The following is a 57,671-nucleotide window of genomic DNA, read 5'->3' as shown; positions in this document are numbered from 1 at the left end:
GCGGATTAATTGCTTGCTCGATATTGGGTGGTAGGGTATTAGCACCTGTCATGATGCTACCGAATTTGCTGGTGCAATACTCACATGCCAAGGCCGCTAAGCTTAATATTGAAACCTTGTTTTCATTAGAGCAGGACAACCATGGCGTTGCTTACCCCTTATCACCCAGTCGTATTAATGGTTTTTATCAATGTGAAAACTTAGGATTTAATTATCAAGGTAATGATAGAGCTGCTGTAGATATTAAAAAATTAACGATTCGTCCAGGGGAGTGTATAGCCATTTTAGGGCCTATCGGCTCAGGTAAGTCTACATTGCTTAAGATACTTGCTGGATTATATGCGCCTACTGAAGGGCGGGTCTTATTAGATGGTCTTGATATTAATCAGATCAGTCGCGAGACCTTAAGTAAGCGTTTGGGTTATCTACAACAAGATCATCGTTTATTCCAAGGAACGCTACGAGAGAACTTATTGATAGGAATGGCGGCGCCTAATGATGATGTGATGCAAGAGGTGCTGAGCAAGACTGGACTGATAAATCTTGTCTCTAGTCATTCTAGTGGTCTTGATCTGCCTATTAGCGAAGGTGGGCGCGGACTGTCTGGAGGGCAAAAACAGCTCGTTGCTTTTACGCGTTTATTATTGACTAAGCCCAATGTATTTTTACTCGATGAGCCCACTGCCTCTATGGATAATAGACAAGAACAGCGCTGCCTTCAAGTACTCAAGCAAGAACTAACAGAAGGTCAAACTTTTATCGTCTCAACCCATAAAACGGCATTATTAGAGTTGGCTGATAGACTGATTATTATGGACAATCAACGCATCATTATTGATGGTCCAAAACAAGCAGTACTTGACGAATTGAAGAAAAATGAGCAAGCTAAAAATCCGCCTGCACAATCGCCAAATTCTAAAAGTATAGTGAAGCCTATTATCACTAAAACGCTCACAGACGCTTAAGGTAAGTAGGTATGTCAGACTATAAGTATACGCCCACCACTATCAAGGTGGGTCGCTCAAGGCTAAGTATTTGGATCGGATTAATCGGCATCATGGTCTTGATCGTATGGGCGTCCTTTGCCAAAATCGATCAGGTGACTCGTGCAAAGGCGACTGTGATTGCTAGCGCTCGTACGCAAGAGATTCAAGCTTCAGAAGGGGGTGTCCTAACAGAGTTGGCAGTGACTGAAGGTCAAGAAGTAAAGGCCGGACAGCTACTTGTGGTCTTAGAAGAAGAGCGAGCTAAAGCAGCTTTAGATAACTCTGCTTCTAAAACAGCGGCATTAAAAGCTAAATTGGCTCGACTAAATGCAGAAATTTTTGAGAAGTCTCTTGTCTTTCCTAAAGAGATAAAAAATTACCCTGAATACGTCCAAAACCAAACTGCACTTTATAATCGTCGTCGTCAAGCCATCAATGAAGAAGTGTCTTCTCTTGAAGCGATGCTGGTACTAGCAGAAAAAGAGCTGATAATGAATGAGCCGTTATTGGAATATGGCGATGTCAGTCAAGCAGATGTGATTAAATTGCGCCGTCAAGTGGCTGATATTGAAGCGCAAATCAATAATAAGCGAAACAAATATTTTGAAGAAGCACAAGCAGAAATGACCAAGGCGCAAGAAGAGCTAGACACTGAGCTTGAGCAACTGCGAGATCGCGTACAGGTTTTAGAAGAAAAACGCTTGATGTCGCCGACAGATGGCAAAATTAAAAACATCAACGTGACCACTATCGGTGGTGTCGTTAAGCCTGGCGAAGTTATATTACAAATACTACCGACGAGTAGTGATTTGATTATCGATGCAAAGGTCAGTCCTGCAGATATTGCTTATGTTAAAGAAGGTCAGACAGCCACTGTGAAGCTTGACGCTTATGACTATTCAATCTTTGGCGCAATGAATGGAACAGTGAGCTATATCAGCCCAGATACCTTAATGGAGCAAACACCCAAAGGAGAGGAGCCTTATTATCGAGTGTTAATTATTATAACCGGTGCTGAGTTTAAGGGTAGAGAAGATAGAATAGTGATTAAGCCTGGTATGACAGCTTCTGTGGATATCAAAGCAATGGAGCGGACGGTATTATCTTACCTTACTAAGCCAATTACAAAGACCTTGTCAGAAGGCATGGGTGAGCGTTAGAAATGAGTATTAGTATAAAAAGGGCTGTGAGTACATATGTGTTGGCATAATAAAATTGGACAACGTGACCCCTGCCGTCAAATCCGTACAGTTAAAATTGGGAGATTTTAGTTACGCAGCTTGACGATAAAAGTCAAACCACATCTGTCTTGGCGATCGATAGCCTAAACCCTTTTGACTCCTGATTTCACTGCGAGCACAGCTCTCATCTTGCGTCGGCGCGAAGCAGTGCTTCGCTTTATCCCTCCTCATTTAGGATCTTTCGTTCCTCTTCAACTACTTTGAGCTGTCGTTTAAGACGCTTGTTTTCTTCGATCACCGCTATGAGTTCAGGGTCATATTGAGCTGTTCCGGCAAGTTTGCCTTGATGGGCTTTATTGTGCCAATTAGATAAGGTCTGCATAGGCGATACCAAGCTGCTTTATGGTCGCTGAAATATTCGTATTGTTGTCCGCTATTTTCTTGACGGCTTCGGCTTTGAATTCTGTGCTATAAGTTCTGATTTTCTTGGTCATGGTAAACTCCTATGAATACGCTTAGTTTACCAAGTTTAGCTGTACGGTTTCTTCAGCATAGCTCAGACTTAGTAAAGATGCTTGGTGGTAAGGTCGAGACTAAAAAGGATTCAAAGTCGTTTTAATAATTGAGGAGTTTTACTTAAATGAAAGACATAGATATTGAAATTTTTTTGAATGAACTATATATGAAAGGTCAGATTAATGACTCAAAATCTACCAATAAAATTGACAAGTACCTCAATATAACGCCAGATACAGGTCAGTTCTTAGGTTTTCTGGCTCAATTCACGTCAGCAGAAAAAATATTAGAAGTAGGTACTTCAAATGGTTATTCTGCTGCTTGGCTAGCATTATGGACTGATGAAGCCGCTCAGATCACCACAATAGAGAATGATCCTAAGAAGATCAGCGCTGCAAGAGAGAATTTTTTAAGTACAGGTCTAGTGGATAAGATTAAAATTATTGAGGGTGATGCACCCATGATTTTATCAAAAATGACGGAAAGCTTTGACTTAGTTTTTGTTGATATGGATCGAAAATTGTATTTAGATATCTTGGAGGATGTAATACGGTTAACTAGGAGAAAAGGTATCATTGTGTTTGATAACGCAGTCTCTCATAAGGATGAAATGACAGACGTTTTTAATTATTTCAATGGTAATCCACAGTTTCACACCTATTTAGCTCCTATTGGAAAAGGTGAGTTCGTGGCGCTAAAAAAATGGTAGGTCGTTTCTGATTGATATTAATCGCACTTACTTAGTGCAAGCCATCAGTAAAGCGAGTCAAGGTACAGGCTCATAGGGGTTATAAAGTGTACTAAATAGATACGGTGGCTTGAACCTTGAACCTTTGACTATAGGCTAACTCTCAGAATGTTAAGTCCCAGGCAATCTGAGGTGGTTCAGATAGTTCACCACCAATAAGTCGGATACTGTTTACCTTTACCCAAATTGTTATAAATCAGCGCTACCATGACCAAAATGATTGAACCGAGTAGGGTAGGTGTTATCAAAAAACTCCAATTTACTGCGCCTAACATAACTATTAAAGGGTTAGACCCAGCAGGTGGATGAGGCATTCTAAATATCAGCATTAGTGCAATGGCAGTGCCAACAGCAGTTGCCATACTCCACCAGTGAATACCAAATAACGTCATGAATACCAGTCCTGTAAAAGTCGCAATAACATGTCCACCTATAACATTTCTCGGCTGGGCAAAAGGACTGGCAGGATAGGCAAATATCAATAAACAGCTCGCGCCAAACGATCCTAAAATCATAATAAGTTCTATTGAGCTTCCTAACATAGCAAGCGTTGCAGTGGCAATGGTGCCGCCTAGCCAAGCCACTACTATCATCGATAAAGGCAATCTCTTTGGGCATTGGTTCACTTGACCGCTTAACTTATGCCAATTAAAGAATGAATGCATACTTACTCCTATCATAAATAAAAAGGTATCACTACGAGTATACTGATTGGTATACATACTAAGTATACCGAACGGTATCAGATAATGCTATTATTGTGATTCATTGAATAACAATAACAATAACAGGAGCAGAACCAATGGAATTGCGAGATGTCATTCTACAAAAAAGTTATGAGCTCTTTTATAAGCAAGGCTTTCACGATAGTGGAGTGGAGCTGTTAGCAAAGCAAGCAGGGACTACCAAGCGGACTCTGTATGCCCATTTTGGTAGTAAAGAAGGATTGATTGAGGAGGCGCTTAATTATCGTCATCAGATGTTTATGACTCAATTAAAGGATGACTTTGATAATTTTGAGATTGAGCAAGTAGCAGATGTTGCCACTTGCTACTTAAACTTCCTCAAGAACTGGACGTTATCAGAGGACTTTTATGGCTGTATGTTTATCAATGCTTGCGCAGAGTATTCAGATAAGCAGTCTTCACCGCATCTAATAGCTAAGCAGCATAAAACCGAGGTTAGGCAATGGCTACTTGATAAGTTTGAACAGGTAAGTGCGGAAAATGCAAAGCAGAAATCTGACACTTTGTTTGTATTTGGTGAAGGTATTATCGTTGCGGCGCAAACAGGTCAGGAGTCATTAGAATTAAATGCTGAGTTTTTCAGGGCTTATTGAATGTATTTGTTTATCTGTATAGTGACAACTACTCTACTCGGGTTTTTTCTTAATCTCATTGGCGTAAAATATGGTTTTCTATTATCGGGAATATTAGTTTCACTTTTTTTTGTGACTTATACTAATAGGGAAGTCACACATGCATTTTATTTGCCGTATATTCAAATAGTTCTTGGTATCTCAACAGGATTATACTTTAAAGACTGGTCTATGGAAGTGCTGTATATAACTGCGGGAAGCATTGTTGTCATGACATTCTGTCTTATCCTTCAATCCTTCCTATCTTTTATTTGGCTTCACAAAAAAGCAAAATGGTCCAAGTTGGATTCAATCCTTGCAGTATATCCTGGCTCTCTAGCGGTAGTTATTGATATGTTTAATATCACTAAAGTGAGTCCAAAGGTAATGATTACTCATATAGTGAGATTGTTTTTATTGACCATAATTTTGACTCTTTTTGGACCAGTGCAGTACGCTGCTGTAGATACAGCGAGCCATACTTTTACTATAGAAACGTCAATAGTATTGATGATGTTATTAATCTCATGTGCATTCTTGGGTAGATTATTAGTAAGTTACCGAATACCTGCTCCATATTTATTGGTTTCAATGTTAATGACGATAGTTCTAGTCAAGTTTGGATTGTTGGCTGGTTTTACAGTTCCTTCTTTAATGATTGATAGTGCCACTATTGTATTAGGTATCCTGATAGGGTCTTTATTCGCTGGTATCTCATTTCAAGAGTTTGAAACTAGCATCAAAGACAGTGTCGTTGTTTTTTGTGTAGGTATGATCTGTACTGTAAGCTTCTCTATTTTAGCGTCAAAAATTTTAGATATAGCGTTCTCACAACTTTTCCTTTCATACGCTCCCGGTGGAGTTGAGACAGTCACGGTAATCTCAGTGGCTTCAGGACTAAATGTTATGTTTATTCTTTCACATCATTTGATAAGAATACTTATTCTACAGTTGGCGCCAGTGTTGTTTGCCTCCAAATTGCGCAAGCTGTGAAATGAGGTTTATAGCTGACTATTATTAAATAAAACATATAAAGAGAGTGAGAATGCCAAGTTTTATAGTTGTAGACAATGAAATTATTAACCTATCGGAAATAAGACGGATAACTGCGGATAAAAAGCGACTTACAATTACATTTCATTTAGGATTTTGGAATGGTAACGCATTCAAAAGATGTACTGATAGCCAGCATTTCGAAGAAGTTTTTAAGGACATAGTAACTAAGTTAGAAGCCGAGCGTATTTGATTATACCTATGGCGAACCAATCAAGTGCTTTCATTGGTTCGGTTCCCTAGTGAGGACTCGAAACTTGGGCTGTAGCCCAAGTGATTCCAATGGGTATAGGTTTATATATTGAATCAGTATATATCTGAGTGTACTTGATGAGCTTAGCTTGATGATTACTAAGATTCACCGCTAACTGCTTAGTGACCTTTGCTGTCAAATTCGTAGAAACAAACTTGGAGAATTACTATCTTAAAATAGTCTGATTAATTAAAAGAAGAAGAATACTCCCGTTCTTTTTTCATAAGCAACTTGGAACAAATCATTGAGATTTCTAAGTAGTATATTTCTTGGATTTTTACCAAGATAACACTCCATAAAATCTTCTAAATTTTTTAGCTTATCCTCTAATATTTCTTCGGATTCGTAGTCATCGATCATCAATCCTAATTTATCATTTAGTTCAGTGAAAAATCCTATATCATATAATTCATCAAATTCCTTCTCATTCAAATTATATTCAATTAAATCACTATCTGTACATTTATCATAATCTAGTCTTTGCTCCGCCTCTTTTGAGGTTGGTACGACTATTAATCTGTCCTTCATAGCATTCACTCTCTATTTGCTAACGTTTTACCGCGACATCTGTTATCGGAACAGTCGAGGAGTTTTGTATCCTCCATTTTAGACGGTAAAAAGGTAGTGATTTAACGTCATTATGGAAGCATGTTCGGTGCGCTATACAGGCGTCGAACACTAGGTCGTATACCTGTAACTTAAAGTCTTTTTGCGTCTACTATTCTAATTTAGACAAAATTATTAACAACTTTGATGTGTCGCTATTACGATTTTATAGACAATCTTGGTAATTCTGTTCATGTGAAAACCTAACACACTTCTCTATACTTCATATTTTTCAGGTTGGATATCCTCGAATTGGGGCTATAGGAAAAAATGCCATAAGCTCATCTCTCTTTCTTCTCTTACACTTATCTAAAAAATCTAATAACTCTTCTTCGTTTTTCATGAAAATATTAAGCTGCTCAAGAGATAGCTCATAATACTCTATATAATCAACATAGCTATTTCTTACTGGAAAAGACAAATAGCACTTGCCTGTGGTTATTTCTTTTCCAAGAGAGTATCTAAACTCTCTATTTATTTTTACATCTTTAAAGTCGTAACTCATGATTTCTCCATCTTATAATATTTTTCTTATTTTATAGATTCCCTTAAAATTTTGATCAGAATGTAGTTATCGAGCTATACTTTTTATCATCATGTAAGTTAATAAGGTATAACCCAAGGGAATCAGTTATTTCACACTTCAAACCTATTAATAGACTACTTAAAGCAGACTTTTGAATTATAGGGCTGGTTGCTGTGCTTTTTTCCTATCATTAGCCTATATCAAAAACATAAAACTTCTAAACGACAACCTATCTATCATTAGACTTGTTTCTGTTATTAAACGATAGGGTGGTGTTCTAATCAGTATACTTTTTGATACACCATCAACTATATTTACGATGGGCAATTTTAAGGTGAGAATATGAATGAACTTATAAAAGCTGAGTTGTTGGACTTGAGAAGACATATATTGACCGACTACCAACCTACTAAGGTATCAATACAAGCTATGAAATTTTTGCTTGATTATTCTAACGAGATATCTTATGAATTTCAGAGTGATCTGCACAGCTTGATAGCAATGGATATGGATGAATTCATATTACCTCAAGAGGAATGTATTGAAATTATTGATAGACTAATCGCTTGGCGTTCATGATAAAAAGGCTCATTAATCCATTAATAGACTACTCATAGTAGACTGCCGTAGTGGAACCACTTAATGAGCAATGATAAATTCCGGTCTTTCCTTGACCACATCAGCGATCAGATGCCGTGAGCACTTGGTCATACCTTGTATCTCAGAATAGCTATGGCCTGATTTGAGTAGACTTGCGATGATCTTGCGCTTTTCGGTATCTTTCCTACGTCCTGAATACTTACCTTCTGCCTTAGCACGAGCAATACCTTGCTGCTGACGGTTACGCCGATCTTCATAATCTTTTCGAGCAATGGCTGCGAGCATATCCAGCATCATCGAGTTAATGGCCTGCAATACACTGCTCATAAATTCAGTGCTGCTTTCAGGTTGAAGTGCCATATAGGAGGTCGGCAGCTCTTTTGATACGATAGAGAGCTTTTTCTCTGATAACATTCTTTTGAGCGTATCCCAATTAGCTTGGTTCAAACGCGCCAAGCGATCAATCTGCTCAACTAAGATAACATCGCCCTTATGAGCATCTTCAATCAGTTGCATAAGCTTGGGTCGTACCAAGATAGCTCCTGATTCGTTTTCGACATAGAAGGCAGCAATTTTGTGGCCATGATCGTTGGCAAATGCTATGAGCTCGCTTTTGGCACGTTTAGCATCTTGTTCTTTGGTTGACGCTCGTAGATACGCTCTAATAAACATAAACACCTAAAATAGTCTGTTATAAGTGGTTCCATTATATCAGTCTGTTTTAAGTAGTCTGTTAATAGATTTAGAGGGTAAAATAACTGGTTCCTTTGGGGTATACTGTTTCTGCTAGAAAATCATTCTACCGGCAAGTATTTCAATCGATATGTCTAAGCTAGTTAATGATTCTAATTCAGCCTCTAGTTTATCTAAAGTAGCTTGACTAGGTTTGCCCTCTGGAAAGAAAATCGACACATTTGTCGTTTGATTGACAGGTGTATAGCCAATTGATTGCATTTCACCACGGTACTTATTTCGAATCAAGATGGTAACTTTTTCAAACATTTTTTCATCACCATAAATAGCCACTGATTCATCCGCTGAGCGTTTATTTGTTGGTAAGATTTGAATCGGAAGGCTAAAATCCTTAGCATCACTGCTGGTAAATACATAATGATGAATTTCTGCCTTTACATTGGGTTTTGTCATAATAAACAAACGATAATCTCTAACTGCTTCTTTATCATTGACGGGTTTATCCGCTTTTCTAATGCCTTTTTGGTCAGGTGTTGCAAATCCCCAGCTTGCTGCCACTAGATCGTCACCCAGTTGATCAAATAAACCTTGCAATACACCCTCGTCTTGAACCCCGACTTGCATTGCCAAAATCCTCATCGCTTGTTCCTTACTTACTTTAGAGTCTGACATAAAGGATTGCATCATGACGTCATCAATTTGATAGCGTTGGGTCACTTCCTTAGGAAAATTATCAACAATAAGATTATTTGGCTTATCAATTTTTGACCAATCAATGGCTTTGGTCGTAACTGGCTTTGAATTGATTTTTGGTAATTCGACGACTTTAGGAATTGGTGGCTGCGTAGTAACAGCTTGACTGCATCCACTTAAAATTAGACTCATTAATGCTAAAAATATTGTTTTATTCACTTTTATTATCCTAATTCTCATAGTGGGTCTAATCAGACAGCTTAAAAATGACCCCTGCCATTAACGTCATGCACTCATAATACCTATTGTTCCCATAACAGCGCTTATGGTAAATAAAAATAATGATCCAAAAGCTCACTGCATGTACACAACGAAGTACACCGCGACTACCTAAATAACTCAACATACCGATATCATTAGCCTACAACCAAAGGTTCAAGTCCTCACTAGGGTACCAAATCAAGTTATAGTGGTTTAGAGAGTTTGTATTGAAAATTATTACAAATAGCTTTTGTAATCTCAAAGCTAGAAATTTGATTATTATCTAGGTCATGATAAGTGAAATGATACTCAACCCCTGCATTTAAAGCTTCAGGTATATCTGGCTTATTGCATGCTTTATTCGTGTTTTCGTTCTTAATATTAAATCCGATTATGTTTATTTCACTGGTATCGTAACCAGATAAATCAACTTTGTATTTATAAATAATATACAGGCCATCTAAATCAACTTTTTCTAAAGTTGTAATTTCATCAACTACCATGGGTAATTGGGCTTTAATATCACCAATTTCATTAGAAAGAATCTGGATAACACGATTTTCATTATTAGACTCAATATATGATTCAGCGGCGCTACTCCCTAAAAAACCCATAGACTTAGCGAAAACGAAGACGACAATTATTAATATAACGGAACCTATCTTCAAAGCTATTGATTTGATCCATCTTTTATTGTCCTGAATATTCAAAGAATTTCACTCCATCATTCAAGGATGAGCCATCCTAAACTATAGCTTATCTAGTAATTTAGGCGTAACTATACCAGTAAGCTTGTTTAAATTCTTGCTAATGTAAGCCAGCATTTAAGTCGCAAAAAAGCAGCAGAATCAGCCGATTATTCCCATAATGGGCGTTATGACAAATGACGTTGGATACAAAAAAATTAATCCACAGTAGATAGTTTCTCATCGGTAATAAGCATCATATGCACGAAAAATCGTAATAGCGGTGAGTATTGCCATTTGGTTTTTTTAGTGGTACTTGTTTTATTGTTTTCCGAATTGTAATTATACACTCTGTAGTCTAGATTCGAGATACCTATATGAATACTGTTCATCAAGTTTTTATCTTTCGTTTTCATACCTTGATAATCAGAAGGGAGCATACTTTCTTCAAGTAGGGCTTTATTACCTGTAATAAGCCAATTCTTATCAGGCAACAAGCGTTTTGCAATTCTAAAAAACCGTTGTAATTCATCCGTTTCTTTTGGTGAAAAAGGCACAAATGACCTACTACTAGACAGCCTTTGTTTACATATCGTGATGAACCATTGCCAATCATAATATGTCTGATGTCTGAGTTGATAAGCGTTGTTTCGTAAGATTGATAATAGCCTGAGGTCACTTTGATGTTGTAATTTCAGTGGGCTTAGCGTGGTAGTCTTTGAGTCTGTTAACTTCGTAAAGCGAGATTTACCCTTTGTGGTGGTGATGGTTGCGACCTGAATAGCACGCTCTATAAGTATTTGTGCATCATAGGTAGTGATGCTTGATAATGCGGCGGCTTCATTTAAAGGTGTTTTATTATCATAAGATTGTAGTAAAAGCTGCACACGATTCAAACCATAGCGCATAAAGAACTCTTCATTTGAGGAAGGTGCAGTATATAAAATATTTTTATGTTCACAACTCTCAATAGCGAAAGACGGCGATTTTCGAATACCTTCGAGAGATTTTTTAAATAAAAACGTACGGATGCTTGGCATACTAAGGTTTTTATTATTGATAGTGGCGTGGTTTTCCATGAACTGTTTTTTGGTAAAGCCTGTCATATTGTGTAGTGTTTGAATAGGTATCTTAATATCTGCCACGCTTAGCTCGTAGGTTGCCATTAAAGTGGCAATATGATTATAGTATTCAAAACTACGCTGCGGTGATAGATGTCCCATCAAACCCGATAGAGCATACCAATGGTCTTGCGCATCAATATGCTCACCTAGTAATCCCTTTTTTATTCGTAATACATCGCTTTTATCGTAATCAGTTAGTGTTTCTATTAGGTCTGTATGGCCTAAGAGGACTAATGATAGGTTACTGACTGCAGTGTGACGAAATGCATGAAAGGTATGGCTTATTATTTCTTTATCTGTCGATATATCCTTTAGAATACGTTTAAGCAGTTGTAGAGGGATATGATCATCGATAGGACGACGATCTACTGAAAGCGTAAAGATGAATTTATTGTTATTAGCGCCAATATTGCTTTGGATATAGTTGATGAAAAAATTCAGCTCAGCTGGTTTAAGTAGAGCAAATAAGGCAATGCGGCGAATACTACTTTGAGTCTTGGTTGAGCGATAACTGTTTGGTTTAATAATGATTGATGGTTCGGATACATTTAGACCTTCTATATCATTAAATTTCAAACCTAATAGCTCTTTTTTACGCATCCCAGTTCGATAAACCAGTATAAAAAGGAGTGCAAACATCTCGCGCTCTAAAATATCTACTGACGTTAGTATTTGCGTGATAATAGCTCTATAAGCTTGTGGGGATACCAGCTCAGCACGGACCCGTCGACCATTTTTTGAGTGTTGGATAGTAACTGCAGGTAGTCCATGCTTATTTTTAGCAAAGTCATGCATGCTTTGAAATAAGCGGGCAGAGTAGCCAATATCAGTATTACCACGCACAATAGATTTGTGCTCTAGAATGTCCTCATAGAGTGTTTCAAAATCCTCTTCTGACCAAATATCAATCGGTTGGGCCATTGTAAAATATAGCCACTCATAGCCTATTGTTCTAGCATATTTTAAGATAGTTTCATCGCTAGAAGAACTTCTCTGATTGAGCATGTCTAATACCCAGTCTAATAAGATGACCTCACTTAAGTCACTGTATTTATGACGGCGCTTGATAACCCTCTCAATAAAAGTAGGTGGTACATAGTTTAGCTTTTTATTTTTTAGCTCCTCAGTTAATTTGAAGTCTCGTGTGATCTGAGTAATTAAATCTGATTTTCTCACTTCTGCTTTTTTATAGTTGTTGCTAGTTAATGCCGTTTTTGACGTCGTCGTTGCGTTGATGGATAGCTTTAAAACATCATTTAGATCATAATCCACAGCTTTGTTTTTATACTTCTGATTTAAGAGTTGATTAAAATCTTGGGTACGCAGTCCTACTGTATTTTGATCACCGCGCAGCACAGCAACCGAAGCTTGATCGATATCAACGCCGTCAAGCATTTCCCAGTGGTAGCTGGCATAACCTAGGAGGTTAAATAGAGTAGGTGTGTTCAGTTGCAACGGTTCAGTGACGATAGATAATGTATTGGTAATATATAGCTTAATTTTTTCCTGTGACAAATCCGAAATCGTAGGCCTGTCGTCAGCTTTATGACATTGATGGTAGCGTATCAGCCAACACTGACTGACCAAATCTAAAATAATTTGCTTGGTGTTAAAAAGCTTATTACTACTTTCTAAACGCTCATTACCGTAACGTTTTTGTTCAAAGCGAGGCGATATAAGTATTCTTCGATGAATAAAGGGCTGGTATTCTTTACTAAGTAGAGCTATAAGCCATCCTTGGAGCATTTGCTTTTCATTAATACCGCCGTACACAATCCCAGAAAATAATAACCAGCCTAAAATCTCATCATGATTATAATCTGCTGTTTGATGCCAGTGCTCCTGTACCGCACGAATGACTCTGTTTAACTCTTTACCCTGTGTCACCCAGTTATTTTTAATAATTAGCGGATTAGACTTTTTCTGCTGTGGTGCAATAAGCTTAGGATAGTAATTCTCTGCAAGCATAAAATTTTGGTTTTGATAATCAATAAAGTTTGTAATGGTTTGCCAGCCCTGCTTTATTATTTTTTTCGTTTTATATTCTTGTGCTGATTTCTTATTAATATAGGTTTGGAATTTGCTGAAGCCTTTTTTGGATAGTGGTGTTAATTTCTCATTAAGTTCATAACTGAACTGACATAGTGATTGACTCCAAAGTAACCACGTTTTATCAAGAGAGCTTATAGTAGGAGAAGTAGGCGTAAATATGGAGTCGTTTAATTTAAGAAATTGTCGATAATATTTGGTAGTAGATTGAAGGGAATTACTATTACCAACATACTGTTTTCGTAGTTGCTCCCAATTAGTTTGTAGATCGGCGAGCAATAGAATCCTGAATTTTTCAGTATCGCAGCTACTATCAAGTACTGAAGGGTAAGGCACATACTTCTTTCTTCTGCCATCAAATCTTGCTAAGCCATCAATAATTTTAGGGGGCCTTACATTCTCACTCGACATATATTACCTCAGCGTTATAGTCTATTGTTATCTATACTATCTAGATGTAGATCTAGGATTCTAGCGATATGCTCAAATGCGCCGCCCACGACTTTAATCTTAGCTTTACTTAGGCTCGACAAACACCCCAATCCTTCTTGGCGAGCCTTTTCATGGCCAATAACGGTATTAATCAGTGTCAGGTCAACACCTAACTTCTCAAGTTGTGTACGTACAAAGTGACGCGTCCAATAGGGATTGGCGTTAATAATATCCTTAGTCATATGATAGGCATCACCGCGTTTAATAATTTTTAAAGTATTAAAACTATCTGATAGAAGTCTCAGTAAAGTGACATCATTATCACCTAATCTGATCTCATCAATACTTATACTGATATCGTGTTCTAAAGGGTTATTTATCTGATACCGGATAAGATAGCTTCTGTAGTCAGTTAAATAGCGCAAGAGGGTGGGACATAGAGGTATTAAACGTTGGTTTTGAACTTGTTTGTTTGGTTTGTCGTCAATCTCAAGCCATCCCATATCAAGATCGATATCGCTTATTTTTCCAACACCATTGTTTGGTCGTATGCCAGTTAACAAGCAAAATACAAACCACACAAAGATGCTGGTTCTATTGAAGTGAGTGGCGGCATCTGGGCTATCATGAACCCAGTCTTTAAGCTTCACAATTATTTCACGAACATACTCAGAAGTGAGCGCTAACCCTGAACCTAGGGTGTATTTATGCCAGGGAGTGATATAAGACAAGTCAAAGCTACCTGCTTTATTCAATACACTTAGGGCAGATTTATAGTGGCTAAGAAGTGTCTCACTGCTGTGACTGCTATAATACATTGCAGGAGCATGAGATGCGGGCGTGCGACAAATAATATCTGCAATATGATTATGACTATGAGATGTATAGCGAGAGAGAATGATATGTAGTGCAGTTTGTATTCTTTTTAGTGATAGGTAAGGTAGCCCTAGGTGGACACGTAACATAGCAAGGTAAGTATTAAAATCATCTATTGATGGAATATCAGTAGATAGTAAACTTTCAATCAGCCACAAAGGTATGGGAATTTTTACTTCATCAAACTCGTTTTCATGTTTGGCACTGTTAAACACCTCTGAGCGTTCAGTGATGCCTAAAGTATGTTTAATATAAGCCCGTTTAACACCTATGCTAAAAATACGTCGATGGCCAATGTAGCCTTTCAACATGAGTGATTTCATAGGTAATGCTGTAATCATGGATAGCAATAAAATACTGGCACATATTTTATAATTTAGTTGAGAGGCTGATTTAGTACCATGAACGAGAGCGGCAAATAATAATTGATAGCCCACTAATGATAATACTGAAGTGCTGGAATTCAGCCCTAAGTCGCGCTGAGACATATGGTGTTGCTGTAATGATATATCAATAGTTTGTAATGGAGCAGATTGTCTGATCAACGGATCTGGTAGTCTCTCATAACTTATATAGGGCTCATCATAATTATCAATGATTTCTTCAAAACTGGTTGTTAATCCTTCATAAGTCTCAGTGTTGGCGGATAAAAAATTAATGTCTACAGGTATGGCACTGTGTTCAATATCATCAAAAGGTGTGTCCCAGTAATAAGGAGTGTGTTCATTGTTGGACTGATAAGATGGTTTTTGTTCGGCTAAGTTAATAGGCTCAACTTTGGTATTATCTGTCTGAGCTTTGCACGGTTTTTTAGATTTCCTAATTTTTAAGTAGTGTGCGTCTTGATAAGCGTTCACAATTTTCTCTATTTGACCAAGCTTAGCGATTGCTATAGACATATCTTCTTTTAGTTTTATTTGAGTAATAAAGTTTTTACTGTCTAGCTCCGTAGTACTCTCTTGATTTTTCTCTAATATATTTGTCAATATTGATAATATATTATCGTGACTCATAGTTGGCATATCAGGTAATTCAGACCAGATCCATGTTCGTCTAGATGAGCCTGAAAATTGAGCCAATTTAAACTGCATCATTATATTATTAGCGTAAGTCTTTTTCTGGTAATGCGTTAGCACGACAGCAGTATGCATTGCTATAGAAAGCCAAATTAGCTTTTCTTGTGAGCGACTCTGCTGCCCTCTATTGACGATATCTTGCATGAGAATCAATAATTGCATCACGAGCGGCTTTTTTGCTAACGCAGATTTATTGATTTGCATATGGCGGTAGGAGATGGGATCTGTTTGCAGTGTATGTACGATACTTTCAATCAACTTCTGAATAGGGTTATCAGAGGATATATGGCTTTCATTTACAGCCGTAACGATTGCCGAGATGGCGGACAGAACAGCTTCTTGGTAGATAAAGTCTTTATCTTCATTAAATGTGTTAATGATATTTTTTAATATTTCAGAGCTAAGCTGCTTTTTCTGACGATAAACGCCTTGATTGTTTTTTGTCATGATATGCTCGTAGAACGAATTTTATGATAGGTTGGCTCGGTTATATTTATAAGCTGACAGAAATTAGGAATAGTAAAAATATTTTTATTAAAAAACAGCTTGTTCATTTCTTTTGTTAGGATTTTTATGAGGTGTTTATGAATTATCTTGACGTTTAAATTATTTTTGTGTTGAGCTATGATTTCAATCAGTTCATCAAACATCATCTTAAAATCAAATTGATCTTCAGTTATATTTATAATTTCTACCTGTTTTTTTAGAGTTTTTTGATTAGTATCTGGATCTTTTATAATGTGATAAAGCTCAAAATTATTTACTAAAAATAGCTTTTTTTCATTTTTAACAAATAGTGTGTGTTTAGATTTCTTAGAATTTTGTTCGATAGTCAAGGTGTGAGTATCAATAAATGGTCGAATATGGTGGCTGTAGATAAGAAAAAGATCCACAGTACTTGGAAATATGAGAATAGTGTCTTTTTTAAGTTTAGCTATTGTGGTTGTTTTCACTTATGATTCACTCAGTTGGTATCTATAAAATATAAGGAGTTAATCATATGATTTATAACCTTGGTATTTTTACATAAAATATGAAGCTAGCTCATAAAAAATATTATAGTAAATTTTTTTATGAGTACAAGCCTTCGCTAGAGTGAGAAATAAAAGATTATATGGAAAGTATCTTCATTAATATTAAAAATAATAGTCAATAATGATTAATTATATTTAGAGAATATGTGGGGTGTATTCGATATGGATATTGGTTTTTTTGATAAAGGTATTGTATGTATTGTAGACAGTCGTATTGACTTAATTCTAAGGTAGACATAAAACTTAATCTTTATTCATTTTAAATATTATATGTATACTCATTTGATTTAGATTCTAATGATTTTTTATTGTATCTATTTGTAACTTACAGTGATTTGAGAACAAGTTGGCTAGAAGCTAAGAGGTAATTAGGTGGACGTGCTATCACATATAGTGAGTTCAGTATTAAAGCGATACAGTAGGACTGGGATGAATTTTACGCAGCCTCTGTCAGCGTAGTCACAGCACGCCAGAAAAATTTATACCAGTACTGCGTTGGAACATAACGTATCTGTTTTATTTGGAATTGACTATAGCCATCGTTACTAGATATTACAACTACAGGTTTTTCCTTTAGATCGGAACAAAAGACTTCTCACAGCTGGCATCAAAACTGTTGCAGTCAATATGCGAATACATGGTAGATTTGGGATATTGTTGGCATAAAAGAAAAGGTGAATCTAAATACGAGTATATAGTTGCTTAGATGATATGACTTTGATTATATGAATAAGAGATTGGAAACTTCAAGGGCAGGTTGATTAAGACGACAACGGTTGTCGTTATATTCTGATAGATGGAGTTTTAATGGTCAAAGTGCTAGTAAAAAGAGCCCATCCCAGATTCTGTGTAACTGCCATTTAGATTAAATGCTTACTGATACGATCATCAAACATAATCATAAAGCGATTCAAAGCAGACGTCCAGTTACGAATGGGCATCGACCATTTTTTGGATGCTTGCTGGGTGGCCAGATAAACCACCTTGAATGCTGCCTGATCAGAGGGGAACACCTTACATTTATTCACCGCCGTCCGAATCACACTGTTTAGCGACTCTATCGCATTGGTGGTATAAATCGCTTTTCTGATGTCTTTAGGATACTCGAAGAACACCGTTAAGCCCTCCCAGTTATTGCGCCAAGACTTGACCACATGCGGGTACTTATCACCCCACACCTCATCAAAGTGCTCAAGATTGGCCTTTGCTATCTCAAGCGTATCAGCGCCGTAGATGGCCTTTAAATCAGCCGCTACTTTCTTTTTATCCGTCCATGGCACAAACTTCATGGAATAACGCACCATGTGTACGATACTCAGCTGAACCTGAGCGTTGGGGTAGACGGTGTTAATGGCATCAGGGAAGCCCTTTAAACCATCGACACAGGCAATTAGGATATCTTGAACCCCGCGGTTTTGTAGTTCAGTGAGAACGCCAAGCCAGAACTTAGCGCCCTCATTCTCTGATAGCCACATACCAAGCAGCTCTTTTTTACCGTTAAGAGCAACACCTAGCGCCAGATAGATAGCCTTGTTGATGATTTGTTTGTCTTGGCGCACCTTAACGACGATGCAGTCTAGGTAGACAATAGGATAGATGCTACTAAGGGGTCTATTCTGCCATGCAGTGATGTCATCTAAGATATTATCCGTGACTCTTGAGACAAGAGAGCTTGATATGTCGACGTCGTAGATGTCTTTGATGGTTTCGACAATTTCAGTGGTGGTTTGACCCTTGGCATAAAACATGATTATTTTATCATCAAGGCCACTAATACGGGTTTGGTGCTTACTGACGAGCACAGGCTCAAAGCTGCTATCGCGGTCTCTTGGGGTGGAGATCTCAAGATCGCCTGTGTCACTGCGGACGGTCTTTTTAGTGTGCCCATTGCGCTTATTAGGTTTATCGGCTTTCTCATGCTTAGGATAGCCAAGATGATCTTCCATCTCAGCTTCGAGAGCAGTGTCGATAAACGACTGCATGAGCTGCTTTTGGAAGTCTTTGATGTCATCGAAGCTGCTCATGCTGCTGGCCATTTGCTCGGCCAGTTTTTTAATGTCAGATTGAGTAGTCATTGCTTATTCTCCTGTTAGTGGATTATAAGCAGTTACACAGTTTTTAGGAAACTCCCAGTAAAAATCGCAACCTTTCTTTAGTTTTATAAAACTACTTAACTTTAGAGTCGTTTATGATTTCCGTTGTCGATAAAGCAACTCTTTATCACGATGCTTTTTGTCATGGTAGCTATTTTGCTTGATACTAAATAAGGCACTTTCAATCACTATTCATAACCGATATGAATTCAATCAAGTAATTATAATGAAAAAGATAATTATAATCTTATTTTAGCTGCCACGGCTTGTTTGACAATGGTTCGCCAAGCAAACGCTGCACCAAAATTTTCTAAGAATTATGCCGCTCAAGTAAATCACCATAAAGTAAGTAGGAAATTTGATAATAAACATACAAAAATTAAGAAAAAATCGATATCGTTACAGCAAAAATTAAAAACAATAGCGGCTGCAAAAAGAGCAAAGTATAAGTACTAAGGCAAGAATACTCATGGATACTGTATTTAACTGCTAAGTTTACTTGTATAAAAAATAGCGCCCACATTAGGCGCTGTTTTTCATTCTCATGAAAAGGATAATAAATACTGACTAATAAAAGCTACCAAACATCAAAGTTAGATCTTAGCTGTATTGGTTAATTTTGATAAGTAGCTTTAATTTGCGTTTCTAAAAAATTGGTGGCAACGTTATTGTATTGGTTACAGTAGACCTCTGCGATATTAGGGTTAGTATCTTCTTTCTCTTGAACTCCTTTTTGGTAGTAATAAGCGTCATAAATTAAGCCTTTGTATATCACAGCTGCATTAATATCGCCATCTCCATCGGTATATCTTACCGCTTGCAATTCATTTTTGCTTCCGACATTTTCTTTGACCACATTGTTGACAGTATTACGTTTTTTCTCATTAGCAAGCCACTGATCTATCGACATACTGCCTTCGTCTTCACCGTCGGAAAAAGTATAGTAGTCTTGATCAGGGGTTTCTAAAAATATGTAACACTGAGAGCCACTAGGATAAGTAGCGTTAAAGCCGTCGGGGAAATACTCCAAATCTGTATCTATCCCCGTCTGAGCATTTTTTGGTTGCTTGCCTACGCCAGTGAGGTCGAGAGTAATAATGTCATAAGTCGAATTGACGGTACCGCTGCCTGACTGAATGTTTAGCTTGAACGTATCGCTATCTACGAAGCTGATTTTATAGAACTTACTATCGAACTCTTCAGTAACAGCGGCAAATAAATTGTTACCAACATAATACTCTAATCTATCACCGTTTCTGCTGTCTTGATAGGCAGTAGGTGAGCTGCCCACGACGGTAGAAATACTACGAATCAAGCCATTATTATTGAGCTTGAAAGCAAGCTTGCCCCATCCCGTTTTGTATTGTCCATTGATCACGTCGCTGAAAGGATCGAATGCAGTGTAGTTCAGCTCATTCTTAACAATAGGGCCACCATTGTCACCGCCGCCTGATACATATTCACCATCATCATCGCCGCCACATCCTGTAAGAGCCAAAGCACTCGTTAATGCGATACTTGCATATAGCTTATTGATTTTCATGTTGTTACCTATCGTTAGTATCCTATAAGAAGCTCAATAGTAGTCAAAGCTATTTTTAATTGCAAAACAAAGTTTTAGTTTTAACATTGTTGCTACAGTATTACTCTATTTCTACTAGTAGCGGTCGAATACAAATTGATAAAAAAGGCGCACATGCTAACCGCAGATAGTTTTTTTGGATTGGAGAGGCTGTAGCGATTTGGTTGCCCATATAGTTGGCATCTATTCAATACCTCATAAGTGTGACTAGGCTTAATTAAGTGACTTATAACTACATACTGTTAAAAAAAATCGTCTTAGTGTTATTAATAGTCACATTGTTATATAAGACATCACCCTGGGCATTTATCTTGTAGCGTTCTGTCGAAGTGCCGTCAGGGTCGTAGCTGAGTAATAAGTTTTCTGAGCTTTCTATATACAGCCATGCGGTATTATTACTCTCTCGTTTGAATAACCATATCTGCCTATAGGTTTTTATCTTGTTACGTTTACTGCTATCGCTATAAACCTCTTCAGTCAGATACATACTTGAATCATGTATGTTGGCTATTTTCGGTATAGGTTTGGGTTGCAATTGAATACTCACCTACGTCGATGGTAAAGCTATGAAACACCAGTGGCTCCAAAGTGAAATAGTTGATACCTACTGATTTATCCACCACTTGATCACTATACGCTCGAGTATAGACATTGAGCATGGCAGTCTCAACGGGGTAGTAGGTGACGATTTTATTAGGCGTATTCATTACTACGCTATTATTCACGCCCGTTGTACAAGCATTTAAGCTGAGTGTGCCTAAGATACACAATCCTAGTATTTTCATCGCTTAATCCCTTAGCTTATTTAATCTGCTTATACCTTTGTTTACTATAATCGAATTTTTAAGCAATGATATCTGCCAAGTATTTTAGACCCTGCTATCATTAGCTCACTTCTGTGATGAGCAATCACTAATAAAATGATTAACGACTTTACAAAGTGTTTAGGAACCATAAATGCCAACCAGCATTGCTAATAAAATGACCAATAAGATTAATCAAGACGATATTAATAAAGCCGTATGGAATGGCTGTGATGACTTTCTAAATCACCTGAGCGGTGATGAAGATCATCACTTAGTAAGCATTGCTTCGTGTCGTTTTCTAAGTCACCTGAGCGGTGATGAAGCTATGGTAGCAACGTCTACCATATCGATATATTTTCTAAGTCACCTGAGCGGTGATGAAGTTCCTTGTCGTTTGCAAAATATAGATGCTAACTTTCTAAGTCACCTGAGCGGTGATGAAGTGAATGATGCTGCACTTGATGCTCTCGAAGCTTTTCTAAGTCACCTGAGCGGTGATGAAGGTCTGCTCGATACTGATATTTGTTTTTGGTCATTTCTAAGTCACCTGAGCGGTGATGAAGGGTGAAGTTATGGAACATGCTGATGATAAAGATTTCTAAGTCACCTGAGCGGTGATGAAGATGGCGATGCACCTGCAAGGCATCAACTATCGTTTCTAAGTCACCTGAGCGGTGATGAAGTTAAATCTGCTGCTTCTGCTGTTGGCGTAGCTTTTCTAAGTCACCTGAGCGGTGATGAAGAAACGAAAGTCACAAATATGCTGAAAGCATTATTTCTAAGTCACCTGAGCGGTGATGAAGATCTGACCATGTGTTATATCAACATCATCAGTTTTCTAAGTCACCTGAGCGGTGATGAAGAAGCACAGTTTTAGCCGTTCTTGCCTTCATATTTTCTAAGTCACCTGAGCGGTGATGAAGTACTCGCGGTGGTCGTCCTCCTAGTGTCGAATTTTCTAAGTCACCTGAGCGGTGATGAAGCAGTCATCGAATTAGATGATAAAAGCCACATTTTTCTAAGTCACCTGAGCGGTGATGAAGAGAAGTTACTGAAGGAACATTAGTAGATGGTTTTTCTAAGTCACCTGAGCGGTGATGAAGTTAATACAAATTCATAAGCGCCATGCGTTATTTTTCTAAGTCACCTGAGCGGTGATGAAGTACTAGGCTCTTGCGCTGCCCATTCCCATGACTTTCTAAGTCACCTGAGCGGTGATGAAGGAGCGTATGCCAACAATGTCACTATTGAGTGTTTTCTAAGTCACCTGAGCGGTGATGAAGGGTCCGTCATTAAGTCGCTTGTGACCATTGGCTTTCTAAGTCACCTGAGCGGTGATGAAGAGTCGAGGCAAAGCCGATTGACCTACGTGACATTTCTAAGTCACCTGAGCGGTGATGAAGTTAAAGCACTGCAAGACAGCAAGGCATTATCATTTCTAAGTCACCTGAGCGGTGATGAAGTACAAGTGATGCAGGAGGTCGTCGCCCATAGTTTTCTAAGTCACCTGAGCGGTGATGAAGTTGATACCGACGAGGTGTTAGTAATCAATATATTTCTAAGTCACCTGAGCGGTGATGAAGAAAGGAACAGCAGGGTCTTTCGGTGGGTCTGTTTTCTAAGTCACCTGAGCGGTGATGAAGCTTAATAGGAGTATTGCATGATTATTTATATGTTTCTAAGTCACCTGAGCGGTGATGAAGTCTCGTTTGGCGAAAGCTCATTAACGATTAAATTTCTAAGTCACCTGAGCGGTGATGAAGTGGCGAGAATTACGGAAAGATTTGCATCGGTGTTTCTAAGTCACCTGAGCGGTGATGAAGTATCAGTGATAGGCGCAATATCAACTGGTAATTTTCTAAGTCACCTGAGCGGTGATGAAGGCATTAGCAGGTCAATAGCCACTCACTCGAGTTTTCTAAGTCACCTGAGCGGTGATGAAGCTATTCGAGGTTGTTATCAATATCCTAGTGGTTTTCTAAGTCACCTGAGCGGTGATGAAGGAGATAGACGGTGTTTATAGCGGTAATTATCTTTTCTAAGTCACCTGAGCGGTGATGAAGATTTGAGGGTGTCGGGCATGGTCATGATGAATTTTCTAAGTCACCTGAGCGGTGATGAAGTTGCTGCAAAAGTCATTGCCAATGCCGAAGCTTTTCTAAGTCACCTGAGCGGTGATGAAGCCGTTATATGCTGATATAGATGGTCTTGATATTTTCTAAGTCACCTGAGCGGTGATGAAGTAACGACACGAGCGCTCATTAAAGACGCTGGATTTCTAAGTCACCTGAGCGGTGATGAAGAGGAATTATAACTCAAAAAAATCAGCTACAACAAGGCTCGGAAGGCAAAATACCCTATTTTACCTTCCATTTTTGTCCTTGCTGTAACTGTTTGATTTTATTGCAAGTTTTTAAGTAGTCAAAAATAAGGGTTTTTATGCCTAATTTTTGGGCAATTCGTCATTACCCTTCAATCGGTTTACCACTGTGGCACGGTAACCGCATTTGACATACCATTCATGCCATATACATTAAATTTACCAATAACTTGCTCTTGACTGGCTTGCTGTAAGATTTGTAATGGATAGTGAGTTTTATTGCTTTCACTATACATTCTAATAAAAGGTAATTTTAACTCAGGTTTGCGTTTGGCAACGATGGCTATTGCCTCTTCATTGCTAACGCCCATTTTATTAGCCAAAGATTTTACTTGTATATCAATAGGTTTGAAGCGATAACGATGCACGCTGACATAACCAGTCGCATTATTACCTACTTCTTTGATACCTTTGATATGCACATAATCTGTTAGTCGCGTTAGCCATTTATCGAGATTTAGGGTCTCTAAGTCTTTTTGGTTAGGAGCAAAGACGCGAAGCTTTAGCCCAAGCTTGGATGACTGCTCTTTTTTATCATCATAATGATAATCAGGGAAGCTGACACCGATTGAGTCTATGCCATGCTTATTTTTTATATCAGCAAACCCAATATGCAATTGGGTAAAAAGCTTGCTCCAAATGAAGTAAGGCGCAATATCAGGGTCGGGGATGATGGTTATTTCTTGGAAATAGTACAGGCTTGTTGAGTTAGTCATAACTTACTCCTTACCGCTGGCACCAAAGACGCCACCGCGAATGAGTACGCCCATCACATAATGTTGTTGCTCAATTTCGGGTATTTTGCCTTGCAATACCCAGCTATCAAACAAGCTATAAAAATCCATACTGTCTTTTGGTTGGCGAAAAGCCGTACCCAAAGTGGTTACCGCACCATACGGTTCAATGGCAATAGGAAACTCAGCATCATGATACCAGTTGTCAATAGTACGAATGGCATTACTAACTTTTTGTGAATGCATGCCAGCTTTGTCATTGACAGTATAAAGTATTTTGCTTTTAGTCTTGCCCGTATCGAGCACTAGCTCTTGTGAGGGATAGACTTCCTGACCGTAGCCCATTACCGCAGAAGCTTTGACATAGAGTATGATAAAGGCGCTACCATTAAGCCCTTGCTCAATAAGGCTGGCAAGTTGATTCAGATCATCGCTACTTTTAGAATGGTCATCAAAGTCGCGCAGTGATATGGTTTTTGCATCAAAATTAAGACTATATGCTTTTTCACCGACTGTGCAGCTGACTTCAACCTTTACATGCTCGGCACCGACACGATTACGCCATAACCAACGAGCGTTTGCAATATTGGTGGCATAACGATGAGCCAATTCACTAACGCCTTGAGTCTCGATGTAGCCTTGCACAGCAGACACTAATGCTTTTTGATAATCTTGGTCGTTACAGACACTTGGCTTGCCAGTGAAAGGTAGTACCTTGCAGCTCCAAGTCACCACTAAAGTGTCATTGGTTTCATCTAGTGAAGCCGAATCTACTGTTTGTAAATTGGCTTTTTGGATTTCAGCATCTAGTTTAGCAGGATCGTTAGCGATAGCTTTTTTCTGACGATTGCTAATCGTACCACGAACTGATTTTTCGCTTACTTTGACGGGAATGGTTTTGGTAGCAGTATTATTGCTGTCGTTTTGAGCAAAAAAGGCATCTGAGATATCTAAGTTACGCTCAAATGCTAGTACTGAGGCAGTTGTAAGGTCTGATTTTGACATGTAATTCTCCATTTTATTAAAGGTAAATTTTGGATTTTTTTAGGATAAAGGTCTAAAAGCTAGGTTCTAAAAATACTTACGGACTACGACAAGTCTTGATTTTGCGTGACTAAATATAACGATTTATCAGCATCATAGTGATAACGCCAAAAAGCGTTGGCAATAGCGTTCTTACCATCAACATCGTTTAAACGCTGCGGAAAAACCCACTTACCGAGACTATAAATCGCTTCAACATATTGACTAGGGTACTCAGGATTGCGCACATTTTGCATTACGCCAACATCATATAACTCTGAGATACCTTGATAGCCTATAGGTATTGGCACTACCCAACCATGACCGCTTTTGCGTGACATCGTAGACCATTTGGTATCACCACTGGTTTGTAATTTAGGAATTTGATGTAGTGCGCAGACATCTATCAGCGCATCTAAAGCAGTAGCCTCAGGATTATCCTGTTTGATTTCGTTAATAATTTCTGCGAAATCATCTTGAGCATCCATCAATACAAAGGCTGGCAATAATTGCGGTGTAAGCATGCCGATATCATGTTGATCAAAATATTGAACAGGATCAAATCGGGCTAAACTTTGTACGCTGCCACCAGCCATGTGCTGCTGTTGAATCCATTGAGTGGTGCGTTTAATAAGTTGATTTTGCTGCTCAGGCATTAACTCATCATTGGCTAATACCTCTACCACGAAACTCACGACCAATCGGCATTTACCCTCTTCAATAATAGAAGCGGTTTTACCATCTTTTTTAATAGGATTGCGAGTTTGGTTAAAGCTATAATTGCTATAGCTATTTTGGCGATATATTTGCGGCTGACAGTCATAGCAGGCTATCAACACACCGCCTAATGATACGCCTGCTAATTGTGCATCCTCTGCCATCTTGCGCGACATAGCGTGAAAGCTTCCCAAAAATCCCGTGATAGCAGGGAAACCATAGGTGATAGGGCTGGAGATACTATTAGCACCTTCAATAATGACTTTTTTGAACATCAAATAGCCTTTGATACCGATACTGACTTCATTAATGACACGGCTCATAAAAATACCCCTCTGCCTGCGCGCTCATAGCGTTTTATCATATCTTCGATTTCACGCACCCATTCCAAATGTTCAGGATCACCAAAGTCATTAGCTTTTTTCTTAAACTCAGCTTGTAGTAGAGAATTTAACCAACGCGCGAAACCATGAATAATGAGTTTATGCCAATCATCATTTGCCTCACGTTCCGCTTTAAAATCCTCTTCACCCTCCAAATCAGCACGTTTAGGATCAAGCCAAAGCTTCTCAAAGCGCTCAAGCGCAGAGTCTTTTGACCAGCCAGCAGGCAAGCTGCTACGTAGCTCATCGCTCGCTGAGAATATCTGAAATAGCATCTCATCAATGGCATGCTTGCGAGCCTCTCTGATATCGACGATATTGCGAGCATCTCTGACTGATTTGAAAATATCCTCAATCGCTTCACGTGCATGGTATTGCAGACCAGTACCAAAAAGGCTATTAGCAAATTTAGAAATTTTAAAGCCCTTGGCATCTTTGACTGTAAGCGGTGGTAGAGAGGGTAGAAGGTAGTTACGACCGCCCTTTTTACTCATTAATAAACTGACGTTTTGCGGTTTAGTTCCGCCTAGTTGTAGGGTTGCTAGTTGTTTTAGGTCCACATAAGGTCTTTGTTCTGCTGTTTTCTTAAAACGATTGTCCCTCGCTGCTTTATTATCGTCCGAAAACTTCAGATGATTGATTCTCTGATAAACTTCATGGGTGAGTACAGAAGGGTAGAGTGGAACAATAGTAATGTAGTCAAGCGACTCTAAATTAATATTTTGATACGCATTGGTGACCCATAATGTTTGTTTGTTACGTTCATGAGCACTAGGTTGAGTAATGATATTTTGCAATGCCGTCTTAAAACTGTGATGATAATCGTTGGCAATGGATAGCTCGCTAGCTAGTGAGGCAACAAAATCAGCATTATCCTTTAAAATCAGATCACGAATTTTAATATTATCATTGACTTCAAAGTCAAAAAAAGCGGCAAGAGGTAGGGCAGCGGCATTACCATTGGCATCAATGTAATGACTTTCTATAGAATGGGTGCCAACTAAATTTTCTGGGAAATTTTCTGTAGCCTGAAAGCTGATATTGTCGCCTTTCGAATCGGGGTGAACCCCTTTTGAGATATGCGTACCGAAGTTGAGTTGCTTTGCCATGCGAGTTGCCGCATCAGGAATCCAACTAGCGACACTATATTTATCTTCAGCATTCGATAAAGTCTCATTTAGCTCTGAAACCTTATCATAGTCGTTACTCTCAAGAGCTTTAATAAGCTGCTTTTGCTCAGTTTCAGTTTTCTTATCGTATTGGCTGGCTAGAAATGCTTTGACCGCAGCGCTTGCCAGCTCTTTGGATATATAGGTCAAGGTTTCCTCCTTATAAATCATTGATAAATATTAATTCATTCCATGCTATTACAATTTAAAACTTACGATAAAATAAGTGTCTCAATACTATAACTACAAACTTTTAAATAGTAAATAGATTTCTTAGTCCCTTATTTAAGATTTACCAAAAGCTGCTATAATTTAGGCTCACCAAATAGGTGACTTAGAAAATGCTATTACAGTTAAAAACTTTTTTTCACCACCGCATAGGTGGATTAGTAAAATAAAAAGCACGGTTAATTCCGTGCTTTTTTATGTCTAAAATCTACTGACGAATAAAACCAAAAAACTCATGAAAAGCCCAACCACGATTGTTGTTGGTCGTAATCCTATCAAGCGATGCAGAGGAGTAGGTAATGGCTAAAGAGCGTAAGCTTTTTTCAGGTTGCATTTTTTGTAGATCTAGCAAAGCTGTAGTTAGCGAAGTGGTTAGCCATGGCTTAATCTGACTGTGAGTAAACTCAAAATCTAAAGACTGTATGACTGAGTTGTGGATGGTAGAGCGAGCTAAGCCTTTTTCAAACACATCTTCTGCGTGATAGGCGTCTAACCTTAGACTTGGCTCGTCGGTCTCTTGATCATCATGTACCATGCGCGGTATCAATAACCAATCCTCTTGCGGTGTGCCTGCTCGAAAGGGCGTGATCTGTTGCAAATGAGTATGGAAGCGATTGGCATCAGCTACATCGTGCCAATATGCATTGACATAGTTGAGCTTAGGATTATTTAACAAATGGCGCATGACTCGATGCTCAAGATCGCTTAAGGTTTCAATCGATTTATTTGAAGGGCTTATAATTCTAGGTCTAGCATCGACTTGTTGAAGCTGCTCTTTAGTTAGCAACTCATTAAGATCATAACTAGTGGGTTTAAATAGCGTAGTCTCAAAACCCGGATAAGTAAATACTGGTCGACTCCTAGCGTTTTTGAAATAACGAATATTGTATTGCAGCAGTAAGATATTAGGCTCAGTAGCCACTTTGTCAGGACGATGACGCCAAACTCGACCAGCCAGCTGAATGATAGAGCGCATGGACGACGGCTCTACGATCGACCAGTCATAATCATGGTCACGGCCCACTTCCGCTACAGGTGTGGCCAGCACCATAAAAATATGCTTCTTGGCAGGGTTAGCAGTGAGAGCTTGTTTGATTTCGGGATGATCAGAGAGTTCAATTTTATTATCACTACGATCTAAAATACAATCCAACTTGTTCTCTATAGTATTTCTTAGCAATAAAATTTGTTTGGCGTGATAACACACTACATGGATAACGGTATCGTCAGGAACATTGACTTGATCAGCCTTAAATAATTGCATGGCAATGTGATTAATATTATTGACATTAGCAATTCTGACCAGTCCTATACTCACTTGCATCTCTTTTCCAGACTGAGAGCATATTTCATGATGACGGTCATGCAAGCTTATAGCGCCATCGATTAGCGTTTTCGCTAAGGCGTTAAAGAAAGAATTTTCTGTGTCCTTAGTATATTTAGCAGAAAAAGGCAATATTTCCGCTTGTCGTCTGACAGGTTGCTTCGCTAAATAGAGCGCCCGTCTTTCACAAAATACATTGTGTTTAGCCTCGAAAGCTCCAATATCATCACACTGCTCAGACATCATCGCTTTGGGCTGCTCATCAAACCAAGCGCAAACCACTTTAGGAGACGGTTTATTTTGGCTTTGATTGAACAGCTTGCGCCCCTCCATATAAGCTTCAAACAGTCCTGTTACCAAATCAGGGGTCAAAGTTGCGGAGGACAATAGAACGCGCGTGCCAAAAAGCCCGGCAAGATGAACCAAGCGCGAAAGTGCAGGCAAGTCCGCTTGATCAAAGTCATCCGGCTCATCCAGTATCAAGTCACTACTAAGTAGGCGCAGCATAGGGGCAATGTATTTACCACCGCGTTTGCACTCAGAGGCTTGTATAATATGGTCAACGGTACACGTCACAACGGGCGCAAAAATCAAGTCACGTGCTTTAGAGTTCGCGATAACAGTGTCGAGATTTAATGCTTCGTAATCTTGATAGTCTATGTCGCTGTCTACTATTTCATCTAATAAATCCTCGCTAGATTCGCTACCAAAACTTTCGCAATCATCAGCTGGTTTATCGTCACCTGTATATTCACCAACAATGTCAGTGATATCATTGGTCTTGTTATCGTATGCCATCTCAAACAACTTTCTATTGGCTGAACCACCTACTAATATGGCTAATTGATCGCCTTTTAACTTTAAGTTTTTACGAAAGCTTAACCCAGTTTGCAAGGTCAAAATGCGTAGACCTAGCGCAATCGTAAAACGTGCCCCCTTTTTTGGGTCAGCTAAAGCATACATAATACGAGCGTTACCAATCGTTTTGCCTGCACCTGTCGATGCCATATTTACGCCAAAAAAACCATGCTCTTGGGTAGTTTCTTGTAATTCATAGGTCATCTTAAACGCTTGATTCTGCCATTTAAAACGCTCATTTCCTGTAGGCTTAGCTAAAGGATCATGATTTTTTAAAGTTGGCATGTCATTAGCAATAATAGGTAAAGCGCGGCAAAAATGTGCGGTAAAAGTGCCAACGCCTAGTAAATGCTCCTCAAGAGATTGCTTAATAGCTGATTCACCAGCCGTGCGATCAGTGTTAGCCGCTATATGGTCAAACGATCCATTAACTTTCAAACAACGGGCATCATCTTGCTTAAGGCTAGAATAATTATGGTCGCCGACCATTAGGCATAAGCGAGATAAATGGAGTAAGAAAGGATCACTGATGGCTTTTTTATTATCAACCGCTTGCTGACTTATTTGCATTAAAGTGGGATCATTTAAAGCTTTTTTAGACCAACGTTTGATGGTTTTTTGCCAAACTGTGCTATTAATGACTAATTTTTCAAACCGCCAAAAATCTTTTAACTTAGCCTTGGTCATTTCATCTACAGATTTAGGGTTTCTAATCCAATAATCGATGGGCGTGAGTCTTGAATAAAAGGTATTTAGACTTCTTTTATAATGGTCAGTATTAATGGGCTGCTGTAAATTTTGAATAGTTTTAGCAGGGAAAAATACCTGCTTGACTGGTGGCAAGCGATGATGAGTGACAATTAGCCAAGCGGTCCACTGGGCAAGAGGTGGCATGTCTTGAACCTTTACCGCATCATGATTTGCATTTGCCAATAATTTTTCAATATCGTTAGCTTTTAGCCAGTCATTAAGAGTTATAAAACGATTAAGCCAAGCGTCATCAGTTCTACAATCAGCAATTATCAATTCAAACAGCTTTAAAGATATCCATTCATGACGATAAGGATCACCTTGCTTAGTGGCTACGTGTAACTTATTTTGAAAGCCAATCGTTGACTTGCCAATATCATGTAACAGTGCAGCAATGGTAGCGACAATCTGAATACTACTGGCATAACGCCACTCATTTTCCCACTCACTGTGCAAGATGTTTCTTTTGGTACGGTTCACAGGAACAATCCCAACCTCATTAAACTTACGCTTATTGCCCACCACCCATACCAGCTCAGTCAGCTGGCGTGTCTTATTACGATGACAGCTTACTGCCGTTGACTTAGTCGCTGAGCTGCGTAATAGCTGCTTGACCGTTTTTAGACCTTCCTCAGTAATAGCCGTTTGCCAAACATTATCACCAATCCGATTAGCGAAAGCGTCCAAAATACGCCTAGTTCGACCTAGAGCTTTCTTTTCACATTGCGAGACTAAAGTGACAATCATTTATGCCTCCCAGCTTTTTGTCATAGCAATCTGCTTTATGACTTCAAACTGATAATCCAGTGCCTTATGCTTAGTAAACATATTCAGACATTCTTGACGAAACTCTTGCTCGCTCATATTTTCGCTAGCACAGATAAAGGCGAGAGGCAGCACTAAAGCATCTTTGATAATATCGGCTATATCAAACACCAATGCACCGCGCCTTGTCTTACCATGCATTACAGCAAAGCCATGCGGAATGCCTAATGTCCATGCTGTTGTTGCGCCAAGTCCGTAGGCTAAGTAGTTACCATGATTGAGAAAGCCATTGGCTTTATCGATACCTTCATGCTCACGAGTAAAGCCATCGTAGCCCGTATTCTTTGCCGCCAATTTATAAAGCTGCTTGGTCAGTCGAGCTTCTAATTGCAATAGATGCATGACTTCCATTTGCTGATTGATTTGCCGAATGTTATCCGTGAGCAGGGCTTGCACCGCATCAATACTGCTATCAAAGCCCCAACGTTTTAGCTCACTGTCTTTACTCCATACCGTTTGTAGATAAGCCAATCGTGCATGTTGCAATAGTTTCGCTGCCATCAAACGCTTGTCATCATCCCACCACCAACTCATCCACCCTTGAATATATTCTGTTGGACGATACTCACTTTGTGGCGTCATCCACTCGATAAATATTTCACGCTCCGCACCCATAAATAATGGCGAGCCACCACCACCACAAAAGCCAACCAAGACGCCAGCTTGTGATAACAATCGCATTGCCGCTTGAGTGATGGAAGTTCCTGTACCGAGTAGAATGGAGGTGGTATTAGCAATAGGAATGTTGTAGAACAGATTGGCTTTATCCTCTTCAGTTAGATAGAGAATTCGACCATCTTTTTGCATTACCCTACAATGGGAAAGGTAGTAGATATTGGCACGTTTAGAATGCAAAATAGTCTTTAGATCAGAGGACGCGAAACTATTGTCAGTATAGGCGTTGCTAGGTTTTGCCATAGTAGTTCCGTCCATTGGAATTATTGTAGAGTTTAATACAAATTTACTTTAACGGAACTATGTCGGTAAAACAACGTATAAAGAAGCCTTTACGACAACAGATGTCGTCAGTTAATTAGAGACAATAAAAAGCCAAACAACCTACGCTGTTTGGCTTTAAATATTTAAAACAATTTATCGGTTGTTATGCTCACGCCACACAGCATGCTCGCATACTTCACAACACCAACTCTGTTTTGCACGCATATAAGGAATGTCTGCTGGTATCTCTAAAGGACAAATATAGCCACAGTATTCGCATAGCACATCATCTAAATAAGCAAAACATTGACCTATTGTTTCAAACAAAACGTGTAAGCTGATCTCATATTGGCAACAAAGCGCATTTACATGTTCAATATAGCCATCATATCCGTCATTGTTTGAATATGCCCAATAATCTGCACAAACTCTTAGATCTCGAGCATTTTGAGTCATACTTGGCTGAAGCTTAACACTCATAGCATTCTCCTCAGTAACCATAGCCAGTTTGTGGCAGTAATCTATAAAGCTCGCCCTCCAGTTGATGGCACATCTCATCAACAAGATAGCCACTATTGGCATCTAAGCGCTTCTGAACCCATACACGCATTGCCATATGATTATCGAAGCAACTATCAACATTTAAGAACCTAGCTAAACCATTACCTGCTTGGATAGGAAACTCACAAATTAAACTATTGGCAATGACATTGGCATCTTTACTAACGTAACCACTAGGTTTGAACGCCGCATGCAGTTTATCGTAATCAATGATTTTCATTGTGATACCTCCTTGCTAGTAGAGGCTGGTGCAGTCTGACTGCGAATAACCAAAGCCTCAAAAGCGCTGCCATCTTGACGGGTCATATTCGGCACATAGCGACTGTAGGTATTAAACAGCATCTTAGTGGTAGAGTGTCCCATTTGACTGGCTATCCATTCAGGACTCTCACCTGCTGCTAACCATAGCGTCGCTGCCGTATGCCTTGTCTGATAAGCGTTGCGTGTCTTGAGTCCTAAAAGCCTAAGCGTGGGATGCCATACTTGTTTATTGATATTGTTATAATCAAGCAGCGAACCAGTATGGGCACAAAACACATACTCTGAGCGCTTATAAGTGATGGCTTGCTGATCTTTTAAAGCATCAAAAACCCAAGGTGATGTTTGAATCGCACGATAAGACTCTTGCGTCTTAGGGGGAACCATTTTGCCTTTAACCAGCGCCTGCTTGATCACTATTTCGCGACGATTAAAGTCAATATTCTCCCATGTTAATCCATCAATCTCACTCGTACGCATACCAGTAAAGAAGCGCACCAAGTAATAATTACGATAGTCTTCCCTAACGCCATTGATGAATTTCTAGACTTCCTCCAGTGTAAATGGCTGAATATCAGTTTTAGGCTCTTTGAGTGACTTAATGTCATCATAAGGGTTATCAAACTTGTAGCGTTTAGCGGCTTCCTTTAGTATCATACCTAAAGGTACCATTATCGAATTGATGCGTGCTGCTGACAGATGTTTGTTAGCTTTTCCGTACGTTACTTTGGCGAGCGATGAACGGAAGGCTAATACATCTGTCTTTTTTATGAGATGAATGGGTCTAGTCCCAAACTCAGGCAATAAATACATATCAATAATCTCCTGTATTTTACGTTTGTAGGTATCGCGCCACTCAATTTCTTTTTCAGAAAACCAGAGTGTGGAAAACTGCTTAAAAGAAGGAATGTTAGTATTAATACATTCCTTACGATCGTTTAATGCAACCATCTCTGCTGCTTTATCACTTTTAGGAAAGTACTCAGCATAATTAAAAATACCCAATCTGATTTTTGCTTCCATATTCAAAATAATATCTTCGAGCTTCTTACGATTTGCTGGGGTATCTATCAGGTTTGTCGTCTCCCGACAGCGTTTTCCCATGTAGTAAAAATCGACTACAAGTCTGCCATATCTAGTTCTAATGCTAGCCATCATACTTCTCCTTATTGTAGTGCCATGGCGTTAATGGTACCGGCAATGCCAGTGCGCATATCTTTTTCAATTTCTTCCCAGATGTATAAAATCTTACGCCCTCCAAAAGGACGTATATAATGAATCCCTTCAATCAGGACGCTATCCTTAAGCTCGTTACGGATAGTACGAGGGTTGTATTTGATAAGCTCAGAAAGCTCTTGGGTAGTCAGGTAGGTATGTGACATAATATGTTCCTTATATAAAGTTTAATCATAATGGTACTTTTAGATACCATAGTTGTAATTTACTATATATTTATAACTATGCAAGTACTTTTTATAACTATAATTGGAGTTTGCAAGATGATAGTTAATCACCTTCCTACTTTGTTAGCTGAAAGAAGGCTAAAAGTAGCGGATGCCGTACGAGCGACAGGAGTGAGTAAAACGACATTACATAAGATTTATAATGACCAATCGTCAAGAATTGATTTCGATACTATAGACAAGCTTTGCGAGTATTTAGAAGTAGGAGTAGGAGATCTTTTTGAATATGTAGCAGAGGTTGAGCCAAAGGATATAAAAAAATAGACGTTAATCTAAAATTCAGAGTAGAGGTCAAAAAGAGGGTTTTTGGTTTAGATATTTTTGAAGGCTGGTCACGTTTTGGTCACCATTTGGTCACCGTCGCTTTTTTGAGCAATTTTATAGAGCTTAAATACTTGTGATTATAGAGCGATACCAATAAGGATTTTCCCCTACAGCCCATATTTTACAGGCAAAAAAAAGCCCCAGTCGTTAAACTGGGGCTTTCTAAATTTGGTAGGCATAAGCAGACTCGAACTGCTGACCTCTACCATGTCAAGGTAGCGCTCTAACCAACTGAGCTATACGCCTATTTAGGTTGAGTATTCTATCAAGTTTCCACTATTTTGCAAGCCTTTTTTCTAATAAAACTGCCTTATTATTGTGATCTTGTGATTTAGCTTTGTATCGACAGTCAAATAAGGATTTTTATGTAGTTTTAATTGCTATAATAGAATTATCATTTAGTTTTTATTGTCAATAGCGATGAGTTACTTAGTACTGGGCAATCTAGTAACACTATTGCAGATAATAGAAAAACATCTCTGATAATAATCAAATAGTATCTAATAAAGTTAAGTTAAGTTAACAGTGAAAGGGTTAGGAGCACCGTATGGGCTTATTGGTCGATGGGCACTGGCAGGATAAATGGTATGATACAGCATCTAGCGGTGGACGCTTTGAGCGAGAAGATGCAGGCTTTAGAAATTGGGTAACGTTAGATGGTAGTGTTGGTCCATCGGGTCAAGGTGGCTTTCAAGCCGAAGCCAACCGTTATCATTTATATGTTTCTTTGGCATGTCCATGGGCAAATCGCACCACGATTTACCGCAGACTCAAAGGTCTAGAAGATATTATTTCGATGTCTGTGGTTCATCCCTTTATGGGCGATAAAGGTTGGACGTTTGCAGAGGGTGTAGGTGTTGTCGCTGACCCTATTATCAATGCAAGTTATCTATATGAAGTTTATCTCGCGGCAAAGCCAAATTATACGGGACGGGTGACAGTACCGGTATTATGGGATAAAAAGACCAATACCATCGTCAGCAATGAATCCGCTGAGATTATTCGCATGTTTAACTCAGCTTTTGATGACGTTGGGGCAGTAGCTGGCGATTTTTTACCATCCGATGCAATAATAGACATTGATGAGATAAATACGTTTGTTTATGATGCTATCAATAATGGCGTCTATAAAGCTGGTTTTGCGAGCAGGCAAGCTGCTTATACAGAAGCGGTCGTTGCGCTATTCGCTGCGCTAGATACGTTAGAGACGCGCTTGGCAGACCAACGTTACTTAATAGGTAACACAATAACTGAGGCGGATTGGCGCTTATTCACGACCTTAGTGCGTTTTGATGCCGTTTATGTTGGACATTTTAAATGTAATATTCGTCGCATCGTTGATTATCCCAATCTTTGGGGCTATCTGTGTGATTTGTATCAAGTATCGGGTATTAAAGACACCGTGAATATGGAACATATCAAAGCACATTATTACACCAGTCATGCAACGATTAATCCAACTGGAGTGATACCGGCTGGTCCTATTATTGACTTTGATAAGCCGCATGGGCGAGCACATTTATCGAGTACTATTTTATAAAATGCTGTTTGAGTTTTTAGGATAAAGAAATAAAAAACCGTACCCGCTGCTATAAAGTCGTGGGTACGGTTTTTTTAGTATAGTCGGTCCTAAATAAAAGAAATACAAATGTTATCAATCACTACTGGGGTTAATTTTTCTTACTTGCTGTGCCTACGCAGACAGAGGCTGCGAATAATTAACCCCAGTAGTTCTGTACACTTTTAAAAGTGGATTAACTATATATATAAATATGCTGAAATTAAGCGTTATTCAGCTGTCTTGCCGCTTCTAATGCAAAATAGGTCAAGATACCATCGGCACCTGCACGGCGGAAGCCAATTAATGACTCTAAAATGACGGCATCAGTCAGCCAACCGTTTTGAATCGCTGCCATATGCATGGCATATTCACCAGAGACTTGGTATGCAAACGTTGGCACACCAAAGGTATTTTTGACTTCACGGATCAAGTCTAAGTATGGCTGACCCGGTTTAATCATCACCATATCCGCGCCTTCATTGATGTCCATGGCAACTTCGTGTAGCGCTTCAGCGCGATTACCAAAGTCCATCTGATACTGCTTCTTATGCCCACCTTTTAAGTTGCCAGCACTACCGACCGCATCACGGAATGGACCGTAATAAGCAGAAGCGTATTTTGCTGAATACGCCATGATAGCGGTATTCACAAAACCTTCGGCTTCAAAAGCATCACGCATGGCTTTGATACGACCATCCATCATGTCGCTAGGGGATATGATGTCGGCACCGGCGCGGGCGTGAACCAATGCCTGCTTGACCAACACTTCAACCGTTGCATCGTTTACGACATAACCTGAGTCATCGAGTAGTCCATCTTGACCGTGTGAAGTATAAGGGTCCAATGCCACATCGGTCATGACGACCATCTCTGGCACAGCATCTTTGACCGCTTTTACTGCACGCGCAGTGAGAGCGTTTTCATCATAAGCAGACCTACCATCAGGGGTTTTTAGTGAATTATCAATCACTGGGAATATATCGATAGTTGTGACGCCTTCGCTCAACAAGTCTTTGGCGTGCTTAATCAGTAGGTCTATCGATAAGCGCTCAACCCCCGGCATACTAGCGATTTTTTGACGCTCGTTAGTACCTTCTAATACAAAAACGGGCGCGATAAAGTGCTTGGGATGCAGCTCAACTTCACGAATCATCGCCCGTATATTGTCGTTATAACGCAAACGACGTAGGCGAGTTTCAGGGAATTGGCGGTTAAAAGTATAAGTCATATTGTTTCCTTATCTGAATGGCAATTACGGTTATTTTTTTAATTACTGAGATTTTTAATGAGGTTACTACTAAGGTTTTTAAAAAGATACGTCACACAATGTCGATACTATACCCAATACCAGCTATGAAAAGCAAAAGCACTCTCAAAAGAAAAAAGCCCTACCGACTTACTATAATGAGTCGGTAGGGCTGATTGTAGTTATCGACTATCAACGCGATAAAAGTACGTCACGCGCTCAGGGCTTTATAAAGATTTATGGCTCAATAATCTGCGTGACTGGTACTTGCTCGACATTGCTTTCAGGAACAGTGGTTTCTTCAACAATCACACCGATAGCGGCATCAGTCTTGCCATCGTTATTGACATCGACCACAGCCGTTGGCTTAAAGGTAGATTTTTCTACTAGCTGTGCCTGTTTAATGGCGAGGGCTTCTTGAGCAGAAACCACACGCGCAGAACTTGCCGCATCGATAGCATCAGTAGCTTTTGCCTTGTTACTATTGGCAGCTGCATTGACTACTTGTACCAGATTTCTATGTTGCGGTACAGGAATCACGGTTGGTACATCTAGATTGGCACCGCCACCCAACACTTGATAAAGCTCAACTTGGCTGATGATTTTCTGTAGCTCTAAATCCAAAATGCCTTGCTGTGTTGAGAACAGCGAACGCTGCGCATCAAGAACGTCTAAATAGTTTGAGATACCTGCTTTAAATCGCGCATCAGCAATCTGATACGTTTGCTCAAAGTTGTCTTGCAAACGATACTGCGCCTCTAACTGCTCGCCCAAAGTTGCACGGGTAGCTAGTACATCCGACACTTCACGGAAAGCGGTTTGAATAGAGCGCTCATAGCCTGCTAGTGTCTGTTTACGCTCGATTTGTGCCACATCATAGTTGGCATCTAAACGACCAGCATCAAAGATAGGCACACTAATGCTTGGACCGAATGACCAGCCAACAGAACCACTTTTGAATAGGTCATTTAAGCTGCCGCTGCTTAAACCAATATTACTGGCCAAGCTGATAGAGGGGTAGTAAGACGCGCGCGCCACTTCGATATTCGCACCAGCTGCTTTCAGATTATATTCTGCTTGCAACACATCAGGACGATAGCGTAGCAGCTCACTTGGCAAGCCAGCACTAAATACTTGCTGACTTGTGATATTACTGACCGCAGGCGTTGGAATCAGATTGGTTGGAATCGGTCCACCAACCAAGAACTGCAATGCATTACGTGATTTTAAAATACTGCTTTGGGCACGTAAAACGGCAAGTCGGGCATTTTCAAGTGAGGCGCTAGATTGCAAAGAGGGCAGCTTAGGATCAATACCGGCTTCAAAGCGTTTGCTAGCAATAAATAGCGATTTCTCACGGCTTTCTACAGTCGCTTCTGCCAGTTGTAGCTGCGCCAAGCTATAGCTCAAATTAGCATAGCTTTGAGCAATGTTACTAATCAGACTGATCTGGGTCGCGTCTTTTGCCGCTGTCGTTGATAAAAAGTTCTGCAATGCTTGATCTTTTAAGCTGGCAATTTTACCCCAAAAGTCGAGTTCATAATTGGCAAGACCAAGGTTAACGTTATAGTTATCACCTGTTTGTCCGCGTTGACGCGTGCGCGAATAGCCAGCATTACCATCAATGCGAGGTAGATCATTGATATCAGTAATTTGATATTGTGCACGGGCTTTTTCAATTGCTAAACGAGCACTTTCAAAGTCTTTATTGTTCTCTAAACCTAGAGCAATCAGTCCCTTTAACCGCTCGTCGCTGTAAAAGTTCTGCCAGCGTTGACCAGCAAGACTGGCTTGCTGAGCATTACTGACCGTTTCCTTATCGAACGCGCCATAGGTTTGTTCGATCGGAATATTAGGCACCGCCAATACAGGACGTGTATCAGCCTTTGGAATGGTATTACAAGCCGCCATGCTCATCGCTAAGGCTGTTAGACCTATTAAACGTCCACTATTTTGGCGAACGCGGGCAGTCAAAGAGACTGCCTTAGTTACTGAGTTGGGGGTAACAAAATAACGTAAACTCATTGTGTATTATCTCCAAAGCTTGCAGGCTGAGCGCTCTTAGAAAGCGTCATGTTTTGCATATCGTCGTCAACGTGTGTGATCGGTGGTTCATTATACTCTGTTGGTCCAGCAGGACTGTCTGGATTATCAGGGTTAGAGCCGCCAGGCGTACTGCCACCATTATTTGGCTTGTTGTTCTCATACTTGTGAGGGAACACACTGCGTATCCAGATATAGAACATCGGAATAAAGAAGATGCCTAGTAATGTTGCAGAGACAACACCACCGACCACACTGGTACCAATGGCATTTTGACTGCCTGAACCTGGACCGCTCGCCAAGAACAATGGCACAACACCTAGACCAAAGGCAAGTGAGGTCATGATAATGGGGCGCATACGTTGGCGTGCTGCTGTCATGACGGCCTCTTTTAGACTATAGCCTTCCTCTTGATGCTCTTTAGCAAACTCGATAATCAAGATGGCGTTTTTGGCCGATAGACCTACGACGGTAAGCAGACCTACTTGTAGGTAAATATCGTTGGCGAAACCTCGTAGCCACGTAAATATGACTGCCCCTAATACCCCAAGTGGAATGACCAGTAGGACAGAGAAGGGGATAGACCAGCTTTCATACAAAGCGGCCAAACATAAGAATACCACTAAGATTGAAAGCGCGTAGAGCATCGGTGCTTGCGCGCCTGACTTTTGCTCTTCTAGTGACATACCTGTCCACTCGTAACCGACACCCTCAGGTAGCTTTTCGATCATCGCTTCCATCGAGCTCATTGCTTCACCAGTACTTAGACCGGGCGCAGCACTACCTTGGATGTTCATAGACGGTAAGCTGTTGTAGCGAGTCAGACGTGGTGAGCCTGATTGCCATTCACTGGTCGAAAAAGCATTAAATGAGATCATATCGCCCATTTCATTTCGTACGTACCATTTACCAATATCATCCGGATTGGTGCGGCTACTCGCTTCACCTTGAACAAAGACGCGTTTAATACGGCCACGATCAATGAAGTCATTCACGTAGCTTGAGCCCCAAGCGGTTGAGATAACGCTATTGATATTACCTAATGACAAGCCATAAGCGGCGGCTTGCTCTTGGTTGATATTCACCTTAAGCTGCGGTGAGTCTTCCTGACCGTTAGGACGTACACCAGCGACTTGATCGTTTTGCGCTGCCATGCCTAGCAGCATGTTTCGTGCTTCAAGTAGCCCATCATGACCAAGATTACCATTATCTTGAATCATTAAATCAAAACCACTGGCGTTACCAAGTTCGGTAATGGCTGGCGGTACAATCGCAAAAACTTGCGCTTCATTTAATTGAGTAAAGAAGTAACCCATTGCTCGACCAGCAACAGCCTGAGCAGTGTTCTCATCACCGGAACGCGCTTCCCAATCTGACAGGCGAACGAATGCCAGTCCCATATTTTGCCCTTGACCTGCAAAGCTGAAGCCTGCAATGGTAAAGACGGAGGCAATGTTATCGGTTTCTTGAGTGTCGTAATAGTTTCTTACTTTATCGAGCACTTCTTGTGTTTCATCTAACGTCGAACCGGCAGGAAGCTGAACCAAGGTAAACATAATACCTTGATCTTCTTCTGGTAAAAATGAGCCGGGAATACGTAAGAATACCACCACCATGACGCCAATAATGGCCGCATAACCAATCAAATATAACCATTTGAAGCGAAAGCTTTTACCGACAAAGCCTTCGTATGAACGACTAAGCTTAAAGAATGAGCGGTTAAACCAGCCAAAAAAGCCTTTTTGCTTTTCTTCGTTGCCTTTTTCATGGCTCTTGCCACGTTTTAATAAGGTCACGCATAGCGCAGGGGTGAAAACAAGGGCGACAATGGCTGATAACACCATAGCAGTAATCAAAGTAATGGAGAACTGACGGTAAATTACGCCCGTTGAACCCCCGAAGAAGGCCATCGGTACAAATACTGCTGATAGAATCAAAGCAATACCGATAACAATCTTACTAATCTCACCCATCGATTGAATGGTCGCGTCTTTAATAGAAATATGAGGATCTTCTTCTAAGATACGTTCAACGTTCTCTACCACAACGATCGCATCATCGACCAGTAGACCGATGGACAGTACCATCGCAAACATGGTCAGCACGTTGATACTAAAGCCCGCTACATAAAGCACTGCGAACGTGCCCAGTAAAACGACAGGTACGGCAAGCGTCGGAATAATAGTTGCACGCCAGTTCTGTAAGAAAATGAACATGACGATAAATACCAACACAATCGCCTCAATGAGGGTCATGACGACTTGTTCGATAGACAAGCGTACGAATGGCGTGGTGTCATAAGGAACGACTGAGACTAGACCAATTGGGAAGTTTTTTTCTAGCTCCGCCATACGTGCGCCAACGGCTTCACGAGTCTCAAGCGCGTTAGCACCACCTGCGAGTGAAATACCCAAAGCGGCAGCTTCTTGACCGTTATATAGCGATACTACACTATAGTCTGCACTACCAATTTCGACATCTGCTACATCGCCTAAGCGTACTTGGGCGCCTGAGGTATCTGTTTTTAACAGAATATTTTGGAATTCTTCAGGTGTTTGTAGATAGCTTTGCACTGTAACGGTGGCATTGATAACCTGTTGATCGGTATCAGCAGGTGCTTGACCTAGCTGACCAGCAGATACTTGCGCGTTCTGCGCTCGTATTGCATTGACGACATCAGACGGTACCATGTTATAGCTGCGTAGGCGTGAAGGGTCAAGCCATACACGCATCGCATAGGTAGAACCGAAGACTTGAACTTCACCCACACCTTCTACACGACTGATCGAATCGACGACATTGGAATTAATGTAATCGGCAATATCCGCTCGATCCATAGTGCCATCTTCAGAAATAAATGCTTGCACCATCAAAAAGCTGCTAGACGATTTATTGACGTTGACGCCCTGACGCTGAACAGACTCAGGCAAGGAGCTCATCGCTGCTTGCAGTTTGTTCTGTACTTGTACTTGTGCGGTATCAGAATCAGTACCATTCTCAAAGGTAAGCGTCACTGAGGCGCTACCATTTGACGAGCTCGATGACGACATATACATCAGACCATCAAGACCCTTCATACGTTGTTCAATGATCTGTATGACTGAGTTCTCGACAGTTTGTGCGTTAGCACCAGGATAGCTGGCACTGACTGAGATGGTCGGTGGTGCAATACGTGGATACTGCTCGATCGGTAGGTTAATAACCGATATTATCCCGATAAGCATGACTAAAATAGCCATCACCCATGCAAAAATAGGGCGATCAATAAAAAAACGTGACATAGTAAATCCCTAAGTCTTCCTAGCTTTGAATGGAATTATTTGGCAGCTGATTGTGCAGCTTGCTGCGGTGTTTTGGCAGCAGCCTCTTTTGCAGCAGGCGCAGGGTTTGGATTTTCTAATGGCTTCGCAATAACCTCTTGTTCAGGCTTCACTTTTGCGCCACCAATAATCACGACTTTGTCGCCAGCTTGAAGACCGTCAGTGACTACCCATTGTCCTTGATAAGTACCATTAATCGTGACCGGACGAACTTGGATTTTGTTGTTTTCATCGACGATATAGACTTGCGTTTCACTCTTAGGTGTACGTGTGACTGCGCTTTGCGGAATTAATGCCGCATTGGTAATGACGCTTTGGGTTAAGCGCGCAGTGACATACATACCGGGTAATAAGATATTGCTGTTATTTGGGAAGATGGCACGTAAGGTCACTGCCCCTGTTGATTCATCGACTTTCGCCTCTGACAATGCCAACTCGCCACGTACAGGATAGGTTGAACCATCCTCTAACACCAATTCAACTGAGTTCATGCCAGTTTTTGCTTTGCCTGCAGAGATCTGCTGACGCAATTTAAGCAGTTCAGAAGATGATTGACTGATATCGACATAGATAGGATCTAGGCGTGAGATAGTTACTAAAGGAGTAGGTTGACCTGAGCTAACCAATGTACCGGCAGTGACGCTAGAGCGATCTGTACGACCTGAGATAGGCGCACGTACGATGGTACGATTGAGATCTAAAGTGCTCGCTTGTAAGCCAGCTTTAGCGGTTTGAATGCCCGCTTTTGCGCTTTCAATACCGGCTTGTGATTGACCGATAGCAGCATTGGCGCTTTGGACAGCTGCTTGTGCAGTACGCACAGCGGTTTGTGCTTGATCGTATTGCTGCTTTGAGATGGCATCAATAGCCACCAAACCTTGCAGACGTTGCAAATCATTTTGTGCTTGTGATAATGACGCTTGACGGCTGGCCAAATCCGCTTTTGCATTGGCATTATTAGCCAATGCCGTCTGATAATTGGCTTCTGCTTGGGCTATTGCTGCCTGACCACTGGTAATAGACGTCGCATAGTTATCCGTATTGATGCGATATAAAGGTTGACCTTTTTTGACGTTGCTGCCCTCACGGAACAACACTTCGTCGATAATGCCATTCACCTGTGGGCGGACATCAGCGGTTTGATAAGCCGCTGTACGTCCAGCAAAAGTCTGTACTTGTGGTACGGTATCAAAAGTAACAGTCTGAACGTTGACGACGGAGGGCGGCATTTGTTGCTGTGCCGCCGCCGCGCCGCCAGCGGCATCCTCTTTTTTGTCACAGCCAACCAGTACAGCTCCAGATAGTACAGTTGCTATTACAAGCGCAAGATAAGAGTGCTTCATCAATGTCCTCGGCAATATAAATATCATATAATAAATAGTGACAGTATAAAAAGTTTATGGATACATCTTAACGTAGAAAATATAAAAAACTAATAGGCATTTATCGTTATCACAGTGCATCGAATGATCAATAACCGGATAAGTAAATTTAATAAGAGATTATAAACTATAGGGTATACCCCACAGTCAAGGCGAAAAAAACCGTTTCTGGCGGCTATCATTGCCGTTTATGATAATAAAAGATTAGAACCTATTGAAAACACAAGCATTACGCTAAAAATGAAGGGCAAAATTTACATTGTCTAGTCAGTGATAACATTGTTAAATTTTGTTTATTTAAAAAATATAGAAGTGCATTATTAATAAAGGGAGACACATAAGAAACAATATTTAGTCTGTTCAGAAAAACATTGCTATAGCAATAATTAAGTAAAAATTTAGCAATAAAAACATTTAACTGCTTATATCAATATAAGCAGTATCGATTTGGGTCTTATCAATGTAGTAGCAATATAAATAATAACTAAGCGTTGTTATTTGATAATTATAATAAGCGAGCGCTGGCAAGTTCAGTCAACTGGTATAGGCCCTGACGATAGCGATTATCCGGCAAACTGCTGAGTGCTTGTTGGGCAAGCTTGGTTTCTTCTAAGGCCCGCTGTTTACAGTAATCTAGTGAGCCTGAATGTCGCACTAAGGCGATTAACTGTTCTGCATTGGGTGTTTTGCCCGTTTGGACGGCGATACGCAGCTGCTCATAGCCTTCTTTGTTGCTGTCTTTGAGTAGTTCGAGTGCTTTAATAGTAGGTAGGGTAGGTTTGCCTTCAGCTAGATCATCGCCGAGATTCTTACCCATCAGCGCACTATCACCGCTATAATCAAGCACGTCATCGACAATTTGAAAAGCATTGCCAAAGTGCTGACCAAAATCAGCCAATGCTTGCAAGTGCTGCGTTTGACCTTGCAAAATCGCAGCGCCTTGAGTTGCCATCATAAATAATCGTGAAGTCTTACCATCGATGATATTGAGGTAATCTTGCTCAGTTGCTTCAGGATTATGCTGATGCTGCAGTTGTAATACTTCACCTTCAGCAATATCACAAGTACCGTCTGAAAACACTTGCAATAGTGGCAAGCTTTGAAAGCCTACCAACAAATTAAAAGCACGAGCAATTAGATAGTCACCGACTAATACCGCTGTCGCATTATCCCAAGTGGCATTGGCAGTAGGCTTACCACGGCGCTGTCCTGACTCATCTATCACATCATCATGTACCAAGGTCGCGGTATGCAGCATCTCAGTAATCGCTGCCAAATGCATGGCTTGCTTCGATGGCTCATCATTAAGCATTCGCGCGCATAACAAGGTAATTAATGGGCGCATACGTTTGCCGCCTGCATTAATCACGTGCTGTGAGACATTCATCACCAGCTTAACTTTGGAATTAAGGCTGCCAAACACTTGTTTGTCCATAATATCGAAATCATCAGCCACAATGCTCTGGATATCAGCATAGGTTGGTGTAGACGATAGATTGACTGATGGCGCGGTAGACAATGGCGCAGCGGTTTTAGATAAAGGAGTACAAGTCATAATAGATAATCATACCAATAAAAATAAAGAATATTTTAATAGCGATACTTTTAATAGTGATACTTAGCAAAGCCAGCGTTTTATGCATGATAGCATAGCTGTCTAGTGATATTGTTGAATTAAGTATAGCAAAATGCGATACGGCGCTTGAGGTTCGGGCGAATATTACGGCGTTTATTATGGTAAAAATGAGCAAATCACTGGTAAGTAGCTATTAGCAGCTAAGTGATCTAAACAACGATGACTAATGAATAGATACTTATTACATGTCTATTTACAAAAAACTGTAAGTATCTGATTGGATAAGCTATAATAGCCGCTGTTGGATTTTAACCACTATCTCTGCGTGTTATTAGGCGGTCTATATTAATAGCGATATACATTGCGCTGATTAATCAATGACATTGTGTCTGATACGAGTATAGATTTTTGGTATCACCACCATACAAAAACAAGAGGTGCGGCTTGCTTTTATCAGCAAAAAGCCGTAAAATCTTGCCTTTAATTTTTCCCTGTCGTGTTCGTCGTCGAAGTGTTGGTATGATATCAGCCACGGCACACGGGTTAAACGGAGTCATACAATGTACGCAGTAATCAAAACTGGTGGTAAACAGCACCGTGTAGTCGTTAATGAATTGCTTAAAGTTGAATTACTTAAAGCAGAAACAGGCGAAACAATCAAATTTGAAGATGTGTTGATGATTGTTGATGGTGAAACTGTCAAGATCGGTCAGCCTATCGTTGAAGGCGCTAGTGTTGAAGTTGAAGTTGTTGAGCATGGTCGCGGCGAAAAAATCCGTATCGTCAAGCACAACCGTCGTAAGCATTATCACAAAGAGCAAGGTCACCGCCAATGGTATACCTTGTTAAAAATCAAAGCGATTAATGCTTAATTAACGATTGTCAGTTTATTGATGATTAATAACGCACTAAAAGCTTAAGAGTTGTCGCATTAGCGATAAGTCACATTAACAAGGAGATTTTCTCATGGCACATAAAAAAGCTGCCGGTTCAAGCCGTAACGGTCGTGATTCAAACCCAAAAATGCTAGGCGTAAAAATCTTTGGTGGTCAAGCCATCGTCGCTGGTAACATCATCGTTCGTCAACGTGGTACAGAATTCCACGCTGGCGAAGGTGTTGGCATGGGTCGTGACCATACTTTATTTGCACTAAATGACGGTGTGGTAAAGTTTGCGACCAAAGGTAAATTTAACCGTCGTTATGTGATGGTTGAAAGCGCCTAGTTGCCCATCTAGATTGTTTTATCTTTTAGATAAAATGATTTGATGACTAAAAAAGCCCTTATTACCGTTTGGTAGTAGGGGTTTTTTATGCTTATAAGCTTATGTTAACCACTGATTAAAACGGTTAAAACTACGATAAAGGCTATTTATTACTTTGTAACTGTTGTATTTACAAGCCTGTATCCCAGCAGTAGTAATGATTGCAAATCATGACTAGGCGCGTAATAAAAAAACTGGCACACTGTCCTCATTGTTTTATCACACCGGTTTTGTACTCGTATGATAAACATTTACCGAAAACAAAAATTTGATAAAACGTTTTATTTTTATGCTATTTTGCATTTTTAGAGAGGATTTATAATGACTTTACTGACTAATCAATCGACTAAACAGACAACAACGCTAAAACAAAAGATGATGGGCGGAGCATTGGCAGGCGTCTTAATGACTACGCTTGGCGTCGCAGCGCCTATGATGGCGATAACGCAATCGGCGACAGCAGCGCCAGCTGACAATATAACGGCAGCTAAGCGCTTAAATAAGCTTTTAACCAATACTAAGAGCATGACGGCCAACTTTAGCCAGACGACTAAGGGCGCTAATAGCGGTACGTTCAGTGGTACGATGAGCGTACAACGTCCAAATAATTTCCGCTGGGAAACCAAATCTCCATCAGAGCAGCTGATTGTGGCAAATGGTAGCTCGATGTGGGTTTATGATAAGGACTTGGAGCAAGCCACTAAACAAAACGTAGACAGCCAAGTGGGTAATACGCCAGCGCTATTACTATCAGGTGATCCAAGTAAAATCGATAAGAACTTTAAAATCACCCAGCCATATGCCAATAAAAACTACTATGTGCTGTATCCAAAGTCAGATAGTGCTAGCTTTAAGAGCTTATCAATGAGCTTTAGCGGTGGTAAGCCTGTGATGATGGTGTTAAATGATAGCTTAGGACAGACTACCTCTATTAAGTTTAGCGGTATCAAAATGAACCCAAGCATTAGTAGCAATCAGTTTAAGTTTACGCCGCCAAAAGGTGTTGATATTATCAATCAGTAGAAGTAATCAGTATTTTATTTATTAAACTAGCTGATTAGAATAATAAAAAGGACATACCTAATAGGTGTGTCCTTTTTTATTGAGCAAGAGTATTTTATCGGATTTATTTAGGAGGATGCTCTGATACTGTCTATCTCTGGCATGGGCGGTAGTTCATCTAAATGGCTCAGTCCAAAAGCATCTAAGAATTGAGACGTAGTATGCAGTAATGCCGGACGCCCTAAAGTTTCTTTATAACCATTTTCTTCAATCCAGCCTTTATCAAACAATTGACGCAATATGTTGCTCGATAGCGTCACGCCGCGCACATGTTCTATATCGCTACGGGTCACCGGTTGCTTGTAGGCGATAACGCTCAAAGTTTCTAGCAAGGCTTGGCTGAGACGTTCTTGACGCTGGGGAAAGACACTCTGTATTAAGGCGCTATGGCTATCAGCGATTTGCAAGCGATAACCACTGGCAGTATGATGCAAACTTAATACGCCAAGATTTAAGCGTTGCTTTAGCAGTTCTAGTGCCTGCTCTAACTTATTAGTCGTCAAGGAGAGATGTTTTTTTAAGTGATTAGTAGTTAAGGGTGCTTCTGAAGCATGAAGTAAAACTTCAATCTGTTTGCTTATGTCTTCAATAGATAGTAGGTGGTCTTTAGGGTCGTCTATATCTGCCATTTCAATATAATCTTCTTCAGTTTAATGATTTTAGACTTACTATAAAGCCAGTTAGGATTATGCTAACCATTCTAACGTCAATTTTCCGAGTAAATCGCTATGAGTCGGCAGGCTGATATCAGCGTTATTTGCTGTGTTAACACGACTGTCCGTATTATTAGCAACCACACCAATCAGTTGGCGCTTGATTAATTCAAGCACCGCGACAAAGCTGACCACCACACCTATTTTTCCTTGGGCTTTATCTAATAGTTCATAAAAAGAGCGCGTGCCGTCCATACTCAGTTGGCGACTGATACTAGCGATACGATCAGCAAGTGGCACAGCATCGACCTTGATGCTATGCATCTGATAGTCGGGTTGCAACTGCATCTTAAACAAGCTATCAATCAATAGAGTAGGTGAATAGTTTGGCAGCTCAGCATTCATGATGTCTTGGCTTGGCGGTCTGACCATCGCCAAAAACACATCGCGCTCAAGTCGAATTAAATTGTCTAAACGTTGACTGGCAGCTTTGACTTGGGCGTATTCTTCAAGACGCTCAATCAGCTCAGCTTTTGGATCACGCTCATCGGTAGGTGTTTCTGGTTTAGGAAGTAACAACTCAGTCTTGATCGCAATCAAGGTTGATGCCATTAGTAGATAGTCACCGGCCAACTCAAAATGATTGGTGTCCAATTCACTGATATAAGCCAAATACTGCTCTGTAATCGGTAATATCGGCATTCGTGTCAAATCAACGTTGTTTTTCTTAACCAAATACAATAAAAAGTCTAATGGCCCTGCAAACTGCTCAAGCCAAATAGCAAACGCTTGCGGCGGTACATACAGATCTTCTGGCAAATGCTGTACAGGCGTCTGATAGATACGCAGAGACATATCATGAATCTCTGCGCTAGACTCAATTAATCGCTTACTTTGCATGATAGCAATCTATGGTCATCATAAATAATAATTTACTTAAGTTTGGCAAGTGGGCGGATACCAATAGCGCGGCGGGTCTTATCTAGTTGCTTACGACTATGACGGCGGGCTTTTTCTGCACCCATCTGTAGGATTTCTTCTAGCTCTTTTGGATTTGCCATCAGTTCCTCATAACGTGCGCGGAATGGGGCAACTTCATTATTGATTTTATCAAACAACGCTTGTTTGGCATCGCCCCAGCCAATACCAGCGGCAAACTGCGCACGCATATCGGCAATCTCAGTAGGCGTTGAAAAGGCTTTATAAATCTCGAAAATAGCAGAGTCACCAGGGTCTTTTGGCTCAGCAGGCAACTGCGAGTTGGTGACGATCTTCATGATGGCTTTATGCATCTGCTTTTCAGCACTAACTTGTGGATTTAGATCACCAAATAGGGGAATGGTATTGCTATAGCTCTTACTCATCTTACGACCATCAAGACCTGTGAGTAGTGGGATATCGTCATCTACAACAGCAGATGGTAGCGTAAACAGTGGCTTATAGCGATGATTAAAAGTACCAGCAATATCACGAGCCATCTCGATATGCTGAATTTGGTCACGACCAACAGGCACATGCGTAGCATTGAACATTAAGATATCGGCTGCCATCAGTACCGGATAGCCGAACAGCCCCATGTTAATACCTTGATCGGGATCAACATCTTCCTTTTCCATATTAATATCGACTGACGCTTTATAAGCGTGCGCACGATTCATGAGACCTTTTGCACATGAGCAGTTCAATATCCAAGCAAGTTCTGGGATTTCAGGCACATCTGATTGCCGATAAAAAGTCACGCGCTGTGGATCAAGACCGCAGGCAATCCAAGTTGCTGCAATGGCTTTGGTCGATTCATGAATAATATCAGGGTCATAACAACCAATAATACCGTGATAATCTGCTAAAAAGAAAAATGCTTCGTCGTCACTGTTTTGGATAGACTGAATCGCTGGACGAATCGCGCCAACGTAATTACCCAGATGTAGGGTGCCAGTCGGTTTGATACCAGTAAGGATGCGTTTGGCTGCTGCTGAGCTATTAATAGTAGGTTGGCTGTCAAAAATCTGATTATTACTCATGGGAAATCCGTTATTTATTGATCAAATTATTATAAATTTATGGTTATATATCTGCTGATAATAGCAAAAAATATTAGCTGTAAATTATAGCAAATTTTGCCAGTGATTTTCGTCGGAATAAAAGCTTACTTATAGATATCTCTACGACCTTCGGGACCATTTTTAAAACGGCGATGGAACCACATCCACTGAGTGGGATCAATACGAATCAAGCCCTCTAGTACTTCATTAACGCGAGTAGCGTCAGCCACTTCGTTATCACTTGGATAGTTCTCTAGCTCTGGCGTAATCGTCAGATGATAATGGGGGCGTTTGCCACGTGGCAAATTATCTGGCGTCTGTCGATAAGTATGCAGCGCCATTACGGCTGGTGGATGCACTTTATTGCCTAAGGTTGCCAATCGCCGCGTTGCCGTCAGAGTTGCTGCTGGTACGCCAAAGAATGGCGCCATGACCCCTTGTTTTAAACCGTAATCTTGATCCGGTGAATACCAAATCACACGACCCTTTTTAAGAGAGCTAACAAGGCTACGCATATCACGGTTGGAGATTTGTTTACTCAGAATACTTGTGCGCCCATTATAAATAAACCAATCAAGCAATGCGTTATTTTGCGGACGATACATACCATCCATTGGGAAGAACTGGGTACAGAGCATCCCGCCTAGATCAAGCATCGTATAATGGGCACCCAATAAGATGACCGCGCGACCCTCATTTTGTACATTAACAAGGTGCTGTAACCCTGAGATAGACACTGTACGGGTAAAAACATTCGGACGGAACCAAGCGCATAAGGTTTCAAATACGCCAATGCCCTGATTGACAAAGACTTGCTTTGCCATGAGCTCACGTTCCACTTCTGGCTTTTCTGGAAATGCCAGTTTGAGGTTAATTAAGGTATCACGACGGCGTGAGCCTACGACACTATAGATCAAAATACCAAGCTTGCGACCGAGCCAAAATTGCCACCGTAGCGGTAGATAAATCAGCGGCAAAAAAATAGCAAATAATAGCCAAATACCCCAATATTTAGGCATTAAAAACTGCCATTCAAAAGGTTTCTTTTCTGCTTGATCGGTCTGCTTATGCGTTTGGGTAATCGTCGGTGTGCCAACAGGTAGAGCCGGAGATTTAGCAGGCGGCTGTATACTTGGTGGCGGCATGCTGCTCTTTGAGGCAGATTTGCTAGGATCGTATTGTTCAGGCGCTTTCATAAGACTGTTACTAGTAATGAAAAGTTATGATTATGATGGGGTAGTAAGCGAGACTTTGCAAGGTGATTTATCCTTTGTTAAGACAGATTTATAGGCAAGATAGTTATATATGAAAATCGTTTTTTATAAAAGCATCAGGCATAAAAAAACCTTATAAGCTGCGGACAGCTTATAAGGTTTTGCAAATCTATTCTTATATTTAATGCTGCAGCTGTTGCTCTGAGATAAAGACAGCAGTTGCAGAAATATAAGAGATAGCTTTGATTAACGTTTTGAGAATTGTGGACGTTTACGTGCTTTACGTAGACCCAATTTCTTACGTTCAACTTGACGTGAATCACGAGTAACAAAGCCAGCTGCTTTTAGAGCAGGTTTGTTAGATTCGTCAAGCTCAATCAATGCACGCGTAATGCCGTGACGGATTGCGCCAGCTTGACCACTAATACCGCCGCCTTTTACAGTGATGTAAAGGTCATAAGCAGTAGGGGTATCAAGTAATTCTAAAGGCTGACGAACAACCATGCGCGACGTTTCGCGACTGAAATACTCATCAAGTGGTTTGCCGTTAACAACAATGCTACCAGTACCTTTCGCTAAAAAGACACGAGCGGTAGAAGTTTTGCGGCGACCAGTTCCGTAATTGCGTTCCATAAGTGTATCCTTAGATGTCTAGTGCTTTAGGTTGCTGTGCTTCATGTGGATGTTCAGTACCCGCATAAAGTTTCAGCTTCTTGATCATCGCATAGCCAAGAGGACCTTTTGGAAGCATACCCTTAACCGCTTTGTGTAGAACATCTTCAGGCTTATGTGCAAGCAGTTTACTGAAGTTGGTTTCTTTAATACCACCTGGGTAGCCACTGTGACGATAGTACTTTTTATCTTGCGCTTTTTTACCCGTTACCGTGATTTTGTCAGCGTTGATGACAACAATAAAGTCACCAGTGTCAACGTGCGGCGTAAAAGATGGCTTATGCTTGCCACGTAAGCGAGTAGCGATTTGAGTGGCTAAGCGACCAAGGGTTTTGCCGTCAGCATCTACGACATACCAGTCATGGGTCACTTCAGCTGGTTTTGCACTAAGTGTTTTCATGATAAAACCTTAAAATTAGAATTCGTTGAGAGTTTAGCTGGGAACGGGGCTCTCAAAAAACAGACTGCACATTATAAGCAGTAGCGCCTACGCTTGCAAGCTGCATTGGGGTTTATTTTCGCCTTATATACATTAAACTGCAGCGTTGGCCAGTTTTTTAGCGGTTTTAAACATTTATAAATTTTATTAACAGAATTCATTAACCGGACAATTATGACGATAATAGACGATAAAGTCCAGCAACAACTTGTCCAACTTTGGTCTGTTTCAGACAATCAAAATACAATGTTTGTGATTCATCGTTTTTTTGCAGCGCTAGCGTGGTATTAAAAACCGTTGCCAGTTGGCTCAATTGCTCATCTAAATCTTTATCCGCTTCTAGGTAGATAAGCGTGTCTGTATTGATTAGATTTTGGGTAAACAAAGTGGTCAAAATAGATTGCCATAAATCCTTAGCATAAGGTGGATCTATAAACACGATATCAAAGGGACGCGGTACAAGCTGCTTTTGTTGTAGAACTTGTTCGGCTGTGCCCTGAATGATTTTATGGTTATCACTATCAAGACGTAACATCTCGGCACTTTGGCGTAGCATTTGAGTTTGGGCGGCATTCATTTCAATAAAAATACAATGAGCAGCACCGCGCGATAAGGCTTCAAAACCTAAGACGCCGCTACCGGCGCAGCTATCAAGCACTTGAGCGTCATGAATATCAGAAATCAGCCAATTAAATAAGGTCTCACGTAGCCGGTCTGGGGTCGGACGTAATCCTTCTGCATCAATAAAACGTACGATACGGCGTTTAAACTGACCACCGATAATACGTACATCACCAGCCGTGATAGATTTGGTTTTTTGATTTTTATTAGGCTTACGCGCGCTTGAAGATTTTTTCATAAAATTAGCTTAGTTATCTACTCTATACTGAATATGTTAGTCAGAAGTCGCTGTCGTTGTAGCGGTTTGAGCCTGTTCTTTTGCGGCTTCTAGTGCTTTGTCTTCTTTTTCACGTATCGCATCACGCATGGCTTTCTCAAATGTTTTTTGCCGTTTAATAACCTTTAGCTGATCAGCAGTGGGCGGCAAAATAGGATTGGTGTCGCGCTGTAATACCCAATAATCAAACAAGGCTCGCCCAATAGGAGCAGCAACGACACTACCACCACCGCCGTTTTCGACCAATACCGCTAGGGCGATTTGTGGATCTTCTACTGGCGCAAAGCCATTAAACCAAGCGTGATCCCAGTGGCGCTTATCCAGCGCGGATTTGTTATAGCTTTTACCCTGAGCAATGGATTTTACTTGCGCGGTGCCCGTTTTACCGGCGATACGATAGCGCGGTGTGTATATACCGCGTCCAGTACCTGCCTTGACCGTTTGCTCCATAGCATCATGCATACGCAGCCAGTCAGATGGTTTGCCATTATAATCAATCTTGCCATCCGGTTTGGTGATGACATCGACTGCTGCCGCACCGTCACTACTTTTTAAGAGATGCGGAGTAATATGAAGACCTTTACTCGCTGTCATGGCCGTTGCATTGGCAATCTGTAGTGGCGTCGCTAAGAAATAGCCTTGACCAATACTGACAGAGATGGTCTCACCCGGTAACCAACCCTTATCGTACGTGTCTTTTTTCCATTTTGGTGAAGGCATAATTCCGGATTTTTCATTGGGCAAGTCAATGCCAGTTTCTTCGCCGAAGCCAAAACGTACCATCCAGTCATGTAAGCGCTGAATGCCCATCTCATACGCCAATTTATAATAATAAGTATCGACTGACATCACGATGGATTTTTTGAGATCGACGGTACCATGACCACCTTTTTTCCAATCACGAAAGCGGTGGGAGTCACCTGGCAGGCTAAAATAACCTGGGTCGTAGATAGTGGTTTCCCAGTTACGTAGACCATAGTGAATACCGCCTAGGGCTTCAAAGGGCTTGATGGTGGAACCCGGTGGATAAGTACCTTGTAGGGCACGGTTATAAAGCGGCTGATCCAAATCTTCACGCAGATCATCATAGTCTTTAAATGAGATGCCGGAGATGAAGGGGTTTGGGTCATAACTTGGATTACTGACAAAGGCTAGTACATCGCCGGTTTTGGGGTCTATTGCCACAATGGCACCGCGCCTGCCATCAAGCTGCTGCTGCGCCACAACCTGCAACCCATAATCTAAACTTAAGGTGATGTCGTTACCGGCGATTGGTGGCTTAGTATCGAGTTGACGCAGCACATTGCCGTGCGCGTTGGTTTCTACTGACTGATAACCGGGTTGCCCAAGTAAAATATCTTCATAATAATCTTCGATCCCAATCTTACCGATAAGGTCGGTACCGGCATAGCGATCTTTATTAATTCTCTTCGATTCTTTGTCGTTAATACGTCCGACATAGCCAATAACATGGGCAAAAAGTTCATCATACGGGTATGAGCGTGTGAGCTTACTTTGGATGCTAACACCGCGAAAAAAGGGTTTGCGTTCACTAAACTGCGCCAATTGCGCCTCGGTTAAGTCAATCTTTATGGTTACCGGATCATTTTTACTTTTACTCACACGCGCCAAAATATCGGTGATATTTTCATCCGTCAAATCAAAGATGGGCGCGAGTAATTGTAAGGTACGCTCAGGGTTTTCGACTTCATCAGGGCTGAGCATAGCGGTAAAAACCGGCTGATTGTCAGCGAGGATAACGCCGTTGCGATCATAAATATAACCACGACTTGGTGGGGCAGAAATCAATTTGATGCGATTGTTGTCTGCTTGGGTCGTATATTTATCGTGAGCAAAAACTTGCAGAAATCCATAACGTACTATTAGCCCTAGCAAGCCCACAAATATGATTAATCCAAGAATTAGAATGCGACTGGTAAAAATGCGATTGACCTGTTCGGTATCAGGAGTGAGCGGTTTGTTCATATAAAGTCAGTACCCAAACAGTCAGTGAGACAATAAATCAAAAAGTTATCAAAGGAGGTATTTATGAAGTAGCAGTCGACCATGTCAAATATCATGTAGACAAAGCGAGGTGAGCATAAAGGATAAGCTAAGGACTTTCAACAACATAGCGTGATATAAGAAGCATTTAATATCTGAAATATTATCATCATAGATCTACAAACATCTCGCAAACGACAACGGCAAATTATAACAGATCAAAAGCGATGACGCAGTAGACAGTCATTTATTTTATCGCTGTTATAAAAGGTGGCATCATTATGCATACGACTGTGGTTGGTGACTCATTTCACAATGGATCTAATCACCAAGTAAATTCGAAAAAAGTAGTTATTAAATCGGTTACTGGTCATACGCCAGTAGATTATTTTAAGGATTTTTTGTGCCACAGTAGCAGTGTAAAACGTGTCATCTCTAGTCACAACTTGCCTAGGGTCTACATGTGCTAATGAATGGCAAGTATGCTAAAATCAGGCGATTTATTTTGTAGTAGTTATTGGGGAGAGGGCTTCTTATTGCTAAGCATTGTTAATGTGCTCAGAATATTTGGTCAACATCGATCATCACGGCAAGGATACATAAAGTCATGGATGTAACTTCATTGTGGCAAACAATCGCTGAGCACCCTGAGTTTTTTGCCATGCTTACCATTCCGCCGGTGACAGCATTTGTGACATGGGTTCATGTCTGGATGGCGCTCAAGATGTTGTTTTATCCGATTAAGTTTCGCGGTATACGCATCCCTAATTTCCCATTCTTTGGGCTGCCGGGTCTTGGCTGGCAAGGTATTGTGCCAAGAAAAGCGGGTAAGATATCTGGCGTGATTGTTGATCAGACGCTATCTAAGCTTGGCTCGCTTGATGAGTTTTTTCAGGCTATGGAACCAGATCAGATGGCGCTGTTCATCACTGAGGCGGTTGATAAAAACCTTGAAAACTTGATTGATGAAATTATGCTTGATCATTCGCCAGCACTGTGGGGCAATTTGCCTTATGCACTCAAGCGCCGTGTCTATGCCCAAGCGCACCAAGAGCTGCCAAGTATTATGCAATCTTTGGTGACTGACTTGACCTATCATGTCGAAGATTTGGTCGATATGCGTAAGATG

General features: G+C 40.5%; 46 protein-coding genes, 1 tRNA gene, 2 pseudogenes and 1 CRISPR repeat array (2 of these 50 only partly in view). Of the genes and pseudogenes, 12 read left to right on the top strand and 37 right to left on the bottom strand.

The window, feature by feature from the left end; translation table 11 throughout:
• On the top strand, positions 1-965 hold the 3' portion of the coding sequence (locus M0221_RS08820; RefSeq protein ID WP_483283585.1) for a type I secretion system permease/ATPase. It extends 1,291 nt beyond the left edge of the window; the window shows 965 of its 2,256 coding nt (coding positions 1,292-2,256); its start codon lies off the left edge, out of view; its stop codon occupies positions 963-965.
• An 11-nt stretch (positions 966-976) separates the two neighbouring features.
• A complete protein-coding gene (locus tag M0221_RS08815) occupies positions 977-2,146 on the top strand; it encodes a beta-barrel domain-containing protein (RefSeq protein ID WP_020443895.1) in 1,170 nt (389 codons plus the stop codon).
• A 247-nt stretch (positions 2,147-2,393) separates the two neighbouring features.
• Here the strand turns inward: M0221_RS08815 and M0221_RS08810 are convergent.
• A pseudogene (locus tag M0221_RS08810) lies at positions 2,394-2,661 on the bottom strand (transposase); the annotation flags it as partial.
• A 146-nt stretch (positions 2,662-2,807) separates the two neighbouring features.
• On the opposite strand from M0221_RS08810, the gene M0221_RS08805 reads away from it, so the two are divergent.
• On the top strand, positions 2,808-3,392 hold the full coding sequence (locus M0221_RS08805; RefSeq protein WP_483283584.1) for an O-methyltransferase: 585 nt from the start codon (positions 2,808-2,810) through the stop codon (positions 3,390-3,392).
• Positions 3,393-3,577: 185 nt separating this feature from the next.
• Here M0221_RS08805 and M0221_RS08800 read toward each other — a convergent pair whose 3' ends face one another.
• Positions 3,578-4,096: an HPP family protein gene (locus M0221_RS08800; protein WP_263241825.1), complete on the bottom strand. Its 519-nt coding sequence runs from the start codon at positions 4,094-4,096 to the stop codon at positions 3,578-3,580.
• A 137-nt stretch (positions 4,097-4,233) separates the two neighbouring features.
• On the opposite strand from M0221_RS08800, the gene M0221_RS08795 reads away from it, so the two are divergent.
• Both M0221_RS08795 and M0221_RS08790 read left to right on the top strand, forming a co-directional pair.
• Positions 4,234-4,770 (top strand): TetR/AcrR family transcriptional regulator, encoded by a 537-nt coding sequence (locus M0221_RS08795; protein ID WP_483283583.1) that lies wholly within the window; start codon positions 4,234-4,236, stop codon positions 4,768-4,770.
• Positions 4,771-5,781: an AbrB family transcriptional regulator gene (locus M0221_RS08790; RefSeq protein WP_483283582.1), complete on the top strand. Its 1,011-nt coding sequence runs from the start codon at positions 4,771-4,773 to the stop codon at positions 5,779-5,781. It abuts the gene before it with no gap.
• 502 nt (positions 5,782-6,283) lie between these two features.
• On the opposite strand, the gene M0221_RS08785 is transcribed toward M0221_RS08790, so the two are convergent.
• Entirely contained in the window at positions 6,284-6,622 is a 339-nt protein-coding gene (locus M0221_RS08785) for a hypothetical protein (RefSeq protein WP_483283581.1), read from the bottom strand.
• Between the two features lie 310 nt (positions 6,623-6,932).
• A complete protein-coding gene (locus tag M0221_RS08780; protein ID WP_483283580.1) occupies positions 6,933-7,205 on the bottom strand; it encodes a hypothetical protein in 273 nt (90 codons plus the stop codon).
• A gap of 363 nt (positions 7,206-7,568) precedes the next feature.
• Between M0221_RS08780 and M0221_RS08775 the strand changes: the two genes are divergently transcribed.
• A complete protein-coding gene (locus M0221_RS08775; RefSeq protein ID WP_483283579.1) occupies positions 7,569-7,805 on the top strand; it encodes a hypothetical protein in 237 nt (78 codons plus the stop codon).
• A gap of 60 nt (positions 7,806-7,865) precedes the next feature.
• Here M0221_RS08775 and M0221_RS08770 read toward each other — a convergent pair whose 3' ends face one another.
• The 19 genes and pseudogenes from M0221_RS08770 to M0221_RS08680 all read right to left on the bottom strand — a co-directional run bounded on the left by M0221_RS08770 (position 7,866) and on the right by M0221_RS08680 (position 34,762).
• A complete protein-coding gene (locus M0221_RS08770) occupies positions 7,866-8,498 on the bottom strand; it encodes a recombinase family protein (protein ID WP_483283578.1) in 633 nt (210 codons plus the stop codon).
• Positions 8,499-8,612: 114 nt separating this feature from the next.
• A complete protein-coding gene (locus tag M0221_RS08765) occupies positions 8,613-9,431 on the bottom strand; it encodes a hypothetical protein (protein WP_483283577.1) in 819 nt (272 codons plus the stop codon).
• A 245-nt stretch (positions 9,432-9,676) separates the two neighbouring features.
• Positions 9,677-10,183: a hypothetical protein gene (locus M0221_RS08760; RefSeq protein WP_483283576.1), complete on the bottom strand. Its 507-nt coding sequence runs from the start codon at positions 10,181-10,183 to the stop codon at positions 9,677-9,679.
• Between the two features lie 194 nt (positions 10,184-10,377).
• Positions 10,378-13,743, bottom strand: coding sequence for a tyrosine-type recombinase/integrase (locus M0221_RS08755; RefSeq protein ID WP_483283575.1), 3,366 nt, complete (start codon positions 13,741-13,743; stop codon positions 10,378-10,380).
• 14 nt (positions 13,744-13,757) lie between these two features.
• A complete protein-coding gene (locus M0221_RS08750; protein ID WP_483283574.1) occupies positions 13,758-16,163 on the bottom strand; it encodes a hypothetical protein in 2,406 nt (801 codons plus the stop codon).
• A complete protein-coding gene (locus M0221_RS08745) occupies positions 16,160-16,669 on the bottom strand; it encodes a hypothetical protein (protein WP_483283573.1) in 510 nt (169 codons plus the stop codon). Before M0221_RS08745 ends, M0221_RS08750 begins: the two co-directional genes overlap by 4 nt.
• A gap of 941 nt (positions 16,670-17,610) precedes the next feature.
• Complete coding sequence (locus tag M0221_RS08740; protein ID WP_483283572.1) at positions 17,611-18,825, bottom strand: IS256 family transposase; 1,215 nt, start codon at positions 18,823-18,825, stop codon at positions 17,611-17,613.
• Positions 18,826-19,456: 631 nt separating this feature from the next.
• Complete coding sequence (locus M0221_RS08735; RefSeq protein ID WP_483283571.1) at positions 19,457-20,386, bottom strand: hypothetical protein; 930 nt, start codon at positions 20,384-20,386, stop codon at positions 19,457-19,459.
• Between the two features lie 533 nt (positions 20,387-20,919).
• The gene (locus M0221_RS08730; protein WP_262881093.1) at positions 20,920-21,210 is read right to left on the bottom strand and encodes an HpaA family protein; all 291 of its coding nucleotides are present in this window, start codon (positions 21,208-21,210) and stop codon (positions 20,920-20,922) included.
• Between the two features lie 256 nt (positions 21,211-21,466).
• Positions 21,467-23,534: direct repeats of the CRISPR family, unit length 28 nt; unit sequence TTTCTAAGTCACCTGAGCGGTGATGAAG.
• Positions 23,535-23,712: 178 nt separating this feature from the next.
• Entirely contained in the window at positions 23,713-24,327 is a 615-nt protein-coding gene (gene cas6f, locus M0221_RS08725) for a type I-F CRISPR-associated endoribonuclease Cas6/Csy4 (RefSeq protein ID WP_483283570.1), read from the bottom strand.
• Between the two features lie 3 nt (positions 24,328-24,330).
• Positions 24,331-25,350 (bottom strand): type I-F CRISPR-associated protein Csy3, encoded by a 1,020-nt coding sequence (gene csy3 / locus M0221_RS08720; protein ID WP_483283569.1) that lies wholly within the window; start codon positions 25,348-25,350, stop codon positions 24,331-24,333.
• Positions 25,351-25,433: 83 nt separating this feature from the next.
• Positions 25,434-26,408 carry a type I-F CRISPR-associated protein Csy2 gene (gene csy2, locus M0221_RS08715; RefSeq protein ID WP_483283568.1) on the bottom strand — a complete coding sequence of 325 codons (975 nt, stop codon included), beginning with the start codon at positions 26,406-26,408 and terminating at the stop codon, positions 25,434-25,436.
• A complete protein-coding gene (gene csy1 / locus M0221_RS08710) occupies positions 26,405-27,787 on the bottom strand; it encodes a type I-F CRISPR-associated protein Csy1 (protein ID WP_483283567.1) in 1,383 nt (460 codons plus the stop codon). The genes csy2 and csy1 overlap by 4 nt, the downstream gene beginning before the upstream one ends.
• Positions 27,788-28,073: 286 nt before the next feature.
• The gene (cas3f, locus tag M0221_RS08705; protein ID WP_483283566.1) at positions 28,074-31,544 is read right to left on the bottom strand and encodes a type I-F CRISPR-associated helicase Cas3f; all 3,471 of its coding nucleotides are present in this window, start codon (positions 31,542-31,544) and stop codon (positions 28,074-28,076) included.
• Positions 31,545-32,540 carry a type I-F CRISPR-associated endonuclease Cas1f gene (gene cas1f, locus M0221_RS08700; RefSeq protein WP_483283565.1) on the bottom strand — a complete coding sequence of 332 codons (996 nt, stop codon included), beginning with the start codon at positions 32,538-32,540 and terminating at the stop codon, positions 31,545-31,547.
• Positions 32,541-32,714: 174 nt separating this feature from the next.
• Complete coding sequence (locus tag M0221_RS08695; RefSeq protein WP_149409644.1) at positions 32,715-33,041, bottom strand: hypothetical protein; 327 nt, start codon at positions 33,039-33,041, stop codon at positions 32,715-32,717.
• A gap of 10 nt (positions 33,042-33,051) precedes the next feature.
• Positions 33,052-33,342, bottom strand: a complete 291-nt coding sequence (locus M0221_RS08690; protein ID WP_263241865.1) for a hypothetical protein — start codon at positions 33,340-33,342, stop codon at positions 33,052-33,054.
• Positions 33,339-34,535: pseudogene (locus M0221_RS08685) on the bottom strand (Arm DNA-binding domain-containing protein). The gene M0221_RS08690 and the pseudogene M0221_RS08685 overlap by 4 nt, the downstream one beginning before the upstream one ends.
• An 11-nt stretch (positions 34,536-34,546) precedes the next feature.
• Complete coding sequence (locus tag M0221_RS08680) at positions 34,547-34,762, bottom strand: hypothetical protein (RefSeq protein ID WP_483283564.1); 216 nt, start codon at positions 34,760-34,762, stop codon at positions 34,547-34,549.
• 117 nt (positions 34,763-34,879) lie between these two features.
• Here M0221_RS08680 and M0221_RS08675 point away from each other — a divergent pair, with 117 nt between their 5' ends.
• Entirely contained in the window at positions 34,880-35,107 is a 228-nt protein-coding gene (locus tag M0221_RS08675; RefSeq protein ID WP_483283563.1) for a helix-turn-helix domain-containing protein, read from the top strand.
• A gap of 229 nt (positions 35,108-35,336) precedes the next feature.
• On the opposite strand, the gene M0221_RS08670 is transcribed toward M0221_RS08675, so the two are convergent.
• A tRNA-Val gene (locus tag M0221_RS08670) sits at positions 35,337-35,413 on the bottom strand.
• 301 nt (positions 35,414-35,714) lie between these two features.
• Between M0221_RS08670 and M0221_RS08665 the strand changes: the two genes are divergently transcribed.
• Positions 35,715-36,707 carry a glutathione S-transferase family protein gene (locus M0221_RS08665; protein WP_483283562.1) on the top strand — a complete coding sequence of 331 codons (993 nt, stop codon included), beginning with the start codon at positions 35,715-35,717 and terminating at the stop codon, positions 36,705-36,707.
• 241 nt (positions 36,708-36,948) lie between these two features.
• Here the strand turns inward: M0221_RS08665 and hemB are convergent, their stop codons facing one another.
• From hemB to M0221_RS08640, 5 genes are all read right to left on the bottom strand, one after another.
• On the bottom strand, positions 36,949-37,956 hold the full coding sequence (hemB, locus tag M0221_RS08660) for a porphobilinogen synthase (protein WP_201531192.1): 1,008 nt from the start codon (positions 37,954-37,956) through the stop codon (positions 36,949-36,951).
• A 255-nt stretch (positions 37,957-38,211) separates the two neighbouring features.
• Positions 38,212-39,999, bottom strand: coding sequence for an efflux transporter outer membrane subunit (locus M0221_RS08655; RefSeq protein ID WP_483283561.1), 1,788 nt, complete (start codon positions 39,997-39,999; stop codon positions 38,212-38,214).
• Positions 39,996-43,298, bottom strand: a complete 3,303-nt coding sequence (locus tag M0221_RS08650) for an efflux RND transporter permease subunit (protein ID WP_483283560.1) — start codon at positions 43,296-43,298, stop codon at positions 39,996-39,998. Before M0221_RS08650 ends, M0221_RS08655 begins: the two co-directional genes overlap by 4 nt.
• 35 nt (positions 43,299-43,333) lie before the next feature.
• Complete coding sequence (locus tag M0221_RS08645; RefSeq protein WP_483283559.1) at positions 43,334-44,680, bottom strand: efflux RND transporter periplasmic adaptor subunit; 1,347 nt, start codon at positions 44,678-44,680, stop codon at positions 43,334-43,336.
• 544 nt (positions 44,681-45,224) lie between these two features.
• Entirely contained in the window at positions 45,225-46,154 is a 930-nt protein-coding gene (locus M0221_RS08640; protein ID WP_223145235.1) for a polyprenyl synthetase family protein, read from the bottom strand.
• 701 nt (positions 46,155-46,855) lie between these two features.
• Between M0221_RS08640 and rplU the strand changes: the two genes are divergently transcribed.
• The 3 genes from rplU to lolA all read left to right on the top strand — a co-directional run bounded on the left by rplU (position 46,856) and on the right by lolA (position 48,581).
• Positions 46,856-47,167 (top strand): 50S ribosomal protein L21, encoded by a 312-nt coding sequence (gene rplU / locus M0221_RS08635; protein ID WP_011280837.1) that lies wholly within the window; start codon positions 46,856-46,858, stop codon positions 47,165-47,167.
• A 94-nt stretch (positions 47,168-47,261) separates the two neighbouring features.
• The gene (gene rpmA, locus M0221_RS08630; RefSeq protein WP_010199200.1) at positions 47,262-47,519 is read left to right on the top strand and encodes a 50S ribosomal protein L27; all 258 of its coding nucleotides are present in this window, start codon (positions 47,262-47,264) and stop codon (positions 47,517-47,519) included.
• A 360-nt stretch (positions 47,520-47,879) separates the two neighbouring features.
• Positions 47,880-48,581: an outer membrane lipoprotein periplasmic chaperone LolA gene (lolA, locus tag M0221_RS08625; RefSeq protein WP_149409638.1), complete on the top strand. Its 702-nt coding sequence runs from the start codon at positions 47,880-47,882 to the stop codon at positions 48,579-48,581.
• Between the two features lie 107 nt (positions 48,582-48,688).
• Here the strand turns inward: lolA and scpB are convergent, their stop codons facing one another.
• The 8 genes from scpB to mrdA form a co-directional block, all read right to left on the bottom strand.
• A complete protein-coding gene (gene scpB, locus M0221_RS08620; protein WP_020443841.1) occupies positions 48,689-49,249 on the bottom strand; it encodes an SMC-Scp complex subunit ScpB in 561 nt (186 codons plus the stop codon).
• Positions 49,250-49,306: 57 nt separating this feature from the next.
• On the bottom strand, positions 49,307-50,173 hold the full coding sequence (locus M0221_RS08615) for a segregation and condensation protein A (protein ID WP_020443840.1): 867 nt from the start codon (positions 50,171-50,173) through the stop codon (positions 49,307-49,309).
• Positions 50,174-50,205: 32 nt separating this feature from the next.
• On the bottom strand, positions 50,206-51,294 hold the full coding sequence (trpS, locus tag M0221_RS08610) for a tryptophan--tRNA ligase (protein ID WP_020443839.1): 1,089 nt from the start codon (positions 51,292-51,294) through the stop codon (positions 50,206-50,208).
• Between the two features lie 125 nt (positions 51,295-51,419).
• A complete protein-coding gene (locus tag M0221_RS08605; protein ID WP_483283558.1) occupies positions 51,420-52,511 on the bottom strand; it encodes an LpxL/LpxP family acyltransferase in 1,092 nt (363 codons plus the stop codon).
• A 264-nt stretch (positions 52,512-52,775) separates the two neighbouring features.
• The gene (rpsI, locus tag M0221_RS08600; RefSeq protein ID WP_011514071.1) at positions 52,776-53,162 is read right to left on the bottom strand and encodes a 30S ribosomal protein S9; all 387 of its coding nucleotides are present in this window, start codon (positions 53,160-53,162) and stop codon (positions 52,776-52,778) included.
• Positions 53,163-53,172: 10 nt separating this feature from the next.
• Positions 53,173-53,601 (bottom strand): 50S ribosomal protein L13, encoded by a 429-nt coding sequence (gene rplM / locus M0221_RS08595; RefSeq protein ID WP_010199223.1) that lies wholly within the window; start codon positions 53,599-53,601, stop codon positions 53,173-53,175.
• A gap of 211 nt (positions 53,602-53,812) precedes the next feature.
• Complete coding sequence (rsmD, locus tag M0221_RS08590) at positions 53,813-54,499, bottom strand: 16S rRNA (guanine(966)-N(2))-methyltransferase RsmD (protein WP_020443836.1); 687 nt, start codon at positions 54,497-54,499, stop codon at positions 53,813-53,815.
• A gap of 36 nt (positions 54,500-54,535) precedes the next feature.
• Positions 54,536-56,524 carry a penicillin-binding protein 2 gene (gene mrdA / locus M0221_RS08585; protein WP_020443835.1) on the bottom strand — a complete coding sequence of 663 codons (1,989 nt, stop codon included), beginning with the start codon at positions 56,522-56,524 and terminating at the stop codon, positions 54,536-54,538.
• A 625-nt stretch (positions 56,525-57,149) separates the two neighbouring features.
• Here mrdA and M0221_RS08580 point away from each other — a divergent pair.
• Positions 57,150-57,671, top strand: the start of a protein-coding gene (locus tag M0221_RS08580) for a hypothetical protein (protein WP_483283557.1). It continues 813 nt past the right edge of the window; 522 of the gene's 1,335 nt are visible here — the first part of the coding sequence; its start codon is at positions 57,150-57,152; its stop codon lies beyond the right edge, outside the window.

This window comes from Psychrobacter sp. ANT206, assembly GCF_056880555.1.
This window is presented reverse-complemented; position numbering and strand designations above follow the sequence as displayed.

Excerpts from the sequence above, each read along its gene's own strand:
- M0221_RS08815 (WP_020443895.1), top strand. The coding sequence starts at position 977 with ATGTCAGACTATAAGTATACGCCCACCACTATCAAGGTGGGTCGCTCA.
- M0221_RS08805 (WP_483283584.1), top strand. The coding sequence starts at position 2,808 with ATGAAAGACATAGATATTGAAATTTTTTTGAATGAACTATATATGAAA.
- M0221_RS08800 (WP_263241825.1), bottom strand. The coding sequence starts at position 4,096 with ATGCATTCATTCTTTAATTGGCATAAGTTAAGCGGTCAAGTGAACCAA.
- M0221_RS08795 (WP_483283583.1), top strand. The coding sequence starts at position 4,234 with ATGGAATTGCGAGATGTCATTCTACAAAAAAGTTATGAGCTCTTTTAT.
- M0221_RS08790 (WP_483283582.1), top strand. The coding sequence starts at position 4,771 with ATGTATTTGTTTATCTGTATAGTGACAACTACTCTACTCGGGTTTTTT.
- M0221_RS08785 (WP_483283581.1), bottom strand. The coding sequence starts at position 6,622 with ATGAAGGACAGATTAATAGTCGTACCAACCTCAAAAGAGGCGGAGCAA.
- M0221_RS08780 (WP_483283580.1), bottom strand. The coding sequence starts at position 7,205 with ATGAGTTACGACTTTAAAGATGTAAAAATAAATAGAGAGTTTAGATAC.
- M0221_RS08775 (WP_483283579.1), top strand. The coding sequence starts at position 7,569 with ATGAATGAACTTATAAAAGCTGAGTTGTTGGACTTGAGAAGACATATA.
- M0221_RS08770 (WP_483283578.1), bottom strand. The coding sequence starts at position 8,498 with ATGTTTATTAGAGCGTATCTACGAGCGTCAACCAAAGAACAAGATGCT.
- M0221_RS08755 (WP_483283575.1), bottom strand. The coding sequence starts at position 13,743 with ATGTCGAGTGAGAATGTAAGGCCCCCTAAAATTATTGATGGCTTAGCA.
- M0221_RS08750 (WP_483283574.1), bottom strand. The coding sequence starts at position 16,163 with ATGACAAAAAACAATCAAGGCGTTTATCGTCAGAAAAAGCAGCTTAGC.
- M0221_RS08740 (WP_483283572.1), bottom strand. The coding sequence starts at position 18,825 with ATGACTACTCAATCTGACATTAAAAAACTGGCCGAGCAAATGGCCAGC.
- M0221_RS08735 (WP_483283571.1), bottom strand. The coding sequence starts at position 20,386 with ATGAAAATCAATAAGCTATATGCAAGTATCGCATTAACGAGTGCTTTG.
- M0221_RS08730 (WP_262881093.1), bottom strand. The coding sequence starts at position 21,210 with ATGAAAATACTAGGATTGTGTATCTTAGGCACACTCAGCTTAAATGCT.
- cas6f (WP_483283570.1), bottom strand. The coding sequence starts at position 24,327 with ATGACTAACTCAACAAGCCTGTACTATTTCCAAGAAATAACCATCATC.
- csy3 (WP_483283569.1), bottom strand. The coding sequence starts at position 25,350 with ATGTCAAAATCAGACCTTACAACTGCCTCAGTACTAGCATTTGAGCGT.
- csy2 (WP_483283568.1), bottom strand. The coding sequence starts at position 26,408 with ATGAGCCGTGTCATTAATGAAGTCAGTATCGGTATCAAAGGCTATTTG.
- cas3f (WP_483283566.1), bottom strand. The coding sequence starts at position 31,544 with ATGATTGTCACTTTAGTCTCGCAATGTGAAAAGAAAGCTCTAGGTCGA.
- cas1f (WP_483283565.1), bottom strand. The coding sequence starts at position 32,540 with ATGGCAAAACCTAGCAACGCCTATACTGACAATAGTTTCGCGTCCTCT.
- M0221_RS08695 (WP_149409644.1), bottom strand. The coding sequence starts at position 33,041 with ATGAGTGTTAAGCTTCAGCCAAGTATGACTCAAAATGCTCGAGATCTA.
- M0221_RS08690 (WP_263241865.1), bottom strand. The coding sequence starts at position 33,342 with ATGAAAATCATTGATTACGATAAACTGCATGCGGCGTTCAAACCTAGT.
- M0221_RS08680 (WP_483283564.1), bottom strand. The coding sequence starts at position 34,762 with ATGTCACATACCTACCTGACTACCCAAGAGCTTTCTGAGCTTATCAAA.
- M0221_RS08675 (WP_483283563.1), top strand. The coding sequence starts at position 34,880 with ATGATAGTTAATCACCTTCCTACTTTGTTAGCTGAAAGAAGGCTAAAA.
- M0221_RS08665 (WP_483283562.1), top strand. The coding sequence starts at position 35,715 with ATGGGCTTATTGGTCGATGGGCACTGGCAGGATAAATGGTATGATACA.
- hemB (WP_201531192.1), bottom strand. The coding sequence starts at position 37,956 with ATGACTTATACTTTTAACCGCCAATTCCCTGAAACTCGCCTACGTCGT.
- M0221_RS08655 (WP_483283561.1), bottom strand. The coding sequence starts at position 39,999 with ATGAGTTTACGTTATTTTGTTACCCCCAACTCAGTAACTAAGGCAGTC.
- M0221_RS08650 (WP_483283560.1), bottom strand. The coding sequence starts at position 43,298 with ATGTCACGTTTTTTTATTGATCGCCCTATTTTTGCATGGGTGATGGCT.
- M0221_RS08645 (WP_483283559.1), bottom strand. The coding sequence starts at position 44,680 with ATGAAGCACTCTTATCTTGCGCTTGTAATAGCAACTGTACTATCTGGA.
- M0221_RS08640 (WP_223145235.1), bottom strand. The coding sequence starts at position 46,154 with ATGGACAAACAAGTGTTTGGCAGCCTTAATTCCAAAGTTAAGCTGGTG.
- rplU (WP_011280837.1), top strand. The coding sequence starts at position 46,856 with ATGTACGCAGTAATCAAAACTGGTGGTAAACAGCACCGTGTAGTCGTT.
- rpmA (WP_010199200.1), top strand. The coding sequence starts at position 47,262 with ATGGCACATAAAAAAGCTGCCGGTTCAAGCCGTAACGGTCGTGATTCA.
- lolA (WP_149409638.1), top strand. The coding sequence starts at position 47,880 with ATGACTTTACTGACTAATCAATCGACTAAACAGACAACAACGCTAAAA.
- scpB (WP_020443841.1), bottom strand. The coding sequence starts at position 49,249 with ATGGCAGATATAGACGACCCTAAAGACCACCTACTATCTATTGAAGAC.
- M0221_RS08615 (WP_020443840.1), bottom strand. The coding sequence starts at position 50,173 with ATGCAAAGTAAGCGATTAATTGAGTCTAGCGCAGAGATTCATGATATG.
- trpS (WP_020443839.1), bottom strand. The coding sequence starts at position 51,294 with ATGAGTAATAATCAGATTTTTGACAGCCAACCTACTATTAATAGCTCA.
- M0221_RS08605 (WP_483283558.1), bottom strand. The coding sequence starts at position 52,511 with ATGAAAGCGCCTGAACAATACGATCCTAGCAAATCTGCCTCAAAGAGC.
- rpsI (WP_011514071.1), bottom strand. The coding sequence starts at position 53,162 with ATGGAACGCAATTACGGAACTGGTCGCCGCAAAACTTCTACCGCTCGT.
- rplM (WP_010199223.1), bottom strand. The coding sequence starts at position 53,601 with ATGAAAACACTTAGTGCAAAACCAGCTGAAGTGACCCATGACTGGTAT.
- rsmD (WP_020443836.1), bottom strand. The coding sequence starts at position 54,499 with ATGAAAAAATCTTCAAGCGCGCGTAAGCCTAATAAAAATCAAAAAACC.
- mrdA (WP_020443835.1), bottom strand. The coding sequence starts at position 56,524 with ATGAACAAACCGCTCACTCCTGATACCGAACAGGTCAATCGCATTTTT.